This window comes from Acidovorax sp. SDU_ACID1 (assembly GCF_045291395.1).
In the GTDB taxonomy this organism is placed as follows: Bacteria; Pseudomonadota; Gammaproteobacteria; order Burkholderiales; family Burkholderiaceae_C; genus MR-S7.
In genome coordinates this window covers 3,033,324-3,090,540 of sequence record NZ_CP152342.1, presented here as the reverse complement: position 1 = coordinate 3,090,540, position 57,217 = coordinate 3,033,324, and the positions used below count along the sequence as shown (strand labels likewise).

Annotated in this window: 43 protein-coding genes and 6 pseudogenes (2 of these 49 only partly in view); 27 read left to right on the top strand and 22 right to left on the bottom strand. The window is 70.6% G+C overall.

The window, feature by feature from the left end:
• The 3 genes from AAG689_RS15120 to AAG689_RS15110 all read left to right on the top strand — a co-directional run.
• A protein-coding gene (locus AAG689_RS15120; protein ID WP_406622720.1) for a YadA-like family protein crosses the window boundary here: on the top strand, window positions 1-688 show its 3' end. It extends 974 nt beyond the left edge of the window; only the last 688 of its 1,662 coding nucleotides appear in the window; its start codon lies beyond the left edge, outside the window; it ends in the stop codon at window positions 686-688.
• Between the two features lie 131 nt (window positions 689-819).
• Window positions 820-2,208, top strand: coding sequence for an agmatine/peptidylarginine deiminase (locus tag AAG689_RS15115; protein ID WP_406622719.1), 1,389 nt, complete (start codon window positions 820-822; stop codon window positions 2,206-2,208).
• Between the two features lies 1 nt (window position 2,209).
• Window positions 2,210-3,025 (top strand): hypothetical protein, encoded by an 816-nt coding sequence (locus AAG689_RS15110; protein ID WP_406622718.1) that lies wholly within the window; start codon window positions 2,210-2,212, stop codon window positions 3,023-3,025.
• A 3-nt stretch (window positions 3,026-3,028) separates the two neighbouring features.
• On the opposite strand, the gene AAG689_RS15105 is transcribed toward AAG689_RS15110, so the two are convergent.
• The 5 genes and pseudogenes from AAG689_RS15105 to AAG689_RS15085 form a co-directional block, all read right to left on the bottom strand.
• A complete protein-coding gene (locus tag AAG689_RS15105; protein WP_406622717.1) occupies window positions 3,029-3,631 on the bottom strand; it encodes a VOC family protein in 603 nt (200 codons plus the stop codon).
• 119 nt (window positions 3,632-3,750) lie between these two features.
• Window positions 3,751-4,716, bottom strand: coding sequence for a Bug family tripartite tricarboxylate transporter substrate binding protein (locus tag AAG689_RS15100; RefSeq protein ID WP_406622716.1), 966 nt, complete (start codon window positions 4,714-4,716; stop codon window positions 3,751-3,753).
• A gap of 125 nt (window positions 4,717-4,841) precedes the next feature.
• Window positions 4,842-5,827 (bottom strand): annotated as a pseudogene (locus AAG689_RS15095) (MDR family oxidoreductase).
• Between the two features lie 135 nt (window positions 5,828-5,962).
• Window positions 5,963-7,024 (bottom strand): annotated as a pseudogene (locus AAG689_RS15090) (acyl-CoA dehydrogenase family protein); the annotation flags it as partial.
• Window positions 7,021-8,226, bottom strand: a complete 1,206-nt coding sequence (locus tag AAG689_RS15085) for a CaiB/BaiF CoA transferase family protein (protein WP_406622715.1) — start codon at window positions 8,224-8,226, stop codon at window positions 7,021-7,023. The gene AAG689_RS15085 and the pseudogene AAG689_RS15090, both read right to left, overlap by 4 nt.
• A gap of 103 nt (window positions 8,227-8,329) precedes the next feature.
• Here AAG689_RS15085 and gcvA point away from each other — a divergent pair, with 103 nt between their 5' ends.
• The 5 genes and pseudogenes from gcvA to AAG689_RS15060 all read left to right on the top strand — a co-directional run bounded on the left by gcvA (window position 8,330) and on the right by AAG689_RS15060 (window position 13,980).
• Window positions 8,330-9,223, top strand: coding sequence for a transcriptional regulator GcvA (gene gcvA, locus AAG689_RS15080; protein WP_406622714.1), 894 nt, complete (start codon window positions 8,330-8,332; stop codon window positions 9,221-9,223).
• Window positions 9,224-9,277: 54 nt separating this feature from the next.
• Window positions 9,278-10,690, top strand: coding sequence for a TolC family protein (locus AAG689_RS15075; RefSeq protein ID WP_406622713.1), 1,413 nt, complete (start codon window positions 9,278-9,280; stop codon window positions 10,688-10,690).
• The gene (locus AAG689_RS15070) at window positions 10,687-11,691 is read left to right on the top strand and encodes an HlyD family secretion protein (protein WP_406622712.1); all 1,005 of its coding nucleotides are present in this window, start codon (window positions 10,687-10,689) and stop codon (window positions 11,689-11,691) included. The genes AAG689_RS15075 and AAG689_RS15070 overlap by 4 nt, the downstream gene beginning before the upstream one ends.
• Window positions 11,691-12,851: pseudogene (locus AAG689_RS15065) on the top strand (ABC transporter permease); the annotation flags it as partial. The gene AAG689_RS15070 and the pseudogene AAG689_RS15065, both read left to right, overlap by 1 nt.
• A 10-nt stretch (window positions 12,852-12,861) precedes the next feature.
• Window positions 12,862-13,980 carry an ABC transporter permease gene (locus AAG689_RS15060; RefSeq protein WP_406622711.1) on the top strand — a complete coding sequence of 373 codons (1,119 nt, stop codon included), beginning with the start codon at window positions 12,862-12,864 and terminating at the stop codon, window positions 13,978-13,980.
• Window positions 13,981-14,565: 585 nt separating this feature from the next.
• Here AAG689_RS15060 and AAG689_RS15055 read toward each other — a convergent pair.
• From AAG689_RS15055 to hemC, 4 genes are read right to left on the bottom strand one after another with little or no spacing between them, the layout of a single operon-like run.
• Entirely contained in the window at window positions 14,566-15,852 is a 1,287-nt protein-coding gene (locus tag AAG689_RS15055; protein ID WP_406622710.1) for a heme biosynthesis protein HemY, read from the bottom strand.
• 9 nt (window positions 15,853-15,861) lie between these two features.
• Window positions 15,862-16,935 carry a uroporphyrinogen-III C-methyltransferase gene (locus AAG689_RS15050; RefSeq protein ID WP_406622709.1) on the bottom strand — a complete coding sequence of 358 codons (1,074 nt, stop codon included), beginning with the start codon at window positions 16,933-16,935 and terminating at the stop codon, window positions 15,862-15,864.
• Window positions 16,925-17,737, bottom strand: a complete 813-nt coding sequence (locus AAG689_RS15045; RefSeq protein ID WP_406622708.1) for a uroporphyrinogen-III synthase — start codon at window positions 17,735-17,737, stop codon at window positions 16,925-16,927. The genes AAG689_RS15050 and AAG689_RS15045 overlap by 11 nt, the downstream gene beginning before the upstream one ends.
• Window positions 17,734-18,675, bottom strand: a complete 942-nt coding sequence (gene hemC / locus AAG689_RS15040; protein WP_406622707.1) for a hydroxymethylbilane synthase — start codon at window positions 18,673-18,675, stop codon at window positions 17,734-17,736. The genes AAG689_RS15045 and hemC overlap by 4 nt, the downstream gene beginning before the upstream one ends.
• Before the next feature lie 83 nt (window positions 18,676-18,758).
• Here hemC and ppc point away from each other — a divergent pair, with 83 nt between their 5' ends.
• The 4 genes from ppc to AAG689_RS15020 are packed head-to-tail and all read left to right on the top strand — an operon-like array spanning window position 18,759 to window position 22,813.
• Complete coding sequence (ppc, locus tag AAG689_RS15035; protein WP_406622706.1) at window positions 18,759-21,605, top strand: phosphoenolpyruvate carboxylase; 2,847 nt, start codon at window positions 18,759-18,761, stop codon at window positions 21,603-21,605.
• Window positions 21,606-21,660: 55 nt separating this feature from the next.
• Entirely contained in the window at window positions 21,661-22,281 is a 621-nt protein-coding gene (locus AAG689_RS15030; protein WP_406622705.1) for a hypothetical protein, read from the top strand.
• Window positions 22,278-22,709 carry a FlgO family outer membrane protein gene (locus AAG689_RS15025; RefSeq protein ID WP_406622704.1) on the top strand — a complete coding sequence of 144 codons (432 nt, stop codon included), beginning with the start codon at window positions 22,278-22,280 and terminating at the stop codon, window positions 22,707-22,709. The genes AAG689_RS15030 and AAG689_RS15025 overlap by 4 nt, the downstream gene beginning before the upstream one ends.
• A complete protein-coding gene (locus tag AAG689_RS15020) occupies window positions 22,637-22,813 on the top strand; it encodes a FlgO family outer membrane protein (protein WP_406622703.1) in 177 nt (58 codons plus the stop codon). Before AAG689_RS15025 ends, AAG689_RS15020 begins: the two co-directional genes overlap by 73 nt.
• 51 nt (window positions 22,814-22,864) lie before the next feature.
• Here AAG689_RS15020 and flhC read toward each other — a convergent pair whose 3' ends face one another.
• The 3 genes from flhC to bfr all read right to left on the bottom strand — a co-directional run bounded on the left by flhC (window position 22,865) and on the right by bfr (window position 24,484).
• Complete coding sequence (flhC, locus tag AAG689_RS15015; RefSeq protein ID WP_406622702.1) at window positions 22,865-23,404, bottom strand: flagellar transcriptional regulator FlhC; 540 nt, start codon at window positions 23,402-23,404, stop codon at window positions 22,865-22,867.
• A 31-nt stretch (window positions 23,405-23,435) separates the two neighbouring features.
• Window positions 23,436-23,765 (bottom strand): flagellar transcriptional regulator FlhD, encoded by a 330-nt coding sequence (flhD, locus tag AAG689_RS15010; RefSeq protein ID WP_020230357.1) that lies wholly within the window; start codon window positions 23,763-23,765, stop codon window positions 23,436-23,438.
• 242 nt (window positions 23,766-24,007) lie between these two features.
• Complete coding sequence (gene bfr, locus AAG689_RS15005; RefSeq protein ID WP_020230358.1) at window positions 24,008-24,484, bottom strand: bacterioferritin; 477 nt, start codon at window positions 24,482-24,484, stop codon at window positions 24,008-24,010.
• Window positions 24,485-24,742: 258 nt separating this feature from the next.
• On the opposite strand from bfr, the gene ahpC reads away from it, so the two are divergent.
• Together ahpC and ahpF are read left to right on the top strand one after the other, a co-directional pair.
• Window positions 24,743-25,318: an alkyl hydroperoxide reductase subunit C gene (gene ahpC / locus AAG689_RS15000; RefSeq protein WP_020230359.1), complete on the top strand. Its 576-nt coding sequence runs from the start codon at window positions 24,743-24,745 to the stop codon at window positions 25,316-25,318.
• A gap of 91 nt (window positions 25,319-25,409) precedes the next feature.
• Window positions 25,410-26,978 carry an alkyl hydroperoxide reductase subunit F gene (gene ahpF / locus AAG689_RS14995; protein WP_406622701.1) on the top strand — a complete coding sequence of 523 codons (1,569 nt, stop codon included), beginning with the start codon at window positions 25,410-25,412 and terminating at the stop codon, window positions 26,976-26,978.
• A gap of 99 nt (window positions 26,979-27,077) precedes the next feature.
• On the opposite strand, the gene AAG689_RS14990 is transcribed toward ahpF, so the two are convergent.
• A complete protein-coding gene (locus tag AAG689_RS14990) occupies window positions 27,078-28,415 on the bottom strand; it encodes an alpha/beta hydrolase-fold protein (protein ID WP_406622700.1) in 1,338 nt (445 codons plus the stop codon).
• Window positions 28,402-30,423, bottom strand: a complete 2,022-nt coding sequence (locus AAG689_RS14985; protein WP_406622699.1) for a TonB-dependent receptor domain-containing protein — start codon at window positions 30,421-30,423, stop codon at window positions 28,402-28,404. The genes AAG689_RS14990 and AAG689_RS14985 overlap by 14 nt, the downstream gene beginning before the upstream one ends.
• An 81-nt stretch (window positions 30,424-30,504) precedes the next feature.
• Between AAG689_RS14985 and AAG689_RS14980 the strand changes: the two genes are divergently transcribed.
• Window positions 30,505-31,500, top strand: a complete 996-nt coding sequence (locus AAG689_RS14980) for a helix-turn-helix transcriptional regulator (RefSeq protein WP_406622698.1) — start codon at window positions 30,505-30,507, stop codon at window positions 31,498-31,500.
• Between the two features lie 82 nt (window positions 31,501-31,582).
• Here AAG689_RS14980 and AAG689_RS14975 read toward each other — a convergent pair whose 3' ends face one another.
• Entirely contained in the window at window positions 31,583-32,413 is an 831-nt protein-coding gene (locus AAG689_RS14975) for a pyruvate, water dikinase regulatory protein (RefSeq protein ID WP_406622697.1), read from the bottom strand.
• 220 nt (window positions 32,414-32,633) lie between these two features.
• On the opposite strand from AAG689_RS14975, the gene ppsA reads away from it, so the two are divergent.
• From ppsA to AAG689_RS14955, 4 genes are all read left to right on the top strand, one after another.
• Window positions 32,634-35,024, top strand: coding sequence for a phosphoenolpyruvate synthase (gene ppsA / locus AAG689_RS14970; protein WP_406622696.1), 2,391 nt, complete (start codon window positions 32,634-32,636; stop codon window positions 35,022-35,024).
• Between the two features lie 4 nt (window positions 35,025-35,028).
• Window positions 35,029-35,337, top strand: a complete 309-nt coding sequence (locus AAG689_RS14965) for a DUF4212 domain-containing protein (protein ID WP_020230366.1) — start codon at window positions 35,029-35,031, stop codon at window positions 35,335-35,337.
• Window positions 35,330-37,429 (top strand): VC_2705 family sodium/solute symporter, encoded by a 2,100-nt coding sequence (locus tag AAG689_RS14960; RefSeq protein WP_406622695.1) that lies wholly within the window; start codon window positions 35,330-35,332, stop codon window positions 37,427-37,429. The genes AAG689_RS14965 and AAG689_RS14960 overlap by 8 nt, the downstream gene beginning before the upstream one ends.
• A 346-nt stretch (window positions 37,430-37,775) precedes the next feature.
• Window positions 37,776-38,243 (top strand): hypothetical protein, encoded by a 468-nt coding sequence (locus AAG689_RS14955; RefSeq protein WP_406622694.1) that lies wholly within the window; start codon window positions 37,776-37,778, stop codon window positions 38,241-38,243.
• A 59-nt stretch (window positions 38,244-38,302) separates the two neighbouring features.
• Here AAG689_RS14955 and AAG689_RS14950 read toward each other — a convergent pair whose 3' ends face one another.
• From AAG689_RS14950 to AAG689_RS14935, 4 genes are all read right to left on the bottom strand, one after another.
• On the bottom strand, window positions 38,303-38,659 hold the full coding sequence (locus AAG689_RS14950) for an FKBP-type peptidyl-prolyl cis-trans isomerase (RefSeq protein WP_020230369.1): 357 nt from the start codon (window positions 38,657-38,659) through the stop codon (window positions 38,303-38,305).
• A gap of 124 nt (window positions 38,660-38,783) precedes the next feature.
• The gene (locus AAG689_RS14945) at window positions 38,784-39,089 is read right to left on the bottom strand and encodes a helix-turn-helix domain-containing protein (protein ID WP_020230370.1); all 306 of its coding nucleotides are present in this window, start codon (window positions 39,087-39,089) and stop codon (window positions 38,784-38,786) included.
• Between the two features lie 154 nt (window positions 39,090-39,243).
• Window positions 39,244-40,893 (bottom strand): sensor histidine kinase, encoded by a 1,650-nt coding sequence (locus AAG689_RS14940; protein ID WP_406622693.1) that lies wholly within the window; start codon window positions 40,891-40,893, stop codon window positions 39,244-39,246.
• Between the two features lie 283 nt (window positions 40,894-41,176).
• Window positions 41,177-41,851, bottom strand: a complete 675-nt coding sequence (locus tag AAG689_RS14935) for a DNA-binding response regulator (RefSeq protein ID WP_406622692.1) — start codon at window positions 41,849-41,851, stop codon at window positions 41,177-41,179.
• A gap of 166 nt (window positions 41,852-42,017) precedes the next feature.
• Between AAG689_RS14935 and AAG689_RS14930 the strand changes: the two genes are divergently transcribed.
• A complete protein-coding gene (locus AAG689_RS14930; RefSeq protein ID WP_406622691.1) occupies window positions 42,018-45,812 on the top strand; it encodes an IPTL-CTERM sorting domain-containing protein in 3,795 nt (1,264 codons plus the stop codon).
• A 50-nt stretch (window positions 45,813-45,862) separates the two neighbouring features.
• Window positions 45,863-46,180: pseudogene (locus tag AAG689_RS14925) on the top strand (response regulator); the annotation flags it as partial.
• A 192-nt stretch (window positions 46,181-46,372) separates the two neighbouring features.
• Here AAG689_RS14925 and AAG689_RS14920 read toward each other — a convergent pair.
• Entirely contained in the window at window positions 46,373-48,097 is a 1,725-nt protein-coding gene (locus AAG689_RS14920; RefSeq protein ID WP_406622690.1) for a sensor histidine kinase, read from the bottom strand.
• A gap of 216 nt (window positions 48,098-48,313) precedes the next feature.
• Window positions 48,314-48,966: pseudogene (locus AAG689_RS14915) on the bottom strand (response regulator transcription factor).
• Window positions 48,967-49,181: 215 nt separating this feature from the next.
• Between AAG689_RS14915 and AAG689_RS14910 the strand changes: the two are divergent.
• The 3 genes from AAG689_RS14910 to AAG689_RS14900 all read left to right on the top strand — a co-directional run bounded on the left by AAG689_RS14910 (window position 49,182) and on the right by AAG689_RS14900 (window position 53,615).
• The gene (locus AAG689_RS14910; protein ID WP_406622689.1) at window positions 49,182-52,208 is read left to right on the top strand and encodes an IPTL-CTERM sorting domain-containing protein; all 3,027 of its coding nucleotides are present in this window, start codon (window positions 49,182-49,184) and stop codon (window positions 52,206-52,208) included.
• A gap of 7 nt (window positions 52,209-52,215) precedes the next feature.
• Window positions 52,216-53,064: a GNAT family N-acetyltransferase gene (locus tag AAG689_RS14905; RefSeq protein WP_406622688.1), complete on the top strand. Its 849-nt coding sequence runs from the start codon at window positions 52,216-52,218 to the stop codon at window positions 53,062-53,064.
• A gap of 191 nt (window positions 53,065-53,255) precedes the next feature.
• Complete coding sequence (locus AAG689_RS14900; RefSeq protein ID WP_406622687.1) at window positions 53,256-53,615, top strand: hypothetical protein; 360 nt, start codon at window positions 53,256-53,258, stop codon at window positions 53,613-53,615.
• Window positions 53,616-54,508: 893 nt separating this feature from the next.
• Here AAG689_RS14900 and AAG689_RS14895 read toward each other — a convergent pair.
• Window positions 54,509-54,967: pseudogene (locus tag AAG689_RS14895) on the bottom strand (midcut-by-XrtH protein); the annotation flags it as partial.
• Window positions 54,968-55,074: 107 nt separating this feature from the next.
• On the opposite strand from AAG689_RS14895, the gene AAG689_RS14890 reads away from it, so the two are divergent.
• From AAG689_RS14890 to AAG689_RS14880, 3 genes are all read left to right on the top strand, one after another.
• Window positions 55,075-56,283 carry a CaiB/BaiF CoA transferase family protein gene (locus AAG689_RS14890; protein WP_406622686.1) on the top strand — a complete coding sequence of 403 codons (1,209 nt, stop codon included), beginning with the start codon at window positions 55,075-55,077 and terminating at the stop codon, window positions 56,281-56,283.
• Window positions 56,284-56,489: 206 nt separating this feature from the next.
• On the top strand, window positions 56,490-57,119 hold the full coding sequence (locus AAG689_RS14885) for a PepSY-associated TM helix domain-containing protein (protein WP_406622685.1): 630 nt from the start codon (window positions 56,490-56,492) through the stop codon (window positions 57,117-57,119).
• Between the two features lie 15 nt (window positions 57,120-57,134).
• Window positions 57,135-57,217, top strand: the 5' portion of a protein-coding gene (locus AAG689_RS14880) for a DUF2271 domain-containing protein (RefSeq protein ID WP_020230381.1). The gene runs 442 nt beyond the window's last position; the window shows 83 of its 525 coding nt (coding positions 1-83); it begins with the start codon at window positions 57,135-57,137; the stop codon falls past the right edge of the window.

Below are 57,217 nucleotides of genomic sequence, written 5' to 3'. Positions count from 1 at the left end.
GGGCGGCACGCTGACGGCGCCCACTTACACCATCCAGGGTGCGGCCTACACCAACGTGGGCGCGGCCTTCGATGCGGTGGACGAGCGTCTGACGGCGCTGGGCAATGGCGGCGGCGGCGGTGGTGGCGTGCAGGGGCCGCCCGGCCCTCCGGGGCCTCCCGGACCGCAAGGACCGCAGGGCCCTCAAGGGGTGCCTGGCAACGGCGGCGGCAATGGCGGCAGCGGCATCGACGCCGCCCAGGCGCAGGCCATTGCGGACGCAGGCGATGCGACCACGCTGGCCAGCGCCCAGCACTACACCGACCAGCGCATCACCAGCATCAATGCGGCGACCACCGACTACGTGCAGGGCGCGGCGGACGGCGCCCGCGACCAGGCCAATGCCTATACCGACCAGCAGGTGGACGGCCTGCGCCAGGAGCTGGGCGGGCGCATCGACCGCCTGGACAAGAAGGTGGAAGGCGTGGGCGCGATGGCGATGGCCGCGTCCAGCCTGCTGTTCAACCCCACAGGCGGCGACAGGCAGGTGGCCCTGGCGGTGGGCGCCTACAAGGGCTCGCAGGCGATGGCGCTGGGCATGTTCGCGCGTGCGCCGGTGCTGGGCAAGTCGGCGGTGATCAACGTGAAGTTCTCGGCCGCGCGGCGCGCGGGTGCGGGCGCTTCCGCGGGGGCGAACTGGTCATGGTGAAGCCCGCTGCCCGTCGGTGAGCGGGTTTTTGGGAACGCAGGGGCATCGCCACTCCTGCTTTGATAGCTTCCAGCGCTTGCCTGGTGGGTGTTGGAGGCTTTTTTTATCTTTATTTTTTGAAGGAGACTCCCATGTCCCGATTTCCCGTTTTGCGACGCCGCAGCCTGCTGCTGGGCGCCGCGGCGTCCGCCGCATTGGCGGCCTGTGGTGGTGGCAGCGATGGCCCCGGCGAAGGCGCCCCCGTCTGGCGCATGCCCGCCGAGACCGAGCCGCAGCGGGCCGTGATGCTGGCCAGCATGGACTTCGACTACAAGCACGGCTGGTCCACGCTGGAGGTGCAGGCCACGATGATCGCCGCGCTGGCGCAGACCACGCCGGTGGTCTACCTCGTCAACGGCGACGCGGACCGCGAGCGCATGCGCCAGGCGCTGATGGCGCAGAGCATGGCAGCCGAGGACATCGCCGAGCGCGTGGAGTTCAAGGTGGTGGACCACGCCGAACTGTGGATACGCGACTACGGCGGCGTCTTCCTGACCGACGGGTGCGGCCACCTGCGCGTGGTGGATTTCGACTTCGACGGCTATGGCTACAACGCCTTCAGCGGCCCCTACACGAACGACGCCTACAACCACGACAACGACCTGGCCGTGCGCGTGGCGCAGGCGTTCGGCGCCGAAAGCCTGCGCTCGCCCCTGGTGTGCGAAGGCGGCAACCTGCACTTCAACGGCCGGGGCACGGTGATCGCCGTGCTGGGCGACGGCACCGAGGGCGTGGGCCTGCTGGGCCGCAACCAAGGCTGGACGGCGGCGCAGATCGAAGCGGAGTTGAAGCGCGTGTTCGGCGTGACCAAGGTGATCTTCCTGAAGCGCAACATGCCCACCGACGCGCACACGGTGATGCAGACGCCCTACGAAATGCCCGGCGGCGAATGGGCCTACAACGTGGGCGTGACGCACATCGACGAGATGGTGGCCTGGGTGGACGAGCGCACGCTGCTGCTGCCCGAGGTGACGGATGCCGAACTGGCCGCCGCCGTGGTGGCAGGCGACACGGTGACACAGATCGCCCACGACGTACTGCAAGAGGCGTATGCGATCCTGAGCGCGGCGACGGACCAGGACGGGCGGCCCTTGCGCCTGGTGCGCGTGCCGGAGCCCGGCCCCATCGTCATCCAGCTCACGCCCGACGACGAGGCGTGGTGGATGATCGAAGACATGAACCAGCACCCCACGCACCGCCTGAAGGGCGCGGAGCGTTTCGCCAACCAGGAGCCGGTGAACTACCTGCTGCCCGCGAGCTACATGAACTACGTGGTGGCCGACGGCGTGGTGCTGGTGCCGCGCTTCTACCGGCCGGGCCGTGACGCGGGACTGATCGAGAAGGACGCGGCATTCGCCAAGATCATCCAGGCGCAGTATCCGGGCCGGCGTGTGGTGCAGATCGGCGTGGATGCGGTGCTGGCCGGCGGCGGGGGCATGCACTGCATCACGCAGCAGATCCCGCGCGCTTCGTTGGTGTGACGTGACGGGTCGCAGCCAGCACGCGCTGTTCCAGCGCTTTCCCATCGACGGCAGTGTCGCCGTGGATGGGCGCATGTTGCCCACGCCCTACCACGTGTACGACGGCACGCTGCTGATGCTGGGTGGCACGGCCTGCGCGGGCGCCGCCGCGGCCTTGCTGGGCGAGGGCTGGGCGCCGCTGCGGGACACGCAGGGCCGCGCGCTGATGGCGCTGTGGGTGGGCGATTTCACCGATGCCAGCCTGGGGCCGCACCGCGAGCTGCAGCTGTCGCTGTTCGCCAGCGCCCGGCCGCTGCCTCCGGTGGAAGCCCACCCATTCGCCATCCACCGTGCGCTGCTCGCGCAGCCCGAGGTGCGCATGGCCTGCGTGGCGCTGTGGAACGACATGCCGCAGGTGGCGCGCTACAACGCGGAGCACCTGGGACTGAATGCCTGCGCGGCGGAGAGCCGTGTGCGGCAGGACGATGGGTGCTGGTCGTTCCGTTTCGAAGAGCCTGGCGGCGCGCTGGCGGCCGAAGGGGTAGTGCAGGGCGCGGGTCGGCCATCCTTGGCGGCGCTTTGGCGCCTGTTGCGACACATCGGCCTGCGCGGCGCGGGGCGCCTGTTGAACTCGCCCTTCCTGGGCGTGCCGGTGGCAATGCCTGGCAGCCAACGCGTGGCCTGGACCTGGACGCACAGCGACCGGCAGGCGGTGCGGTTGCTGGAGGATGCGAGCCGCGTGGCGATCCGCCATCCGCGCTATGCGACGCTGGATTTCCAGCCCGCGTACGTGCAGCAGATGGCGGGGCTGCGCTTCGTCTATCTGCGGCCCCAATAGGTTTCAGTTTTCTTTCACGAACTCCGGCCGGTCGTTCTGCTGCGGCTTGAGTGGCGCGGCCTGCTTGCCCTCGGCGCGCTCGCGGCGCCACTGTTCCTTGCGCGCCGTCCATTCGGCCAGGCGGGCGTGGGCCACGGTGCTGTCCTTGGCCATCTGCGCCGCGTCGGCCAGTTGCGCCGACAGTTCCAGCCGGATGCCGTTGGGGTCGAAGAAATAGATGCTCTTGAAGATGTGGTGGTCGGTCACTCCCAGCACCTCGACGCCATGGGCTTCCAGGCGCTTCTTGGTGTTCTCCAGCTCCTGCACCGTGTTCACGCGGAAGGCGATGTGGTTCACCCACAGCGGCGTGTTGGGCGAGGGCTCGGGCTTCACGTCGTCGCCCAGGTCGAAGAAGGCGATGAACGAGCCGTCCTGCAGGCGGAAGAAGAAGTGCGTGTAGGGGCAGTACTCGCCCGTGCTGGGCACGTAGTCGCTCTGGATGATGTGGTAGAGCGGCAGGCCCAGGATGTCCTCGTAGAAGTGGCGCGTTTCCTCGGCGTCGCGGGCTTTGTAGGCGTAGTGGTGCAGTTGCTGGATGGCGGCGGGCGGGGGCAGGTCGGTGTGCATGGCTGTCTCCTTGGGGGGAATGGGGGAATTTTACTATTCATAATCGATTGTGCTAATCGAAATTTCAAGCCCCAAGGAAAACGGCCCGTTGCCGGGCCGTGGGAAGGGAGCGCAGGCGGTCAGTCCACCTTGATGTTCTCGGCCTTGATGATCTCGGCCCAGCGTGTGGATTCGCGGCGCACGCGGTCCTCGAACTCGGCCGGGCTGCTGTTGACGATCTGGAAGCCGTCGCCCTCCATCTTGGTCTTAACGGCCGGGTCGGCCAGGGTCTTGCGCAGCGCGGTCTGCACGTGGTCGAAGACGGGCGCGGGCACGCCCTTGGGCACCATCATGCCGATCCAGGACTGGGCCACGTAGCCCGGCACAGCCGAGCCGATGGTGGGCACGTCGGGCAGCTGGGGCAGTCGCTCGGGGCTGCCGATGGCGACCACGTTGGCCTGGCCGGTCTTGGCGTACTGGATCACGGTGGGCAGGCTGCCGATGATCATGTCCACCTCGCCGCCGAGCATCGCGGTGATCATCGGGCCGCCGCCGCGGTAGGGCACGTGCGTGAGCTTGACGCCCGCCTGCCGCGCGAAGGCCACGGGCTGCAGGTGGTTGGAGCCGCCCACACCGGAGGAGCCGTAGTTGATCTTGCCGGGCTCGGCCTTGGCGGCGTCGATCACGGCCTGCAGCGAGGTGAGGCCCGATTTCTTGGAGGTGACCAGCGCCATCGGCATGGTGCCGATCAGGCTCACGTAGTCGAAGGACTTGAAGGTGTCGTACTTGATGTCGTAGAGGCTGGCGTTGACCGCGTGCGAGTCGAACACCAGCAGCAGCGTGTAGCCGTCGGGCGCGGCGCGCGCGGCCTCGTAGGTGCCGATGGTGCCCGAGGCGCCGCCCTTGTTGTCCACGATGACGTTCTGGCCCATGTACTCCGAGAACTTCTGCGAGATGGTGCGCGCCACGTAGTCCACCGAGCCGCCGGGCGGGAAGGGCACGATGAGCCGCACGGGCTTGGTGGGATAGCCCTGCGCCTGGGCGCCGAGGGCGATGCCGGCGATGGCGCAGGCGAGCAGCGAGCGGGTGAAGGTCTTTCGTTGCATGGTTGTCGTCTCCTGGTGTTATGAAAAAGTGAGCTGGTCGCGCTTGTTGGCAAAGGGTTTTCTGGGGTTCCCATGTGGAAACCCTTGTGTGGTAAGCGCAGGCAGCTATGGTTTCTGCGCGGTGGTCAGCGGTTCACGTCCACCACCACGCGCCCGCGCACGCGGCCCGCGAGCAGGTCGGGCGCGAGGGCCAGCGCGTCGGCCAGGCCGACCACGCGGGTGTTGCGTTCGATCACCTCGGGCGGCAGCTCGGCGGCCAGGCGCTGCCACGCGGCGCGGCGGCGCGCCAAAGGGGCGTAGACGCTGTCCACCCCCGCCAGCGTCACGCCGCGCAGGATGAAGGGCGCCACGGTGGCGGGCAGGTCCATGCCCTGGGCCAGCCCGCAGGCGGCCACCACGCCGCCGTAGCGCGTGCTGGCGAGCACGTTGGCCAGCGTGTGGCTGCCCACGGCGTCGATGGCGGCGGCCCAGTTCTCCTTCTGCAGCGGTTTGCCGGGGCCGGAGAGCGCGGCGCGGTCCACGATGCCGCTCGCGCCCAGCGCGCGCAGGTGCTGCGCCTCCTCGGGCCGGCCGGTGGAGGCCGTCACCGTGTAGCCCAGCCGCGAAAGCAGCGCGATGGCGATGCTGCCCACGCCGCCGTTGGCGCCCGTGACCAGCACCGGCCCCGCATCGGGCTGCACGCCGTGGCGCTCCAGCGCCATCACGCAGAGCATGGCGGTGTAGCCCGCCGTGCCGATGGACATGGCCTGCTGCACCGTCATGCCCGCGGGCAGCGGCACCAGCCAGTCGGCGCGCGTGGTGGCGTAGCCGGCCAGGCCCCCCAGCGCGTCTCGCCCGTGCCCCAGCCGTTGAGCACCACCGCGTCGCCGGGCGCGAAGCGCGCATCGCCGCTGCGCTCCACCGTGCCCGCGAAGTCGATGCCGGGCACCATGGGGAAGCTGCGCACCACGGGCGATTGGCCGGTGATGGCGAGCGCGTCCTTGTAGTTGAGCGTGGAGTGGCTCACGCGTACCAGCACTTCGCCTTCGGGCAGGTCGCCGATGGCGAGCTGGCGCAGCTCGGCGTGGGTGGCGCCGCCTTCGGCGCGGGTTAGATACAGGGCAGGGAACATGGCGCTTGCGTTGGTGGGAGAAGTGGCGGGGAACGCGGTAGGGCCGTCGCGCCAGTCGCGCGCATAGCGGCGCACCAGCGAGGCGCCCAGGCGCTCACGCATGACCTCGTTGGAGCCGTCGGCCAGGCACAGCGCCTTGGCCGCGAGCAGCCGGCGCGTGAGGCCCTGGCCCTCGGCCATGCCGCGCGCGCCCAGCGCCTGCACGCACTGCGCTATGGCGGCCAGGCACTCGTTGCCCGCGTAGAGCTTGGCGGTAGCGGCGGCTTCCACGGCCGCGTCGCCCTGTGCCTCGATGAGCGCTGCGGCGCGCTGGGTGAGCAGTTGCAGCACGTCGTGCGTGACCGACACATCCACCAGCGACCAGCGCAGCCCCTGCTGGTTGAACACCGGCTGGCCCGCCACCATGCGCGACGCGCTATAGGCCGTGGCCTGCGCCAGCGCGCTGTGCAGCAGGCCGCAGGCCATGGCGGCGATGTGCACGCGCGCCTTGTTCACGCCCGCCATCGCCTGCTTGAAGCCCTGGCCGGGCGGGTAGAGCACGTCGCTGTCGGGCACGAAGCTGTCCGTGAGTTCGAAGCCGCCGATGCCGGCGAGCGTGAGGCCATCCAAAGGCTGATCCGCCACGCGGCGGCACTCGGGCGTGTCCAGCCGCACGATGAAGCAGGCGATGCCCGCGGGCCCGAGCTGCGCGTCGGTCTGCGCGAAGACCAGCGCCACCTCGGCCCCCACGGCGTTGCCGATCCACTGCTTGCCGCCCGTGAGCCGCCAGCCGCCTTCCACGCGGCGCGCGGCCATGCCGATGGCGGTGAAGTCGCTGCCCGCGCCGTCTTCCGACATGGCGGTGCAGCCGATCAGATCGCCGCGCAGCATGGCGGGCACGTAGCGCTCGCGCGCCTCGGCGCTGCCGCTCTCGGCGATGCGCAGGATGGCGTTGTGGTGATTGATGAAGGCGAAGGCGAACGCGAAATCCACGCGCGCCAGCGCCTCGGCTGCCGCCGCGCGCACGGGGTAGGGCAGGCCGTGGCCGCCCAGGGCCTTCGGGATCTCGATGCCCGCCAGGCCCCGCGCGCAGGCCGCGCGGATGGCCCGGCCGGCCCACTGCGGTGTGGCCGCAATGGGTGCGACCTCAGCCTGTGCGAAGGCGCGCAGCGCGGCCAGAAGGGGCGCAGCTTCGGGGGGATGCGTGTCGGGGTTCATGCCGTGGCCTCCTGTGCGGGCAGCGCGATGGCGCCTTGCCCGGCCAGCGCGGCGATCCGTTCGGGCGAATAGCCCGCCACGCGCTGCAGCACGTCGGCGGTGTCGGCGGCGAAGGCGGGCGGGTAATGGAGCACCGGCGTGCCGCCGTACTTGAAGGGGTTGCCCAGCATCTCCACCGTCTCGCCCGTATCCGGGCGGGGCACGGGCTCGACCATGCGGCGCGCCTGGGTGAGGGGGTGGCGCAGTGCTTCGTCCACGCTGTTCACCAGCGAGGCGGGGACGCGCGCGGCGGCGAACAGCGCCAGCCATTCGGCCGAGGGACGCGTGGCGACCAGCGCGCCCAGCTCGGCGGTGAGCTCGTCGATGTGGGCGATGCGCGCGGCGCCGTCGCGAAAGCGCGCGTCGTCGGCCAGCGCCGGGCGGCCCAGCGTTTCGCAGAGCTTGCGCCAGAACGCCTCGCCCGTGGGCGCGAGGGCGATCCACTTGCCGTCGGCCGCCAGGTAGGTGTCGCTGGGCGCGATCATCGCGTGGCGCGCACCCGTGGCGCGCGGCACCGGGCCGCCGCAGAGCCGGCCCTGGGCCTGCCAGGTGAGCATGGCGATCTGTGCGTCGTAGAGCGAGATCTGCACCTGCTCGCCGCGCCCCGTGGTCAGCGCCTTGACCAGCGCCGCCACCGTCGCCAGCGCCAGGTACAGCCCGCCCGCAAGGTCGGCCACCTGGTAGCCCACGCGCACGGGCTTGCCGCCCTCCTCGCCGGTGATGCTCATCACGCCGGAGAGGGCCTGCAGCATCAGGTCGAACGCGGGCGCGTCGGCCCACTCGCCCTCGTCGTGCAGGCCGATGATCTGCGCCACGACGATGCGCGGGTTCACCGCGCTCAAAGTGTCGAAATCCAGCCCCAGCCGCTTGGGCACCGAGGGCGCGAAGCCGTAGATCACCGCGTCGGCCGTGCGCACCAGGTCGTACAGCGCCTGCCGGCCGCCGGGCGACTTCAGATCCAGCGCGATGCTGCGCTTGCCCCGGTTGACGGACAGGAAGAAGGGCGAGTCCTGCGTGTCCGAGACGGGCGGCACGCGGCGTGCGAGGTCGCCGTCCAGCGCCTCCACCTTGATGACCTCGGCGCCGAGCTGCGCGAGGAGCTGGCCCGCGAAGGGGCCGCCGAGCACCCAGCTCAGGTCCAGGATGCGTTTGCCTGAAAGCATGGCGTTGTTGTCTCCTTGATTGAATCAGGCTCACATTCCATCAGGGGTGGGCAAGACAATCAAACGATATAAACTGCCCGGTCTTGTCAATAAAATTCACATCATGGCCCTGCACCGCCTGCCGCCGCTCGGCTCCATCCGCGCCTTCGAGGCCGCCGGGCGGCTGCTGAGTTTTTCCAGGGCGGCCGATGAGCTGGCCGTGACGCACGGCGCCGTGAGCCACCAGATCAAGGCGCTGGAGGGCTGGCTGGGCGTGCCGCTGTTCCTGCGCCGGGGCAAGTCGGTGGCGCTGACCGACCAGGGGCGCCTCTACCTCGACTCGATCAGCCCGGCGCTCGCGGCCATCGCCTCGGCGTCGCGGCGCATCAGCGTGCACGAGGTGCTGCGCGTGAACGCGCTGCCCACGTTCACCATGCGCTGGCTGTTCCCGCGCCTGGCGCAGTTCCGCGCGTTGCACCCGCACATCGAGGTGCAGATCTCCACCGGGCTGGAGCCCATGAGCCGCCTGCCCGCCAACATCGACGTGGTCATCCGCCGCGAGCCGCACGAGGTCACGGGCCTGCACAAGGTGCGCGTGCTGTCGGAGACGGCGTTCCCCGTGTGCTCGCCCGCGCTGCTGGAGCGCGTGCCGCTCGCGCGCATCGCCGACCTGGCGCGCCACACCATCCTGCACTGCCCCGCGCGGCGTACCGCGTGGGACGACTGGCTCGCCATCGCCCACCACAGCCGCGTGGTGCCCGCGCAGTCGCTGGAGCTGGAGCACCTGTACTTCTGCCTGCAGGCGGCCATCGACGGCATCGGCGTGGCGATGGGCTATTCGCCGCTGGTCGCGCCCGACCTCGCTTCCGGCCAGCTCGTCGCGCCCTTTGGCGACATGGTGCTGAACACGCCCGGCTACTTCGTCATCACGCGCGCCGAGCGCCAGCACGATCCGGTGGTCAAGACCTTCTGCGACTGGCTGCTGGAGCAGGGCGCGGCCTTCGACAAGGGAGCCTGACATCCGGCTTGGGCACAATGCCCAGGCGTATCTCTTTCTTTGGGGTGTGACGAAGTGAATCCGAACGCATCGTGGCTGCTGGCGCTCGCGCTGGCCGCCGGCGCGGCGCCCGCGCTGGCCGAGGGCGGCAGCCCGCTCAGCTTCGCGCAGGCGCAGCAGCTCCTGCTGTCGGGCTCCGACCAGCTCGCGGCTTCCGCCAAGGCGGTGGAGAGCGCGCGCCTGCGCCGCGAGGGCATGCAGGGGCTGGGCGGCCCGTCCGTCGCGGTGACCGGCATGGGCTACCGCTATTCGGCGAGCGCCGACATCAGCCTGGACCCGGCCCGCCATGCGCTCGACGGGGTGCTGGGCCACCTGCCGCCGGAGCTGGGCGCCGCCGCCCCGCAACTGCCCCAGCTGCCCTCCAGCATCGACCTGCAGCGCAAGGCCAACCGCGCATCGGCCAGCGTGTCGCTGCTGTGGCCGCTGTACATCGGCGGCCTGGGCGACGCGGTGCGCGGCGAGCTGGACGCCATGGCCGACGAGGCCGTGGCCGATGCCGCGGCGAGCGCGCACGGCCTGCAGTCGCTGCTGGTGCAGCGCTATTTCGGGGCGCAGCTGGCCGAGCGTGCGGCGCGGCTGCGCGAACGCGCGCTGGCGGGCGTGCGCGAGCACGACGCCGCCGCGCAGCGCATGCTGCGCACGGGCGTGATCTCGCAGCTCGAACGCCTGCAGGCCCAGGCCGCGCTGGCCGACGCCGAGCAGCAGGCGCGCAGGGCGCGGGGCGATGCGGACCTGGCGGCCACGGCGCTCGCGCGCACGCTCAAGGCCGCCGCGCGCGTGCAGCCCACCAGCCCGCTGTTCGTCGCCAGCCAGCCGCTACCGCCACTGCAGGGCTTCATCGACGCGGCCCACCGGCACCACCCGGGCCTGGACAAGGTGCAGGCCAAGCGCCGCCAGGCTGGCGCACTGCACGAGGCTCAGGAGGCGCTGCGCCGCCCGCAGGTGCTGGGCTTCGGCATGCGCGAGGTCAACACCGGCGGCAAGCCCAACTGGGTGGCCGGCGTGGCCGTGCGCTGGACGCTGTGGGACAGCATCGACCGCGACGCGCTGGCCGCGTCCTCGCAGCGCAAGATCGAGCAGGCCGAGCTGACGCGCGAGCAGGCCCTGTCCGACATCGCCCTGCTGGTCGAAAAGAACTGGCTGGTCGTGGACCAGGCCCGCACGCAGTACTTCGCACAGCAGGCGCAGGAGAACCTGGCGCGCGAGCTGCTGCGCCTGCGCACGGCCAGCCTGCGCGAAGGCACCGGCACCGCGCTGGAGCTGATCGACGCCGAACTCAACCTGACGAAAGTGCAGACCGAGCGCGCGCAGACCGCCCACCAGTACGTGCAGGCCCTGGCCGCGCTGCTGGAGAGCACGGGCCAGAGCGACGAGTTCGACCGCTACCGCGCCCAGGCCGACATCCAGATCGCATCCGACGCACCATGACCACCACATCCCCTGCACCCCCCGCTCCTCGACCCTCCCGCTTTCCCTGGGCGCTGCTGATCGCCGGTCTGGCCGTGCTGGCCTTCGTGGCCTGGGGCTTCTGGCGCGCGTCGCAGCCGCCCCAGCCCTATTTCCAGGGCCAGATGGAGGCGCGCGAGTCCGACATCGCGCCCAAGGTCACGGCGCGCATCGCCAAGGTGCTGGTCAAGGAGGGGCAGCAGATCCAGCCCGGCGACCTGCTCATCGAGATGGACAGCCCCGAGGTGCAGGCCAAGCTGGCCCAGGCCGAGGCCGCGCGTGCGGCGGCCCAGGCCGTGGCCGACAAGGCGGGCAACGGCGCGCGGCCCGAGGAGGTGCGCATGGCCCGCCTCAACTGGCAGCGCGCGCAGGCAGCGGCGGACCTGGCCAAAACCTCCTACGACCGCGTGCAGAGCCTGTTCACCCAGGGCCTCGTCGCCGCGCAGAAGCGCGACGAAGCGCACACCAATTGGCGCGCCTCCGCCGCGCAGGCCGAGGCGGCGCGCGCTCAGTACGAGATGGCCGCGAGCGGCGCGCGCACCGAGGACAAGGCGGCAGCCGCCGCCCAGGTGCGCCAGGTGGACGGCGTGATCGCCGAGGTCGAGGCCGCGCGCGCCGAAACCCAGCTGCGCAGCCCCGTGGGTGGCGAGGTGGCCAACGTGCTCGCCAAGGCGGGCGAGCTATCGCCCCAGGGCGTGGCCGTGGTCACCGTGGTCGACCTGCAGGATCAGTGGGTGGTGCTGAACGTGCGCGAGGACCAGCTCCAGCGCTTTGCTGTGGGCACCCAATTCACCGGCCGCCTGCCCGCGCTGGACCGCACGGCGGAGTTCAGCGTCTACTACCTCGGCGTGCTGCCCGACTTCGCCACCTGGCGCACCACGCGCGGCAGCCAGGGGTTCGACGCGCGCACGTTCGAGGTGCGCGCGCGGCCCGCCACGCCCATCGAAGGCGCGCGCCCCGGCATGAGCGTGGTGGTGGAGTGATGCTATTCGCCAGCCTGCGGCGCGAATGGCGGCTGCTGCGCGCCCGCCCGTGGGACTGGGCCATGGTGAGCTGGGTGCCGCTGCTGGCCATGGCGCTGCTGTGCTGGATCTTCGCTGCGGGCCAGCCCTACCGCCTGCCCATCGCCGTGTGGAACGAAGACCCCTCGGCCCTCTCGCGCCAGCTGGTGCGCATGCTGCAGGCCACGCCCGGCCTGGAGGTGCGCCAGCACGTGCTGAACCGCCTGGAGGCCACCGACGTGCTGCAGCGCATGGACGTGTACGGCGTGGTGCACATCCCGCCCCACCTGGAGCGCGACGTGAAGCGTGGCGCGGGCGGTGCCGTCACACTGCTGCACAACGCGCAGCTCGCCACCCATTCCAGCCTGCTGCAGCGCGACGTGCGGCAGGTGGTGGGCACGTTGTCGGCCGGCATCGAGATGCAGGCGCGCGCCAGGCGCGGCGAGCCCGCGCAGGCGCTGCGCACGCGCATCGAGCCGGTCAGGACGCAACTCGTGGCGCTGTTCAACGTCTCCACCAACTACGAGCAGTTCCTGGCCGCCGCGCTGGTGCCGGCGCTGGTGCACATCCTGGCCATGACGGCCGGTGCCTGGTCGGTGGGGCGCGAGCTGCGCGACCGCACGCTCGGCGACTGGCTGGGTACGCAGGCGCGCCTGCCCCAGGTGCTCGCGGCCCTGCTGGGCAAGCTACTGGTGCCTGCCGCACTGCTGTGGGCCAGCGCGCTCGCATGCCTGCTGTACCTGTCGCAACTGCGTGGCTGGGCCGTGGCGGGCAGCATGGGCTGGATCGCCGTGGGACTGGCGGCGCTGGTGGCCGTGAGCCTCGCGGCGGGCGCCGCGCTGGCGGGCATCACGCTGTCGCTGCGCACGGCGCTGTCGGGCGCGGGGCTGCTGTCGGCGCCCGCGTTCGCGTTCAGCGGCGTGGGCTTTCCGCTGCTGGCGATGGGCGGCGGGGCCCGCGCCTGGGCGCTGTCCATGCCCTACACGCACTACGCGCGGCTGCAGATCGAGCAGTGGCAGATGGGCGCGCCCGTGGCGCAGTCGCTGCCCGTGGTGTGCGGCCTGCTGCTGGCCGCGCTGGTGCTGCTGGCGCTGGCCGCGGCCGGCCTGTCGCGCGGGCTGCGCAGGCCCGAGGCCTGGGGGGCCGCTGAGCATGGGCTTCCTCGCCTTGTGGACCGACAGCCTGCGCGCCCTGCTGCGCGACAAGGGCGTGGCGCTGCTGGTGTTCGGCGCGCCCGTGCTCTACGGTTTCTTCTACCCCTGGTTCTACGGCAACGAGGTGGTGCAGCGCGTGCCGGTGGCCGTGGTGGTGCAGGACGCCTCGGGCCTGGCGCGGCAGATGCTGCGCTTCGCCCAGGCCAGCCCGCGCATCGACCCGCAGATCGTCACCGGCGACGAGGGCATCGCGCAGCAGGCCCTGCTGCGCGGCGAGGTCATGGGCTACGCGCTGATCCCGCGCGGCCTCAAGCGCGACGTGGTGCGCGGTGCCGGCGTGGTGGTGCCGGTCTACGCCAACGGCGCCTATCCGCTGGCGAGCAAACAGGTGCAGTACGGCTTTGCCGAGGCGTTCGGCACTGTGTCCGCCGGCGTGGAGCTGCGGCGCCTGCAGGCCGGCGGCCAGAGCGCGCTGCAGGCCGCGGCCAGCCGCTCGCCCGTGAATGCACAGGCGGTGGCGCTGTTCAATCCCACCGAGGGCTACGGCGCCTTCGTCGTCGCAGCCGTGGCGGTGCTGATCCTGCAGCAGACGCTGCTCATGGGCGGCGCGCTGTTCACGGGCACGCTGCGCGAGCAGGGGTTGGCCCATGCGGGCGCCCGCGTGTGGCTGGCGCGGCTGCTGGCGCTGTGCGTGCCGGGGTGGCTCGCGGGGGTGTTCTATTTCGGGTGGATCTTTCTCTGGCAGGACTATCCGCACGGGGGCAATCCGGCGGGGGCGCTGGCGCTGCTGGCGGTCTTCGTGCCGGCGGTGGCGGGGTGTGCGTGCCTGCTGGGCTGGTGGCTGGCGGACCGGGAGCGGGCGCTGCAGGTGGTGCTGTTCACGTCGATTCCGCTGGCTTTTCTGGGGGGCTTCACCTGGCCGGTGGAGGCGCTGCCCGAACCGCTGCAGTGGGTGCGCTGGCTTTCGCCCAGTACGGCGGGGATTCAGGCTTCTTTGCGGCTTAACCAGGTAGGGGCGCCGGTGGCGGTTGTGGGGCCTTATCTGGGGTGGCTGGGGGGAATGGCTGTGGGGAGTTGGGGGGCTTTGCTGTGGTTGGGGGACAGGCGGGTTTCATAAGGAAATTGACCTGTAGCGCTTATCTGGCGAGCGTGGGCAGCTCTCTTTTTTGATGTGGCTAGCCGGGACTCGCCCCGGCGGGCGAGTTCCTTTCTTGCTGCGCGGCAAGAAAGGAACCAAAGAAACGCGCCCTGCTGTCTGCGACCCCTTCGCTGCGCTGCGGGGCAACCTGTGTCGCAACGCTTGCGGGGTGCGCCGCAGAACTCACTGCGCGCCTGCGGCGCTCCGTTCAAACAACTGCGGCGAGTCAGATCACGAAGCATGGGCGCTTCGACGCCCATGCCCACCCCGCAAGCATTGCGCCCCAGGCGCATACAGAGGGGAGGGGACGAGCCGGGCCATCGCTGCGCTCGGCCACCAACGCGCAGGCGCTGCGCGCCTCGAAGGCCAGGCCGAGTGCAGCGGAGGGACACGGGCAGCAGGGTCGCCCTTTCTTTGGTGACTTTCTTTCGGCGAGACGAAAGAAAGTGACTGCGCCGCCGGGCGCACATCCCGGCCAGCGACATGAAACCAACCCAAGAAGACTCAAAAAGAATAGCTGCCTGCGCTTGCCAGATAAGCGCTAGAGGCCATTCGACCCAGAAATCAAGAGTGCTGCAACGCCGCCCGCTTCCACGCCTGCGCGGCAGCCTCCCCGTCGCCGCGCTGCTCCGCCAACTCCGCCATGTGGCGCCAGGCACTTGCGCGCAACCCTGGGTCGGTCAGATGCTGTGCGGACTGGTTGAACAGATGCTGGGCCTTGCCCCACAGCTCGCGCCGCAGGCAGGCCATGGCGGCCAGGTATTGCAGCCGCGCGTCGCGCGGGTTGGCCTGGCAGGCCGCCTCGATGGCTGCGAGCCAGCGGCCGTCCACGTCGCCCAGGCTGGCTTCGAGCGCGCGCACCAGCTTGAGGGCCAGCGCGTCCGGCAGCGCGGGCTGCGCCGTGCCGGCCAGGCGGTCCCAGGCGGGCATGAGCCAGGTGCGCACCTGCGGGCCGTCGCCGCCCAGCTGCGCCAGGCGCTGCGCGGCGTGCACCGCCACTTCGGGCATGGCGCGCTCGGCGCTCTCCAGGCTGTCCTGCCAGATGCGCTGCAGCTGCGCCGGGTCGTGCGCGCTGTTGATCAGTTCCTGCGCCAGGCCGCGCACGATGCTTTCGGCCGCTGCGGGCGAGAAGGCATGGTGCTTGGCCAGCAGGCGCGCAGTTTCCAGCGCGTCGCCGGTGCGGTGCGCCAGGCGTGAGGCCTTGAGCTTGGCGCGCAGCGCCAGCGTGCGGCGCGCGGCACCCATGGGCAGGGCGGCCAGGCGCTCCAGCGCGGCGGCGGTGTCGCGCTCGTCCAGCGACCAGCGCGCGGCGCGCAGCTGCGCGCCTTCGCGCAGCTCCAGCTCGGTGGCAGGGGCGTCGGCGGGGATGCTGGCCAGGGCCTGCTCCAGGTGCGCCTCGCGCGTGGCGCGGTCCTGCAGCGCGTGGGAGCTTTCGGCGGCCACCAGCAGGGCCAGCGTGCGCAGCTGGCTGCCGTGGGGCACGGGCTCGCGGGCTTCGGCCAGGGCTTCTTCCTGGGAAATGGAGGCCAGCGCCGACTTGCGCGCGCGCAGGAAGCGGCCGGCCAGCAACTGCGACAGCGCGTCCAGCAGCGCGGCGTGCATGGCGCGCTCCTTCTGCACCAGGCGCCAGCGGCGGGCCTGGCGCGGCAGCTCCTGCAGCACTGCCAGCGCGCGCAGCGCCGCATAGAGCACGGTGAAGCCGCCGAACAGCAGCAGCAGCACCATGTTGAGCGACAGGTCGATGCGGTAGGGCGGCCAGAACAGGGTGACCGTGCCCTGGTTGTTGCCCGCGAAGAGCGCCACGGCGACGGCCACGCCGAACAGGGCCAGGAACCAGAGTGCTGCGCGCATAGGAGTGGGCTACCGGCCTGCCGCGGCCGTGGCCAGGGCGGCAAAGGTGTCGTCGAGCTGGGGCATCTCGGCGGTCTTCATATGGACCTGCAACTGCTGGAGCGCGTCGGCGGCGCTTTGCGTGCGGCGCGAGGCCGGGTCGAAATACTTGGCCAGCGCGCCGCTGGCGGAGGCCAGGTCGGCGCGGGCGGAGTCCATGCGTCGCGCCAGCACGGCCAGGCGCGCGTTGAGCAGCTTGAGCTTGAGGTTCTCGCGCAGGAAGAAGGCCTGGTCGGGCGCGAGCAGCACGGCGTCGGGCTGATCGATGCGGCTCACGCGCACCAGGCCGCGCGCCTCGTCGGCCACCGCGTCCCAGGCGTTGCGCAGGGCGGCCTGCCAGCGCGGCACATCGGCGGCGCCGGGCGCGGGGGGCGTCTGCGCGGCGGCGGCCTTGCGCCGCATGGCGGGGGCCTGGGCCACGGCGTTGAGCAGGGGCAGCTCGTCCACCTGGCGCACGAGTTCGTCCAGGCGGCCCAGCAGGCCGGCGGTGTCGGTGACGGCGGCGCGTTCCAGGCGCTCCAGGTCGTGGCTGATGGCGCGCTGCAGTGGCGCCAGCCGGGGCTGGGCGGCGCGGTCGATGCGCTGGCCCGCGCTCTTGAGCGCGGCCACCAGCGGCTGCAGGCTGCCGGTGAGCTGCGACTGCTGCTGGGCCAGGCGCAGGCCGGCCTCCACGTCCACCACCAGGTTTTCGTCGCGCGTGCGCGACAGGCTTTGCATGAGTTCTTCGAGCTGGCCGCGCTGCAGCGCCACCTCGCCCACGCGGGCTTCGGTGACGGCCAGGCGGGCCGAGGTCTCGCGCGCCAGGTCCTGCGCCTCGCGCGCCATGGTGCGTGCCTCGATGGCCTGCGCGCCCGAGTCGGCCGTCTGCCGTGCGAGCTGCTCCTGGATGCTCGACAGGCGCTGCCACAGCAGCAGCGAGCCCGCCAGGCCCGCGGCGGCGACGATGCCTAGCAGGGTCAGCGCGATGCGTCCACCGCCGCCGGCGGGTGCCGGTGCGGGGGGAGGCGTCTCGGGGGGCGCGGGCAACGCGGTCTCAGTGCTCATAGACAAGGGATTTTATCGACGCGGCCACGTCCGGCAGGGCAGGTCGACATTCGTTGACGATGCCGAATCCCGCCGCGCGGGCCGCCTGCGCGATGCGCGGGTGCGTGGCCAGTGCGCGGGCGCTGCCCCAGGGCTGGGCGGGCAGGGCGGCCTTCAGATGGGACACCGCTTCGGAGCTGGAGAGCAGCCACACGGAACCGTCCTGCGCGGCCCGTGCCGCCAGCGCCTGCTGGCCCGCGTCCAGCCGGGGAGCGCTGCGCTCGTAGGCGGCCACGAAGTCCACCGCGCCGCCGGCCTCGGCGATGCGCGCGGCCAGCCAGTCGCGGCCGTTGCCGCCTTCCGCGGCGGGGCTGCTCGTGCCGCGCACGATGAGCACGCGGTCGCCCGGGCCGATCTGCGGGGCCACGACCTGCCACAGCGCTTCGGAGTCGAACTGCGGGGCATGAGGCGCCGGGCCGTCGATGGCCTCCAGGGGCAGGCCGGCCTGGCGCAGTGCGGCCACGGTGCCGGGGCCGGGGGCCCATGCTCTGGTTTTGGTAGCTGCTTGCGCTTGTTCAGCAAGCGCCAGGGACTGATTTGGTTCGAAGAAGTGCAGCGCCGCGTTGCCGCTGACGAACATCACCGCACGGTAGCGCGTCCAGGCGGAGCGGGCCTCATGCAGCGCCTGGCGCAGCGCGGGGGCCGCGACCGGGCCGATGGCGATGAGCGGCAGCGCCTGCGCCGCGATGCCGTGCGCGCGCAGGTCCTCCACCCACTGCGCGGCTTCGCGCGCGGGGCGGGTGACGATGGCGTGGGGGGTCATGCCTTGCGGGCGCCGCCCGCCTGCAACCGCGCGGCCACGGCCAGGCCCAGCGCGTCGGCCTCGGCCAGCGTGGTGACGCGGGCGCTGTCCTCGGCGCGCACGAGCGGCGCGGGTGGGGCCTGCGGATCGTCCAGGTCGCCCCAGGCCGCCTGCAGGTGCAGCGTGTCGCCTTGCCACGTGCCGTGCGCGGCCAGGGGCATGGAGCAGCTGCCGCCCATGGCGCGGCTGACGGCGCGCTCGGCCGTCACCGTGAGCCAGGTGGCCTGGTGCGCGAGCGGGGCCAGCGCGGCGGCCAGGTCGGCCCGGCTGCTGCGGATCTCGATGCCTAAGGCGCCCTGGCCGGCGGCGGGCAGCATCTGGGAGGGCTCGAAGACGGCGCGGATGCGGTCCGCCAGGCCCAGGCGCTTGAGGCCGGCCGCGGCGAGCACGATGGCGTCGTACTGTCCTTCGTCGAGCTTGCGCAGGCGCGTGTTCACGTTGCCGCGCAGCGGCTCGATGCGCAGGTCGGGCCGCAGCGCACGCAGCAGCACCTGGCGGCGCAGGCTGGAGGTGCCGACCACCGCGCCCTGCGGCAGTGCATCCAGCGATGCATGGCGCGGCGAGACGAAGGCGTCGCGCGGGTCCTCGCGCTCCATCACGCACGCGAGGGCGAAGCCTTCGGGCAGCTCCATGGGCACGTCCTTGAGCGAGTGCACGGCGATGCCGGCGCGGCCCTCTTCCAGCGCCACTTCCAGCTCCTTCACGAACAGGCCCTTGCCGCCCACCTTGGAGAGCGAGCGATCCAGGATCTGGTCGCCCTTGGTGGTCATGCCCAGCAGCGCCACGTCGTGGCCGCGCGCGCGCAGCAGGGCCTGCACGTGCTCGGCCTGCCACAGGGCGAGCTGGCTTTCGCGCGTGGCGATCACGATGGGGGGCAGGGGGGCGTGGGGAGTGGTCATGGAGAGGCAGTCGTCGGGCCGTTCGGCAGCGCGGGGGATGCTAGCATGCTGCGCCGCAACACACCCTCACCGAGCACGCCGCGATGACCGCTACCGCCCGCAAGACCGATGCCGCCGCCGCTGTCGCCCGCAAGGCCGACAAGGACCTGCCGCTGATCCAGGACATCCGCCTGCTCGGGCGCATCCTCGGCGACGTGATCCGCGAGCAGGAGGGCGTGGCCGCCTACGACCTCGTGGAGCAGGTGCGCAAGCTCTCGGTGGCCTTCCGCCGCGACGCCGACCACGAGGCCGACAAGGCGCTCAAGAAGCTGCTCAAGGGCCTGACGGGCGACCAGACGGTGAGCGTGATCCGCGCGTTCACCTATTTCAGCCACCTGGCCAACCTGGCGGAGGACCGCCACCACATCCGCCGCCGCGCCGTGCACGAGCGCGCGGGCAGCACGCAGGAGGGCAGCATCGAGGTGGCCCTCGCCCGCCTGCGCTGGGCCGGCATCGCTCCGCGCACGGTGGCGCAGACGCTGGCCACGAGCTACGTGGCGCCCGTGCTCACCGCCCACCCGACCGAGGTGCAGCGCAAGAGCATCCTGGACGCCGAGCGCGACATCGCGCAGCTGCTCACCGAACGCGACGCCATCCAGGCGCGCGCCCAGCTCTACAACAGCGCGAAGGACACGCTCACCCCGCGCGAGCTGGCCGCCAACGAGGCGCGGCTGCGCGCACGCGTGGCGCAGCTGTGGCAGACGCGGCTGCTGCGCTATTCCAAGCTCACCGTGGCCGACGAGATCGAGAACGCGCTGTCGTATTACGAATACACCTTCCTGCAGGAGATCCCCAAGATCTATGCCGCGCTGGAGCAGGAACTGGGCGCGCAGCACCCCGTGGCGAGCTTCCTGCGCATGGGCCAGTGGATCGGCGGCGACCGCGACGGCAACCCCAACGTGAGCGCCGACACGCTTTCGCTGGCCTTGCGCCGCCAGGCCGAGGTGGCGCTGCGCCACTACCTCACCGAGGTGCACCACCTGGGGCGCGAGCTGTCGCTCTCCAGCAACCTGGCGCAGGTCTCGCCCGAGATGCAGCAGCTCGCCGAGCGCTCGCCCGACACCAGCGAGCACCGCCGCGACGAGCCCTATCGCCGAGCGCTCACCGGCGTCTACGCGCGCCTGGCCGCCACGCTCCGTGACCTCTCCGGCGGCGAGGCCGCGCGCCACGCCGTGGCGCCGCAGAACGCCTACGCCAGCGCGGCCGAGTTCCTGGCCGACTTGCGCGTGATCGAGGCCTCGCTGCGCTCGCACCGCGGCGCGGCGCTGGTGGGTGAGCGGCTGCGCCCCTTGATGCGCGCGGTGGAGGTGTTCGGCTTCCACCTTGCCACGGTGGACCTGCGCCAGAGCTCCGACCAGCACGAGCGCGTGGTGGCCGAGCTGCTGGCCACGGCGCGCATCGAGGCAGGCTATGCCGCGCTGCCCGAGGAGCAGCGCTGCGCGCTGCTGCAGCGGCTGCTGTGCGACGCGCGGCCGCTGCGCGTGGTGGGCGCGGAATATTCCGAGCACACGCGCGGCGAGATCGCCATCTTCGAGACCGCGCGCGCCGCGCGCGAGCGCTACGGCCACGACGCCATCCGCCACTACATCATCAGCCACACCGAGACGGTGAGCGACCTGCTCGAGGTGCTGCTGCTGCAAAAGGAAGTGGGCCTGATGCGCGGCACGCTCGACGGCGACGCGCGGGCCGGCCTGATCGTGGTGCCGCTCTTCGAGACCATCGAGGACCTGCGCAACGCGGCGCCCATCATGCGCGCGTTCTACGCCATCCCCGGCATCGCGGCGCTGCTCACGCGCAGCGGCGCCGAGCAGGACATCATGCTGGGCTACAGCGACAGCAACAAGGACGGCGGCATCTTCACCAGCAACTGGGAGCTGTACCGCGCCGAGATCGCGCTGGTGGCGCTGTTCGACGAGATGAACGCGGCCAAGGGCCACCAGCAGCCGATCCAGCTGCGCATGTTCCACGGCCGCGGCGGCACCGTGGGCCGCGGCGGCGGCCCGAGCTACCAGGCCATCCTGGCGCAGCCGCCCGGCACCGTGCGCGGGCAGATCCGCCTGACGGAGCAGGGCGAGGTGATCGCCTCGAAATACGCCAACCCCGAGATCGGCCGGCGCAACCTCGAGACCCTGGTGGCCGCCACGCTGGAAGCCACCCTGCTGCAGCCCACCAAGCCCGCTACCAAGGCCTTCCTGGAGGCGGCCGAGCAGCTCTCGCGCGCCAGCATGGCGGCCTATCGCGCGCTGGTCTACGAGACGCCCGGATTCACCGACTACTTCTTCAGCGCCACGCCCATCCGCGAGATCGCGGAGCTGAACATCGGCTCGCGCCCCGCGAGCCGCAAGCCCAGCCAGAAGATCGAGGACCTGCGCGCCATTCCGTGGGGCTTCAGCTGGGGCCAGTGCCGGCTCACGCTGCCGGGCTGGTTCGGCTTCGGCGCGGCGGTGGAATCGTTCCTGAAGGCGCCGGGCCAGGATCCCAAGGTGCAGCTGGCGCTGCTGCAGAAGATGTACCGCCAGTGGCCGTTCTTCCGCACGCTGCTGTCCAACATGGACATGGTGCTGGCCAAGAGCGACCTGGCCCTGGCCTCGCGCTACAGCGAACTGGTGGCCGACGCGCGCCTGCGCAAGAAGGTCTTCGGCGCCATCGAGACCGAGTGGCAGCGCACGGCCGACGCGCTCGCGCGCATCACGGGCGAGCGCCAGCGCCTGGCGGGCAACACGGCGCTGGCGCGCTCCATCCGCCACCGCTTCCCCTACATCGACCCGCTGCACCACCTGCAGGTGGAGCTGGTGCGCCGCTGGCGCGCGGGCCAGGGCGACGAGCGGGTGCAGACTGGCATCCACATCTCGATCAACGGCATTGCGGCGGGATTGCGCAATACAGGCTGACAAAGCCCCGGTTGTTCGGCCGATGGCCGCCGCGCGCCGCCGCTAGCATGCGCGCATGACCTCGAAGAACCGGATTGCGGCCGCGGCGGCGCTCGCGCTGCTGGCCGCGGGCTGTGCCAGCGTGCCGGCGGACGTGCCGCAGGAGGCGCTGCACGCGCCCTCGGCGCAGAAGACCTCGCGCGCGCTGCACCACTGGAACGTGCTGGCCGCCGACGTGGCCGCGCACGTGGCCGGGCGGCTGAGCGACTGGCCGCCAGACAGGCACCCGCTGCACGTGGAAGTGGCGCCGCAGGCGTCGGGGTTCGACCAGGGCTTCCGGGAGCTGCTGGTGACGCAGCTCGTGGAACGCGGCGTGGCCGTGGCTGCCGCGCCCTCGGACGTGCGCCTGCACGTCGCCACGCGGCTCGTGCAGCACCATGCCGATGCGCCGCTGGTGTCGCACGGCGAATGGCTGGCCGACGGCGTGCGCGTGCACCGCGGCGCGGGCGAGGCGCATGACGGCGACGGGCCGCTGCGCTCCGAAGTGCTCGTGGTCACGTCGCTGGAAAGCGAGGGGCGCATCCTGGTGCGCACCTCCGACATGTACACCATCGCGCAGGACGACGCGCCGCTCTACCTGCCGCCCCGTCCCGCGCCCGCGACGGCGCCCCTCAAGACCTGGAGGGTGACGCCATGAACCGGCGCACCATGATGGCCGCGCTGCTGGCGTGCGGCGCGCTCGGCGGCTGCGCGCGCTACTACTACGGCGAGCATGCCGTGCGCGATCCCGCCGACCTGGTGGCGCTCCACCACGGCGCGGCCGATGCGCTGCTCCAGCAGGTGGCGCTCGACCCGGCGCAGCCCGTGCTCGTGGCGACCGTGGTGCAGCTCGACCGGCTGGATGCGTCCTCGCGCCTGGGCCGCCTGGTGTCCGAGCAGGTGGCCGGCCGCCTGGCCCAGCGCGGCCTGCGCGTGACCGAGCTGCGCTTGCGCGAAACGCTGGCGCTGCGGCCCTGCAAGGCGAGCTGCTGCTGTCGCGCGAGGCGCACCAGGTGGCGCAGGCCCAGGCCGCGCAGGCGGTGCTGGTGGGCACCTACGTGGTCGCGCCGCAGGCGGTGTACGTGAGTCTCAGGCTGGTGGGCCCGCAGGGCAATGCGGTGCTGGCGGCGCACGACTATGCGCTGCCCATGGACGGCAACGTGCGCGGCTTGCTCGTGGAGAGCTACTGAAACGATAGCTGCCAGCGCTTGCCAGTCAAGCGCTGGAGGCCGATTTGTCTATCAGTGCAGCGTCAGCGCACCGGCGCTCTTGCTCTTGCCTGCGCGCGCCGGCGGGTTGCACAGGCCGCAGGTGTAGTGGCGGTTCTCGTACAGCTCGGTGACGAACTGGCCGCCGCATTGCGCGCACTTGGTGCGCGTGAGCATGCCGGCGTCCACGAACTTCACCAAGCGCCAGGCGCGCGTGAACGACAGCAGCGGCTCGATCTCCGCGGCCTGCACCTGCTCGTTGTAGAGGCGGTAGGCCTTGGTCAGCAGCTCCACGCTGTCCAGGCTCATGCCCTTGGAGAGGTATTCGTAGATGTTCAGGAACAGCGAGCTGTGGATGTTCTCCTGCCACGTGAGGAACCAGTCGGTGGAGAACGGCAGCTGCCCCTTGGACGGCGACTTGCCCGCGATTTCCTTGTACAGGCGGATCAGGCGCTCGTACGACAGCGTGGTTTCCGACTCCAGCACCTGCATGCGTGCGCCCATCTGGATCAGCATGGCGGCGCGTTCGATCTGCTTGGACTCGTTGAGGACGCTCTTGACGGGTGCGGGCATGGCGGTCTTTCCGTGGAGGAGGGGGAGAGGGTCAGAGCACTTCCGACACGCGGCTGGCCATCAGGATGTTGGCGTGCAGCGCGTTGGTGGCCTCGCTGGCGGCCTTCCTGGGCGTGTGGTGGTTGGTCAGCAGGCCCCAGACCAGTTCGTCGTCCACGCGGAAGCTGCAAAGTAGCGTGTTGCGGGAGGCCAGTTTGAGCACTTGCGCGGCGGACAGCGATGCCAGAATATCGGCAGCTTCTTCGTTGAGCCCCAGGCGGAACACGGCTTCGGCCTTGTCCTGGCGGATCAGGGTCTGCGCCAGCATCAGGTAGGTGAGGTTGGCTTCGCGGATTTCGGCGAGCAGTTGTTCGGAGGTCATGGCACGGTTCCTTTCCTGTCCCGGATCCGCGTTGCATGCCGTTGCATGTATTGCGTGATCCGTTGAAATGGATTGTGAAACTGGCCCAATCGGAAATTAAGTCGGGGTTCGGCGGTGCGTGGCGTCTGGTCGCCTCGCCTGCCGTGTAGGAATTTGCCTGACAAGCATGTCGGCTGCTGCCGCCGCACCGGCCACAAAAAACGGGCCTAAGCCCGTTGCAAAGCGGTGTAGGGGGCCGCGCTTCAGTCGGCGTCGGCCATCTGCGACTGCAGGTAGTTCTGCAGGCCCACCTTGGCGAGTAGCTCGATCTGGGTTTCCAGGAAATCGATGTGCTCCTCCGTGTCTTCCAGGATGTCTTCCAGCAGGTCGCGCGAGACGTAGTCGCGCACCGCCTCGCAGTGGGCGATGCCTTCCTTGATCGTGGCCTGCGCGCCGCGCTCCGCGCGCAGGTCGCATTCCAGGATCTCGGGCACGTCCTCGCCCACCTGCAGCTTGGCCAGGTCCTGCAGGTTGGGCAGGCCGTCCAGCATGAAGATGCGGTCCATGAGCTTGTCGGCGTGCTTCATCTCGCCGATGGACTCGTCGTACTCCTTCTTGGCCAGCTTGTCGAAGCCCCAGTGCTTGAGCATGCGGTAGTGCAGGAAATACTGGTTGATGGCCGTGAGTTCGTTCTTCAGCTGCGCCTGCAGGTGCGCGATGACTTGTGCGTCGCCTTTCATGGGGAGACTCCTCGTTGTAGTGATGATGGGCGCCGATTGTGGGTGCACGCCCCCGTGCTGACAAGCACGCCCCGCGAAGCCCCCGTGCGTGCGCATTGGCTGGGTTTCATGCTGAGACGTGTTCGTATTCGAGCAGGTGGGAGGCGGCTTTTATATAGATAAAGACAATCAATTCAATCATGTTAATTAATTGGATTGATGGTGTGTAAGCGTCTAGACTTCGGTCCTGTGTTCAGCCAACCAACCAAGGAAACAGCAATGTCCCTGATCAATACGCAAGTGCAACCCTTCAAGACCACCGCCTTCGTGAACCGCAATGGCAAGGGCGAGTTCATCGACCTCACCGAAGCCGACCTGAAGGGCAAGTGGTCCGTGCTGATCTTCATGCCGGCTGCCTTCACCTTCAACTGCCCGACCGAGATCGAGGATGCCGCCGACAACTACGCCGAGTTCCAGAAGGCCGGCGCCGAGGTGTACATCGTCACCACCGACACGCACTTCTCGCACAAGGTATGGCACGAGACCTCCGACGCCGTGGGCAAGGCCAAGTTCCCGCTGGTGGGCGACCCCACGCACCAACTGACCAACGCCTTCGGCGTGCACATCCCCGAAGAAGGCCTGGCGCTGCGCGGCACGTTCGTGATCAACCCCGATGGCGTGATCAAGACCCAGGAAATCCACTCCAACGAAATCGCCCGCGACGTGTCCGAAACCCTGCGCAAGCTCAAGGCTGCCCAGTACACCGCCTCCCACCCCGGCCAGGTGTGCCCCGCCAAGTGGAAGGAAGGCGCCAAGACGCTGACGCCTTCGCTGGACCTGGTCGGCAAGATCTAAGCCACTGCTTCAGTTGACCTGTTGAAGACGCCCGGGTGCCTGGCGCCCGGGCTTTTTTTCCCCGAACATTCTCACAACAAGGATTCGCGCCATGCTCGACGACACCCTCAAAGCCCAACTCAAAGCCTATCTGGAACGCCTGCAGAAGCCGGTGGAGCTGGTGGCCACGCTGGACGACGGGGCCGCGTCGCAGGAGCTGCGCGAGCTGCTGGAAGACATCCGCGCGCAATCCGACAAGATCACCGTGGTCGAGAAGAACGACGCCGATGTGCGCAAGCCGTCCTTCCTGATCACCAATCCCGGCGTGGACACGGGCGTGCGCTTCGCCGGCGTGCCGCTGGGCCATGAATTCACCTCGCTGGTGCTGGCGCTGCTGCAGGTGGGCGGCCACCCCTCCAAGGAAGCGGCCGACCTGCTGGAGCAGGTGAAGAACCTGGAAGGCGACTTCCACTTCGAGACCTACTACTCGCTCTCCTGCCACAACTGCCCGGACGTGGTGCAGGCGCTCAACCTCATGAGCGTGCTCAACCCGCGCATCACGCACACGGCCATCGACGGCGGCGTGTTCCAGAAGGAGATCGAGGCGCGCGAGATCATGGGCGTGCCCACCGTCTACCTCAACGGCCAGCATTTCGGCCAGGGCCGCATGGAGCTGGCCGAGATCGTCGGCAAGATCGACAGCGGCGCCGCCAGGCGCGATGCCGCCAAGCTGAATGCCAAGGAGGCGTTCGACGTGCTCATCGTCGGCGGCGGCCCGGCCGGCGCTGCGGCGGCCGTCTATGCGGCGCGCAAGGGCATCCGCACCGGCGTGGCGGCCGAGCGCTTCGGCGGCCAGGTGCTGGACACGCTGGACATCGAGAACTACATCTCCATCAGCAAGACCGAAGGCCCGCAGTTCGCCGCCGCGCTGGAGCGCCACGTGCGCGACTACGAGGTGGACATCATGAACCTGCAGCGCGCCAAGGCCCTGCGCCCCGCTGCCGTCGAGGGCGGCCTGGTCGAGGTGGAGCTGGACAACGGCGCCGTGCTCAAGAGCCGCACCGTGATCCTCTCGACCGGCGCGCGCTGGCGCAACATGAACGTGCCCGGCGAGGAGCAGTACCGCACCAAGGGCGTCACCTACTGCCCCCACTGCGATGGCCCGCTCTTCAAGGGCAAGCCGGTGGCCGTGATCGGCGGTGGCAATTCGGGCGTGGAGGCGGCCATCGACCTCGCGGGCGTGGTCAAGCACGTCACGCTGCTCGAATTCGCGCCCGAGCTGAAGGCCGACGCGGTGCTGCAGCGCAAGCTGCGCAGCCTGCCGAACGTGGACATCATCGTCAACGCGCAGACCACCGAGGTGAACGGCGACGGCCACAAGGTCAACGGCATCACCTACAAGGACCGCGAGACCGGCGAAGTGCGCCAGCTGCCGCTCGAAGGCATCTTCGTGCAGATCGGCCTGCTGCCCAACACGGACTGGCTCAAGGGCACCGTGAACCTGTCGCGGTTCGGCGAGATCGAGATCGATGCCCGTGGCCACACCAACGTGCCGGGCGTGTTCGCCGCGGGCGACTGCACCACGGTGCCGTACAAGCAGATCGTGATCGCCGCCGGCGCGGGCGCCACCGCCGCGCTGAGCGCGTTCGACCACATGATCCGCACCACGGCGCCGGCGTGATTCTTCAAGGAAAATAAGGCGCCAGCGCTTGTACGGCAAGCGCTGGCAGCTATCAATAAGGAAGCGGAAGGGCCATGGCGCCCTTCCGCTTTTTTGGCGTCAGGGCGTGCCCAGCAGCGCCACCAGCCCCTGCGCCAGCTCGCCGCGCCAGGCGTAGTAGTCGTGCCCGCCGGGGAACTCGCGGTAGTGCACCGGGTAGCCCTTGGCCTGCAGCACGGTGCGCAGGTGGCGGCTGGTGTCGAGGATGCCGCCGCCGTCGCCGGTGAGGGTGATTTCCATCAGCCCTGCCGTGATGAAAAAGCGCAGCGGCAGGCGCTCGCTGGCGGCGAACCGGCGCGTGAGCCACTCGCCTTCGCCCCAGCGGTCGAAACCGGGCTGGCGCGGCACGTTGTCCGGCCCCCACCAGAACGAGCCCGAGAGCGCGAGCACGCTGCCGAACACCTGCGGATGCCGGTAGGCCAGCCATGCGGCGGCCAGACCGCCATAGCTCGACCCGGCCGCGACCACGTCGCGCGGCGCGGTGGAGACGGCGGGCCAGCGCGCGCGCAGCCAGGGCATCAGCTCGCGGGCCATGAAGTCGGCGAAGCCCTCGTGGGCGGGCAGCTCCTTGCCGCGCAGCGCGGGCGCGGGGTGGCCCACGAACACCGCCGCCATGGGCGGGATGCGGCGCTGGGCGATGAGCGCGTCGAGCAGCGCGGGCACGTCCACGCGGTCCAGGTAGGGCTCGCGGTCGAACAGCACCAGCAATGGCAAGGCCGTGTGCGCGGCGCCGGGCGGCAGGTAGAAGCTCACGTCGCGTGCGTTGTCCAGCACCTGGCTGGCGATGCGGTGGTGCGTGAGCGTGCCGCGCGGTGCATCGCCCGCATCGGCCCAGGGTTCTTCGAGTGCGCCGGGCAGGCGCAGCACCGAGCGCGGCGCCGTGGGCTCGGCCGAGGCGGGGCCGCGCGCGGGCGCGGGCGGCCAGTGCGGCAGCGGGTTGAGCGGATCGGGCCGGGCCGCGGCGTCCTCGGCCCGGGCGCGGGCGATGCGGTCGGCACCGGGCGGTACCTCGGGATCGGCCACGATCTGGTAGGACGCGCGCATGCCGCGCGGCAGGCGCAGGGTGAGGTGCCAGACGTCGCTGCCGCTCATCCGCTCCAGCGGGAAGCCGCCCTCCGAGCGCATGGCCCACGCGAGCTTGACGCTGCGCGTCTGCGGCGTGCCGCGCCAGAGGAAGGTGACCAGCGCCTCCTTGCCGTCTGCGCCGGGCTCGACCAGCGGCGTTCCTGCGGCCCGCACCGCGCGCCAGAAGGCGTCGCTGCCTTCGCCCGCCGCGATGGACTGGCGCAGGCGCTCCAGGCGCGGGCTCTCGGGGGCGGGTTGGGCGAGGAGGGCGCCGGGCCAGGCGGCGGCCAGGGCCAGCAGCAAGGCGCGGCGGCGCGGGTCAGAAGGCGGCATGCAGGGCGAGGTAGTAGCGGCGGCCGTCCTCGTTGAAGTCGGCCGAGGTGGTGCGGTCGAAGGCCTTGTCCGTGAGGTTGAGGATGCCGGCGCGCAGCGTGAGCGCATCCGTCATGCGCCAGCCCAGGGTGAGGTCGGCGATCGCGTAGCCGGCCTTCTCCACCTTGTTCTGGCCGTTCGAGGGCACGCTGATGTACTGCGCGCTGTGGTAGCGCACGTTGCCGCTCACGGTGAGCTGCGGCGTGGCGCGCCAGTCGGCGCCCAGGTTGACGACGTGGCGCGGGCGGTAGGTCAGCGGCACGGCCACGGCGCCGCTGGTGTTCTTGGCGTCGGTGAAGGTGTAGTTTGCGCGCAGGCCCAGGGTGGCCGTGGGATCGGCGCGCCAACTCGCCTCCAGCCCGCGCGAGCGCACGCGCGCGATGTTCTGGTAGCGGAAGATGGGCCGCCCGTCGGGCAGGAAGCCCACGAAGTTGTCGTAGCTGGGCGCCAGCGCCCGGTCGGCCGTGCGGTTGGTGATGTCGATCATGTTCTTCAGCTCGGTGTTGAAGAACGTCAGCCCGCCCGAGTGGATGCCGTGCGCGAACTGCAGGCCCAGCTCCTGGCTGGTGCCGGTCTCGGGCTTGAGCTCGCGGCTGCCCACGATGTAGCAGCCCACGGTGGCGCTGCCGCACGAGACCGATCCCCAGTTGGGGCTGCCCTGCAGCAGCGTGGGCGCGCGGAAGGCCCGTGCCACGCCGCCTTTAAGGGTGAGGGCATCGCTCAGGTGGTAGACCGCATAGGCGCGCGGGCTGTGGTGGCCGCCGAAGTTCTCGTGGTGGTCGAAGCGGTTGCCCAGCGTGATGGCGAGCCGGTCGGTGATGCGGATCTCGTCCTCGGCGAACAGCGCCCATTGCTGGATGGAGGTCTCGGGCGTGCCGCTCGCGCCCGGCGTGCCGGGCTGGCCGCTCAGGTTGGCGGGGTCGCGCAGCTTTTCCTTGCGCGTCTCGAAACCGGCCGTGACGAGCTGGTTGCCCCAGGCGATGGGGACGATGGCCTTGCCGGAGAGGCTGGCGGTGCTGGCCTTGTTCGGGTTGACCTGGCCGCTGACCATGCCGGTCAGGTTGCGGATCTCGTCGGTGGCGAAGGTCAGCTCGGTGTTGCCGAAGTCCCAGCGGCCCTTGTGGCGCAGCGAGAAGGCGTCGCGCTCCATGAGGAAGCCCGCGTGGTCGCGGCGGCTCGTGTCCACGTCGGCCACGAGGCTCTGGCGCGCGTCGGGCGTGAACGAGAGCTGCGCGCCGAAGAGCCGGTTGCGGATGTGCTGCAGGCCCGTCTGGCGCGTGCCGTTGGCGGCGGGCGGGTTGATGGCGCCGTCGGCGTCGCGCTGGTCGTAGGCGCCGGTGAGCTTGAGGCCCAGCGTGTCCGCCGCGATGGGGCCCGCGAGCGAGAAGCCGGCCAGCCGGCTGTCGCCCGCCTCGCGGTTTTCCTGCACCACGCCCTCCAAGCGCGCCGATCCGCGCCACTGCTTGCCCACGGGCCGCGTGATGATGTTGACCACGCCGCCGATGGCGTCCGAGCCGTAGAGCGAGGACATGGGGCCGCGCACGATCTCGATGCGCTCGATCTCGTCGGCCGGCACCCAGCCCGTGTCGTAGTCGTTGCCGCGGAACATGGCGCTGGTGGCGTTCACACGCTTGCCGTCGATCAGCATCAGCGTGTAGGCCGCGCCCAGTCCGCGCAACTGCACGCCGGGCACCAGGTTGCCGCTGCGGCTCAAGGTGACGCCCTCCACCGTGCCCAGCAGCTCGGCCAGCTCCTGCACGGGGCGCTTTTCCAGGTCTTCGCGCGTGATGACCGAGACGCTCGCGGGCGCGTCGCGCAGCTCCTGCTCGCCGCCCGAGGCGGTGACCACCACGGCGGACAGCGTGGCGGCGCCATCCTGGGCATGCACATGGGCCGCGCCGAAGGCGAGCGCGAGCGCCGCGCACAGGGCGTGCGGCCGGGAAACGGAGGGCAGGGCAGTGGTGCGCATGGGTTCTCTCTCTGCGAAAATGTTGTAATTGAGAATTAATATTGTTTGAACGGGCGAGTCTCGCACGCCCTGCGCCGCGCCATGTTTGCCAATTCACCAGATACCTTTGCGTCCGGCTCCGCCGCGCCGCTGGACGCCGGCGCGCTCACGCGCGACCTGCATTTGCTGGGCGGCGGCTGGCGCATCGCCGCGGGCGCGCAGCCGCCCGGCGCGCTGCTGCAGGGCAGCGTGCACACCGAGGAGCTGCGCCCCGGCCTCGTGCTCTACCGCACGGCGGTGCGCGACCTGCATTCGCTGCGCACCTCCAACCTGCTGCATCCGGGCCTCAAGCTGTGCATGCTGCTGCAGGGCAGCAGCGAGCTGGGGTATGGCGCGCGCCGCTTCGCGCTCGGCCCGCAGGCGGAGCACGGCGCGGCCGTGCTGGTGAACCTGGCCGAGCCCGACCGCTTCGTGCGCCAGTGGCGGCGCGGGCGCAGCGAGCGCAAGGTCACGCTCACGCTGCGGCCCGAATGGTTCGCCGCCGCGGGGCTGGAGGATGCGGGCATCGACGCCTTCCGGCGCGAGCACCTGGCCGTCGCGCCCTGGCGCCCCTCGCCGCGCGCGCTGGCGCTGGCCGGGCAGCTCGCCAGCCCGCCGCCGCTGACGGCCGGGCTGCAGCGGCTGTGGCTGGAGAGCCGCTGCCTCGACCTCGCGGGCGAAGCGCTGGGTACGGTCTCCCGCGCGGCGCCGCCCGCACCCGCGCCGGGGCTGGATACGCGCGGCCTGCGCCGCCTGCGCGCGTTGCGCGACTTCCTCGACAGCGGCGCGGCCGACGGCATGGGGCTGGCCGAGATCGCGCGCCACGCGGGCATGAGCGCGGCCCACCTGCAACGGCATTTCCCCAGGGTGGCGGGCACCACGGTGATCGACTACTTGCGCGGGCGCCGCCTGCAGGCCGCGCACGATGCGCTGGAGCGCGGCGAGGCCGACGTGGCCGCCGCCGCGCTGCTGGCGGGCTACCGCAGCCCGGCCAACTTCGCCACCGCCTTCCGCCGCCGCTTCGGCGTGACGCCGCGGCAGGTGCGGCCGTCATGGTGACGCTCTGCTATTTATAGCTGCTCGCGCTTGCTGTATAAGCGCCGGAGGCGGATTTCGTTCAAATTCCAGCGCCCGGGCGCGCTCAGTACTGCAGGCGTTCGGGCCGCACTTCCTGCAGGATGGTGGTGGCGATTTCCTCGATGCTCTTGGTCGTCGTGGAGAGCCAGCGGATGCCCGAGCGGCGCATCATGGCCTCGGCCTCCGACACCTCGTTGCGGCAGTTCGCCAGGTCGGCGTAGCGCGAGCCGGGCCGGCGCTCGTTGCGGATCTGCGAGAGCCGCTGCGGGTCGATGGTCAGCCCGAAGATCTTCTTGCGGTGCGGCACCAGCGCCGGCGGGAGCTGGCGGCGGTCGAAGTCCTCGGGGATCAGCGGGTAGTTGGCCACCTTCAGGCCGCACTGCATGGCCAGGTAGAGGCTGGTGGGCGTCTTGCCGCTGCGCGAGACGCCGATCAGGATCACGTCCGCGCCGCTCAGGTCGCGGTGGCTCTGGCCGTCGTCGTGGTCCAGGCTGAAGTTGATGGCCTCGATGCGGTCGCTGTATTCCTTGGACACGCTCACGTCCGAGAAGCGCCCCACGCGGTGCAGCGACTTCACGCCCAGCTCGGCCTCCAGCGGGCGGATGAAGGTGCCGAACATGTCCAGCAGCATGCCCCGGCAGCCTTCCTCGATGATGCGCAGCACGCTCATGTTCACCAGCGTGGTGAAGACGATGGGCTTCTTGCCCTCCAGCTCGGCCGTGTGGTTGATCTGGCGCACGACCTGGTGCGCCTTGTCCTCGGTGTCGACGAAGGGCAGGCGCACGTGGCGCGGCTTCATGTCGAACTGCGCCAGGATGGCGTTGCCGAAGGTCTCGGCCGTGATGCCCGTGCCGTCGGAGATGTAGAACACGGTGCGCGTGTGCGTGGGAAGCATGGGAAGAAGGGCTGTACGGAGGGAGAAACCGGTAGGAAACCAGCAGGAAATGGGGGCCGGGACGGCCCGCCTGGGCGCGCCTACAATGGCGCCCATTATTCCCAATTTCCCCCATGCACCGCGCCGGCCCACAACCAGAACAGCAAAGCCGTGGCCGCTGCATGGGCGACTGCCCGCCCCGCCTGGGCGCAGACCGGTTTTCAACTTCTGGAGCTTTCCCATGTCTGCACGCTTCGAGGCGACCGCCCTGGTCGTACCGTTTGAGAACCTGAGAATGAGCGACGTCGAGGTCGTCGGCGGCAAGAACGCCAGCCTCGGCGAGATGATCTCCCAGCTGCCGCAGGGCGTGCGCGTGCCCACGGGCTTCGCCACCACCGCGCACGCGTTCCGCGAATTCCTCAAGCACGAAGGCTTGGCCGAGCGCATCAGCCAGCGCCTGGCGGCGCTGGACACCGACGACGTGCGCGCGCTGGCCGAGGCAGGCGCCGAGATCCGCGGCTGGGTGGAAAGCCAGCCCTTCCCGGCCGACCTGGAACAGGCCGTGCGCGGCGCCTTCACCACGCTGTGCGCGGGCAACGACAAGGCCAGTTTCGCCGTGCGCTCCTCCGCCACGGCCGAGGACCTGCCGGACGCCTCCTTCGCGGGCCAGCAGGAAACCTTCCTGAACGTGGTCGGCATCGAGGACGTGCTGCACAAGATGAAGGAAGTGTTCGCGTCGCTCTACAACGACCGCGCCATCTCCTACCGCGTGCACAAGGGCTTCGCGCACGACGTGGTGGCCCTCTCGGCCGGCGTGCAGCGCATGGTGCGCTCCGATCTGGGCGCGGCCGGCGTGATGTTCACCATCGACACCGAGTCCGGCTTCGAGGACGTGGTCTTCATCACCAGCAGCTACGGCCTGGGCGAGACGGTGGTGCAGGGCGCCGTGAACCCCGACGAGTTCTACGTGCACAAGCCCATGCTCCAGGCGGGCAACAAGGCCGTGATCCGCCGCAACCTCGGCAGCAAGCTGATCCAGATGGTCTTCGCCACGGCCGAGGAAAAGGCCGCCGCTGGCCGCCTGGTCAAGACCACCGACGTGGCCACCGAGCTGCGCAACCGCTATTCGCTGACCGACGCCGAGGTGGAGCAGCTCGCCCACTACGCGCTGGTGATCGAGCAGCACTACGGCCGCCCCATGGACATCGAGTGGGGCAAGGACGGCACCGACGGCCAGCTCTACATCCTGCAGGCGCGCCCCGAGACGGTGAAGAGCCAGTCCAAGGGCCAGGCCGAGCAGCGCTTCAAGCTCAAGGGCACGGGCACCGTGCTGGCCGAGGGCCGCGCCATCGGCCAGAAGATCGGCACCGGCCCCGTGCGCCTGGTGCACAGCATCAGCGAGATGGACAAGGTGCAGCCCGGCGACGTGCTGGTCACCGACATGACGGACCCCAACTGGGAGCCGGTGATGAAGCGCGCCAGCGCCATCGTCACCAACCGCGGCGGGCGCACCTGCCACGCGGCCATCATCGCGCGCGAGCTGGGCATCCCCGCCGTGGTGGGCTGCGGCCACGCCACCGAGGCGCTCAAGGACGGTACGCTGGTCACCGTGAGCTGCGCCGAGGGCGACACCGGCCGCATCTACGACGGCCTGCTGGAAACCGAGGTGACCGAGGTGCAGCGCGGCGAGATGCCGCCCATCAAGACCAAGATCATGATGAACGTGGGCAACCCGCAGCTCGCCTTCGACTTCGCGCAGCTGCCTAACGAGGGTGTCGGCCTGGCGCGCCTGGAGTTCATCATCAACAACAACATCGGCGTGCACCCCAAGGCCATCCTGGACTACCCCGCCGTCGATGCCGACCTGAAGAAGGCCGTGGAGAGCGTGGCGCGCGGCCACGCCAGCCCCCGCGCGTTCTACGTGGACAAGGTGGCCGAGGGCGTGGCCACCATCGCCGCCGCGTTCTGGCCCAAGCCGGTCATCGTGCGCCTGTCGGACTTCAAGTCCAACGAATACCGCAAGCTCATCGGCGGCAGCCGCTACGAGCCCGAGGAAGAGAACCCGATGCTGGGCTTCCGCGGCGCGGCGCGCTACATCAGCGCGGACTTCGGCGAGGCCTTCGCCATGGAGTGCGAGGCGCTGCGCCGGGTGCGCGGCGAGATGGGCCTGACCAACGTGCAGGTCATGGTGCCCTTCGTGCGCACGCTCGGCCAGGCCGACCGCGTGACCCAACTGCTGGCAGAGCACGGCCTCAAGCGCGGCGAAAACGATCTGAAGGTCATCATGATGTGCGAGGTGCCGAGCAACGCGGTGCTGGCCGATGAGTTCCTGGCGTTTTTCGACGGCTTCTCGGTCGGCTCCAACGACCTGACCCAGCTCACGCTGGGCCTGGACCGCGACTCCGGCCTGGAGCTGCTCGCCGCCGACTTCGACGAGCGCGACCCGGCCGTGCAGGCGCTGCTCAAGCGCGCCATCCAGGCCTGCCGCGCCCAGGGCAAGTACGTGGGCATCTGCGGCCAGGGCCCCAGCGACCACCCGGACTTCGCGCAGTGGCTGGCGGACGAGGGCATCTCGTCGATCTCGCTCAACCCCGACAGCGTGATCGCCACCTGGCAGCAGCTGGCAGGCTGACCCCATGCCGCACGAGGGCGCGCACGACGAGCAAGGCGGGGCGCCTTTCGCCCCCGACCTGCACGACGCGCGCCACCTGTGGCTCAAGGCGGGGCTGCTGCTCGTGTGGGTGCTCGTGTCCTTCGTCGCGTGCTACTTCGCGCGCGACCTGCAGTTTCCCGTGGGACAGTGGCCGCTGAGCTACTGGATCGCCTCCCAGGGGGCAGTCCTGATGTTCATCGCCATCGTCTGCGTTTACTGTGCGGCGATGAGCTATTTCGAACGGCAGGATCGGGCGGCCGAGGACGCCGCCGACGCCCCTCCCCATGCCTGAGCGCGGCGGGGCCGGCCCTGGCGCGGGCCGCTCCTATGTCGGGCGCCTGAACCGCATCCTGGCGCTGTACGTCGCCGGCCTGCTGGGCTTTCTGGCGCTGATGGCCTGGGCCGAGCAGCGCGGCCTGTCGCGCCACTGGATCGGCCCCATCTTCCTGTTCCTCACCGTGATGGCCTATGCCGGCATCGGCGTGTATGGCCGCACCACCGACCCCGACGAGTACTACGTCGCCGGCCGGCGCATCCCGCCGCTCTACAACGGCATGGCCGCCGCGGCGGACTGGATGAGCGCCGCATCCTTCATCAGCCTGTCGGGCGCGCTCTACCTGCAGGGCTTCTCGGGCACCAGCGGGCAGCCGGGCGGCCTGGCCTACCTGCTCGGCTGGACGGGGGGCTTCGTGCTCGTGGCCGTGCTGATCGCGCCGCACCTGCGGGCGATGAACCTCTACACCATTCCCGACTTCTTCCAGGTGCGCTTCGGCGGTCGCGGGCCGCGCATCATCGCCGCGCTGGCGGCCGTGCTGTGCTCCTTCACCTACGTGGTGGCGCAGATCTACGGCGTGGGGCTCATCGCCTCGCGCCTCACGGGCGTGCAGTTCGAGATCGGCATCATGCTCGGCCTGGGCGGGGTGCTGCTGTGCTCGTTCCTGGGCGGCATGCGCGCCATCACCTGGACGCAGGTGGCGCAGTACATCGTGATCCTGCTGGCGTTCCTGATTCCCGTGTCCTGGCTGGCCTACAAGCAACTGGGCAACCCGCTCGCGCCGGTGGTGTTCGGTGCGCAGCTGGGCAAGATCGCCGAGCTGGAGGACACGCTGTACGATGCGCCGGCCGAGCACCAGGTCGTCGCCGCCTACCTGCGGCGCGCCAGCGAATACGAGGCGCGGCTCAACGACGTGCCTGCCGCGCTGGCGCGCGAGCGCGATGCCGCGCGCGAGCGTATCCAGCGGCTGCGCGCGCAGAACGCCGACGTGGGCCTGATCGTCGCCGCCAGCCGCGAGCTGGTTTCCATGCCGCGCGACGAGGCGGCCGCGCGCGAACGCTGGACGCGCGAGATGCGCGAGAACCTGGAGCGCGCCCGCGCCCTGGGCGGCCTGCCGCGCCACAGCCAGGCCTTCGCCGGTGACCCGCAGGGCACGCCCGAGGAGCAGCGCACGTTCGACGACGCGCGGCGCAACTTCCTGGCGCTGATGTTCTGCCTCATGGTCGGCACCGCCGGCCTGCCGCACCTGCTCACGCGCTACTACACCGTGCCCACGGTGGCGGGCGCGCGCACCTCGGTGGCGTGGTCGCTGTTCTTCATCGCGCTCCTGTACCTGAGCGCGCCGGCGCTGGCCGTGCTGGTGAAGTTCGAGGTCATGAACAACCTCGTGGGCAGCAGCTTCGGCGAGCTGCCCAACTGGATGGCCCAGTGGTCGCGCGTGGATGCCTCGCTGCTGTCCGTCGAGGACGTGAACGGCGACGGCATCGTGCAGTTCGGCGAGATCCACTTCGGCTCCGACCTCATCATGCTCGCCACGCCCGAGATCGGCGGGTTGCCCTACGTGATCTCCGGCCTCGTGGCCGCGGGCGGGCTGGCGGCGGCGCTGTCCACGGCCGACGGCCTGCTGCTCACCATCAGCAATGCGCTGGTGCGCGACCTGTACTTCCAGGAAACGCGCCGCAAGGCCTCGCCCGAGCAGCGCGTGATCCTCACCAAGTTCACGCTGCTCACCGTGGCTTTGTCGGCCGCGTTCGTCGCCGCGCTCAAGCCGTCGGAGATCCTGCCCATGGTGTCGGCCTCGTTCTCCATCGCCGCCTCGGCCTTCGTGCCGGCCATGGTGCTGGGCATCTTCTGGCGTGGCACCACCCGCCAGGGCGCGGTGGCGGGCATGCTCACCGGGCTGTCGGTCACCGTGTACTACATGCTCTCGCACGTGGATGCGCTGCGGGCCCTGCTGCCTGCATGGCTCTGGGCGGACGGGCTGTGGTTCGGCATCCAGCCCATTTCTGCGGGCGTGTTCGGCGTGCCCGCGGGGTTCGCCACGGCCTGGCTCGTGAGCTGGTACACGCGCCCTGCGCCGGCGCAACCCCGCGTGCGCTCCGAGCTGTAACCTAGAGCGTGTTCAAGGCCTTTGCGTGGTGCCCGCAAGGCAGCAAACCGCCGCAATCTAGGCGTCCGCCGCAGGCCATGCTGGTGGCCTGGACAAGGCGGGCAACGACGAGTGCGGCGGTTTGCTGCCTTGCCCGAAGGGTTGCCCCGCAATGGCAGCGGCTGCGGCGTTGCAAATCCTCGCCGGGCTACCAGCCCGGCTGCGGTTTGCGCCTAGCAGCCACTGCCATTGCGGGGCAACGGGCACCACGCAAAGGCCTTGAACACGCTCTTATGGACAAACCCCGATACCGGTGAGCGCTCGTGCGTGCCATGCTCGCAGCCCAACGCAACGCCCACGGAAAGCCATGACACTGGTCAAGACCTCCGCCGGCCAGCAGGCCCTCAAGGACCGGCACGGCAGCCTCACCCCGCGCCAGCGCTCGGCCTTCATCCTGTTCGACGGCAAGCGCAGCACCGATGACGTGCTGTCCGCCACGGCGGCCATGGGCATCACGCGCGAGGACGTGCAGGCCATGATCGACCAGGGCCTGCTGGCCTCGGCCTCCGGCGGCGCGGCCGCTGCCGAGATAGCTCCGCCAGCCGCGGCCGCCGCGGCGGGGGAGGGCAGCGGGCGTTCTCCCAAGGAGCGCTACCAGGACGCCTACCCCGTCGCCACAGAACTCACCGCCGGCATGGGCCTGCGCGGCTTCCGGCTGAACCTGGCGGTGGAGGGCACGACGGGCTACGAGGAACTGGCCGCGCTGGCGCCCAAGATCCGTGATGCGGTGGGCGACGCCAAGTACGCGCGGCTGGAGCAAGCGCTGTTCGCCTGACGGCACCCCAACGAAAAAAGCGGCCCCCGGGCCGCTTCGTCATTGGGGCGGGAAGGGGATCAGCCCACCGCCAGCAGCTCCACGTCGAACTTGAGCGTGGCGTTCGGCGGGATCACGCCGCCCGCGCCGCGTGCGCCGTAGCCCAGGGACGCGGGGATGATGAGCGTGCGCTGACCGCCGATCTTCATGCCCTGCACGCCCTCGTCCCAGCCCTTGATGACCATGCCCGCGCCCAGGGGGAACTCGAAGGGGTCGTTGCGGTCGCGGCTGGAGTCGAACTTGGCGCCCTGCTGGCCGTCGTTGTACAGCCAGCCCGTGTAGTGCACGCGCACCGACTGGCCGGCGGCGGCTTGCGCGCCTTCGCCGGTGACGGTGTCTTCGTACTGCAGGCCGGAGGGGGTGGTGGTCAGTGCCATGGCGGTTTCCTGAAATGCTATGAAGAAGAGAGCTGCTTGCGCTTGTCCATCAAGCGCTGGAGCCCAAAAAGACCAAAACCCGCGCTCAGGCGGGCCGTTGGCGGGGAATCCGTGCGGAGCCGGTTTATTTCTTGGCGCGCGCCGCCGACCAGCGGGTGGCGAAGGCCTGCACGTCGGACAGGCGCTTGAGCAGGTCCTGCCCCACGGGCGTGACGGTGTAGCCGTCGCTGCCATGGTCGAGCAGGCCGCATTCGCGCAGTTCCTTGATGCGGGTGTTCAGCGTGTTGGGCGTGATGCCGCCCACGCTGTCCTGCAGCAGGCGGAAGGTTTGCGGGTGGCCGTCGCGCAGGGCCCACAGCACGCGCAGCGCATAGCGGCATTCGAGTTTTTCGAAGAGCTGGTTGACGGCGGCGTTTTCCTTGGAGCTCATGAACGCTTCTCCTTTCGCTGTTGTAGAGCGGGCAGGCGAGGGGGCCGGCCCAGGGATGCACCGGACTATAGCCGGGAAACTCTTTTGCTACAAGTTTAATAGCTCAGGAACGCCGGGGCGCATGCGTCCAGGTGCAAAAAGCACACAAATTGCGTCAGCCTGTTGCCGGCGTGCCACGGCCCGGAGCGTGCTGTGGCAGCCAGAGGACGAACGCCGTGCCGTGCGCGCCGGGCTCCCAGGCGCAGCGCCCGCCGAGAGCCTGGGCGCGGGCGCGCACGTTGCCCAGGCCCCGGCGGCCGGGGGGCGGGGCGTCGGGCGGCGCGAAGGGGCGGCCGTTGTCGTGCACGCGCACGCACACGCCGCCGTCCTGCACTCCGGTCCCCACGGTGATGGCGGTGGCGCCGCTGTGCTTGACGATGTTGGTCAGCACTTCCTGCAGGATGCGCAGCACGTGCAGCGCGCTTTGCGCGTCCAGCCAGGGCAGGAGCGGGACGTCGCTGGTGCGCCAGTGCAGGGCGATGCCGGCCTCGCCCAGGCGCTGCTCCAGGCGAAAGCGCAGGCCCGCCAGCAGGGCCAGCAGGTCGGCATGAACGGGTTCGAGCGAGTCGATGGAGATCTTCAGGTCGTCGATGCACTCCTTGAGCACCTGGGCCACGTCCACCCCGGCCTGGCCGTGCTGCACTACGCGCAGCGCGCTCATGAGCGACGAGCCCACGCCGTCGTGCATCTCGCGCATGAGGCGCTGGCGCTCGTGCATCAGCGTCTGCTCGCGCTCGGCGGCGCGCAGGCGCTCATGGGCCAGGCCCAGCTCGCGCTCCTGCGCGGCCAGGCGCTCGGCCAGCACGGCGTGGGCCTGCGCGGCCTCGTGCGCGGCCTGCTGGTAGCGCAGGAAGGCGGCGCTGAGGAACATGGCGATCACGCCCACGTACAGGTACGGCGTGGCGTAGATGTGCTCGGCGCTCACCCGGAAGCTCTGCATCGCCAAGTCGTGCAGCCACAGCGGGAACAGCAACACCATCAGCATCGCCAGCAGCACGTGCGGCCAGGCGCGCAGGCGCCATGCGCCCGCCACGGCCGCACCCACCAGCGGCAGGGCGGCCGGGATCTGCACCAGCCGCAGCAGCGGCAGCATGGCGCCGTGCGGCGGGCTCCACAGCGGCAGCAGCACCAGCGCGGCGATGGCCACGTACAGCAGCAGCGCGCGCGCCAGGCGCGGGTAGCTTCGGCCCTGGATGCGGCACAGCAGCAGGAACGCGCAGGTCGATGCGCTCAGCGAACCGGCCATGGTCATCCAGGCGAACCAGCCGTCATCCAGGCCGAAGCCCTCGGCATCGACCAGGAAGAAGCTGGTGGCGAATACGTGCGAGAGCGACATCAGGAAGAACAGCAGGTAGCCCGTCTCCCCCTGGCGGCGGCGCGCCAGCCACACGGCCAGCGCCAGCACGCCCAGCACCAGGTTGGCGCCGCGCACGTAGGCCAGCAGGTCGCTCTGCAGCAGGCTGCGCAGGCGCCAACTGGCGCGCAGTTCCTCGGCCGGGCCGGCCCACAGGGACGAGAGCGCGCCGCCCGCGTCCTGGGCGCCGGCCATGCGCACGTGCACGGTGAGCAGCTGGCCGGGGCGCACATCGCCGCCCAGGTCCAGCCACACCGGCTGGTTGAAGCTGACCAGCACCCGGCTGCCACGCGATTGCCAGGCCAGCCGCCCATCGACGTAAACCGCCGCGTTGCCCAGCGTGTGCCAGCGCGGGATATAGAGGCGCGGCCCCTGCGGCGTGGGCGCCAGCGCATCGGCGGGCACCTGCATGCGCAGCCACCAGACCTGGGGCGGCGTGCCGTCGCCCGGCGTGGCCGAGGGGTGCGGCGCTCGCGTGCATACGGCAGCGCCACCGGCTGCCAGGGCGTGGCGGCGGCCAGCACCGCGTCGTCCGCCGCCGCCAGCGACGGCGGCGGCGCCCAGGCGGTGCTGGGCGAGCGCCAGAGCTGCGCCTGCGCCAGGTGCGCGGGCTCGGCCTGGAGCAGGGGCGCGGAGACTATCAAAATGAGAGCTGTCAGCGCTTGTTGGATAAGCGCTAGAGGTCGATTTGGCTTCATTCCAGCCAGCCTTGGCGCAGCGCGGCGGAGACGGCCTCGGCCCGCGTCGTGACCTGCAGCTTGGCATACACCCGCCGCACGAAGGTGCGCACCGTGTGGCGCGTCACGCCCATGGCCTGCGCCACCTCGTCGAGCGTGTGGCCGCGCGCCACCAGGCGCAGCAGCTCGGCCTCGCGCGCGGACGGGGCGGCCTCCGCCAGCGCCGGGGTGGGCTGCTGTGCGGGTGGCATCGCGTCCTTCCACTGGCGCAGCACCAGCAGCTTGCGCGCCACCAGCGGGTTGATGGGGCTGCCGCCCGCGTGCAGGCCGCGCACCTCCTGCAGCACGGCCTGGGGCGGCAGGTCCTTGAGCAGATAGCCCATGGCCCCGGCCTCGATGGCGCCCAGCACGTGCGCCTCGTCGCCGAAGATGGTGCTGACCATCGCCGCCGCCTGGGGCCAGCGCCGGCGCAGCGCGGCCAGCACGTCGAGCCCGCTGCCGTCGGGCAGGCCCAGGTCGAGCAGCAGCACGTCCAGCGGCAAGTCCGCGTCCAGATGCTCCAGCGCCTCGGCGCGGCTGGCGGCCAGCCATTGCACGCGCATGTCGGGTGCGGCCTGCAGCGCATGGGCCAGCGCCGTGCGGCAGGCGCCGTCGTCCTCCACCACGGCCACGCGGATGGTTTCTGGGGTCATGCGCCCGATGCTGCCACAGCCCCCGCCGCGCGCCATGTCGCCCGAAAGGGGGACAGACGGGCGGCGGCGCGCTGCGTAGCCTTGCCGTGCATCAAGACCTTGCGATTCGTTTCAAGGTGTTTTTGGCCTCCAGCGCTTGGTGGACAAGCGCAAGCAGCTATCAAACATGAAGCACTCCATCCTCGCCCCCCTTCTCGCTGCCAGCCTGGCGCTGCCCGCCGCCGCGCTGGCCCAGACCTGCACCGGCCCCAACGCCACCAGCAACTACATCGTGGGCGAGGCCGAGGGCCGCCCCAGCGCCATGCACTGGGAGACTGGGCTGGTCTGGTCGCGCTGCATCGAGGGCGCCACGTTCGACAACGGCAAGTGCAACGCCCAGTACCCCACGAGCAACTTCCAGAAAATCTGGGTGGAATGGGCCGACCACGACACCGGCCGCGCAGGGCTGCTGCCCGCGCCCTTCTACAACAACGTCAATTGGGGCCTAAACGTCAGCATCAGCCCCAATCACCTGCAGGGTGGCGCCTGGCGGCTGCCCTACGCCACGGAATACAGCGCGCTGATGACCGGCTGCACCGCCACATCACCCGACATCGCCCTCAACACGGAGGTACTGCCAAGCGACAGCGGTGGCGGCATCCGCAACACCTTCTGGACCGCCTCGCCCGACCCCGCATCGACCAGCGCGGCCTGGCGGGCCGACCCCGGCAACCCGACCGGCCAGATGCTGAGCACTGCCGGCACCGAAGAAGTCCGCGTGGTGCGCGGCGGCCAGCCGTTCAGCGCCCTGCCTGCCGTGGCCCCGGCCACGGGGGTGGCGGGCCAGCCCTACGTTTTCGCCCCCATCACGCTCGCCAGCCCGGCGGGCACCACCGCCTGGGGCGGCGTGCGCATCAGCAGCGGGCGCTTGAGCGTGAACGCCGGCCCCTGGGTGAGCGAGGCCATCGTCAAAACCGGCGACAGCATCCGCGTGCGCCTGATCGCCCCGGCCAACGGCGCGGCAGGGGTCACGCTCACCCTGCGCAGCGGCGAGACCACCGGCACCACCGCCGACGGCGCCAACGGCGGCCAGGAAGCCACCGTGATGCACGAGGAAACCGCCAGCTTCAGCATCACGGCCACTGGCACCTTCACCCCGCGCGCCTGCCGCGTCACCCCCACCGGCACGGGCGACGGCACGGGCTGGGCGCAGGCCGCCAGCCTGGCCGATGCGCTGGCCGACTTCAGTTGCAGCGAGGTCTGGCTGCAACGCACCAACGCCAGCGGCGGCCCCTTCTACGTGCCGCCCAGCGCGCGCGGCTTCGCCGTCGAGCGCAACGTCAAGCTCTACGGCGGCTTCGTCGGCACCGAGGCCACGCGGGCTGAGCGGCCCGATCCCGTCTCCCCCACCCAGACGACGCTGGACGGCAACGGCCACGGCCGCGTGCTGTATCTGGACGGCAGCCTGGGCACCCCGCTGGACGACACGCTGATCGACGGCATCTATCTGGCGATGGGCCTGGCGGCCGGGCCTGGGGCCAACGGCGGCGCGCTGTACTGCAACGGCGCGGGCGCGGGCAGCGTGTGCAGCCCCCAACTGAACAGGGTGCACATCGACGGCTCGGGCGCCGACGGCCATGGCGGGTCCCTGTTCAACGACGCCAGCCGGGGCGGCACCAGCAGCCCGGTGCTGACGAACGTCGTCATCCGCAACAGCAGCGCTGGGGGCGACGGCGGCGCCATCTACAACCTGGGCGAGGGCGGTACCAGCAGCCCCGTGCTGCGCAACGTCTATTTCGAGAACACCCACGCCTTAGGCGGCAGCGGCGGCGCCGTGTACAACCTCGCCAGGGGCAGCGGCGGCGTCAGCAGCCCGGTGATCGAGCAGGCCAGTTTCAACGGCAACAGCGCGGCCGAGTACGGCGGCGCTATCTTCAGCGGGGTCGAAGGCGGCGGCACCAGCCGCATGGAGGTGCGCAACGCCACCTTCTCCGCCAACCGGTCCGCCTCCGGCCAGCCCGGCGGCGCCATCGCCATCGTGGGGGTGGGCGGCGATGCCAGCGTGGACGTGGCGCACGCCACCTTCGTGAACAACATGAGCGGCGTCAGCAGCAACGCACTCTTCACCCAGGGCGGCGACGTGCGGGTGGTCAACTCCGTGCTGTGGGGCACCCCCACCGCGCAGCGCGCCCAGGCCATCACCTTCTTCACCGGCTCGACCACCATCACCGACAGCCTGATCCAGGACGGCTGCGCGGGCGGCAACCAGGCCCCCATGGGCGGCAGCGCCACCTGCCCCGGCGTGACGCGGGCCGCAGACCCCCAACTGGGCGCGCTGGATGCCAACGGCATGGACGGCTACCCCATCCTCTACGGCTACCTGCCCGGGCCCTCCAGCCAGCTGCTGGACGCCGTGGCCTGCCCCGTGTCGGCCGACCAGCGCGGCATCGCCCGTCCACAGGGCGCGGGCTGCGACATCGGTGCGCTGGAGCGGCGGGGCACCGTGGCGCTGGCCGTCACCCTCAGCGGCAGCGGCACGGGCACCGTGGCTGGCGCCACGTCGGCCTGCGCCACCGGCACGTGCAGCTACGACTACCCGGGCGAGGGCAGTGCGCAGACCGTCGCCCTCACCGCCTCGCCCGCCGTGGGCCACACCTTCACCGGCTGGAGCGGCGCTTGCAGCGGCACCGGCACCTGCACCGTCACCATGAACCAGGCGCGCACCGTGGGCGCCGCATTCGCCGGCCCCGCGACCTACACCGTGGGCGGCACCGCCAGCGGCCTGGCGGGCGCCGGGCTGGTGCTGCAGAACAACGGCGGCGACAACCTGCTGGTGCCCGGCAACGGCCCCTTCACATTCAACACCCCCGTCGCCCAGGGCGGCGCCTACAGCGTCACCGTGCACACGCAGCCGGCGGGCCGCACCTGCACCGTGACCAACGGCAGCGGCACCGCCAGCGCCAACGTGACCAGCGTGCAAGCCGTCTGCGCGGCCAACACCTATGCCATCACCGCCAGCCCCGCCGGCAACCTGAGCTGCGCGCCCGCCAGCGTCGCCCACGGCGGCACGGCGCACTGCGTCGCCAACCCGCCGGTCGGCCAGGTCACCCAAGGCATCAGCGGCTGCAACGGCACGGCCACGGGCGTGGGTGTCAACACCTACGCCACCGGCCCCGTCACCAGCGCCTGCACCGTCACCGCCACCTTCGCGCCGCCGCCCGCCCACACCTTGGGTGGCACCGTCACCGGCCTGACCGGCGGCGGCCTGGTGCTGCACAACGGCGGCGAAGACCTGCCCGTGCCCGCCAGCGGCCCCTTCGCCTTCACCCAGCCTGTGGCCGATGGCGGCAGCTACGCCGTCACCATCGCCGCCCAGCCCACGGGCCAGCGCTGCACCGTCGCCAACGCCAGCGGCAGCAATGTCACCGCCAACGTGGGCAACGTGCAGGTGGCCTGCGCGCCGTACTTCGAGGGCACCACCGTGCCCGCCAGCGGCCTGGGCGGCACCGGCAGCGCCACCTTCACCGGCGGCGGCCCCGCCTGCCGGTTCGATTTGGGCGCCACCGGCTTCGAGGCCGCGCCTGCCACGCCGCTGCCGGGCCGCACGCTGCCCCAGGGCGTGCTGCGCGTGAAGCTCGTGGGCTGCACCGCCGCCGTCGCCATGGAAGTCACCTGGCCCGAACCCGTGGCGGGCTACACCAAGCACGGCCTGGCCGCCAGCGGCGACACGCAGCCCAGCTACTTCGCGCCCGCGGGCCTTGCCATCAGCGGCCGCACCGTGCGCTTCACCCTCACCGATGGCCAGCAGGGCGACGACGACTGGACGCCCAACGGCGAAATTGCCGACCCCTCGGGCCCCACGGCGCTGGCGGGCGGCCCCGGCGGGGCGCAGCCCATTCCCACGCTGGGCGAATGGGGCGTGGCGCTGCTCTCCGCGCTGCTGGGCCTGCTGGCGCTGCGGCGCAGGGCGGGGAGGGTTTGAAGGGTTTTGGCCTTCAGCCCTGATCTGGCAAGCGCAAGCAGCTATCAAAAATGATGCTCACTCGCCCGCTGGCCGCCGCCCATTCCGTACCGGTGCTGGCCGCGCTGGACGGGCCCGCGCTGCAGCGCCGGTTCAAGGCGCTGCTGGCGCAGATGGGATGCGTGGACCGGCTGGTGTTCGCGGGCTCGCTCGCGCAGGCGCGCGCCTGCCTGGCGGGGTTGTGCCCGGGCCTGGCGCTGGTGGACCCGGGCCTGCCGGACGGCAGCGGGCTCGATCTGGTGCGCGAGATCCGCGCGGCGCACGGGCAGGCGGGCATCCTCGTGGTGTCGGCGGGGCCGGCGCGCGCCGAGGCGGCGGGCGCGCTGCAGGCGGGCGCGACGGGCTACATGCTGCGCGAGCGCGACGACGTGGAGCTGATGCTGGCCATCCACAACGTGCTGCGCGGCGGCATGGTGATCGATCCGTTCGTCATGCGCCAGCTCCTGCCGCAGCCGGTGGATTGCAAGACAAAAACCGCTCCAGCGCTTGCCCATAAAGCGCAAGCAGCTATGAAAAAAGAGCTACCCGGCCGCGCGCCGCAGCGGCAGCCACAGCGTGAACACCGTGCCACCGCCCTCGGGCGTCCAGGCGCAGCGCGCGCCCAGCGCCTGCACGCGGGCGCGCACGTTGGCAAGGCCCCGCCGGCCGGGCGGCAGCGCATCGGGCGCGGGCGGGGCGAAGGGGCGGCCCTCGTCCTGCACGCGCACGTAGACGCTGCCGTCCGCCACGCCCGTGTCCACGGTGATCTGGCACGCGCCGCTGTGGCGGGCGATGTTGGTGAGCACCTCCTGCAGGATGCGCAGCACGTGCAGCGCGCTTTGCGCGTCCAGCCAGGGCAGGGGAGGCACGTCGCGCATGCGCCAGTGCAGCGCGATGCCCGCCTGGCCCAGCCGCCGCCCCAGGCGAAAGCGCAGCGCGCCCAGCAGCGCGAGCAGGTCGGCGTCGGTGCATTCGAGCGAGTCGATGGCGATCTTCAGGTCGTCGATGCACTCCTTGAGCGCCTGCGCCACGTCCACCGGCTGGTTGCTCGCCTGGCCGTGCTCCACCAGGCGTAGCGCGCTCATCAGCGATGAGCCCACGCCGTCGTGCATCTCGCGCATCAGGCGCTGGCGCTCGTGCAGCAGGGTCTGCTCGCGCTCGGCGGCGCGCAGGCGCTCGTGGGTGCCTTGCAGCTCGCGCTCCTGCGCGGCCAGGCGCCCGGCCAGCGTGGCGCGGGCCTGGGCGGCCTCGCTCAAGGCGCCGGTGTAGCGCGTGAACGCGGCGTAGAGGAACACGGTGAGCAGGCCCAGGTTCACGTAGGGCGTGAGGTACAGGCCCTCCACGTCCAGCCGGTAGCTCTGCATCAGCATGTCGTGCAGCCCCATGGGCAGCGACAGCAGGCCCCACGCCGCCAGCAGCACGCTGGCGGCGCTGCGCAGGCGCAGCGCATCGGACACGGCCACCTGGATCAGCACCAGCACCGGCGGCACCAGCAGCAGGCGCAGCAGCGGCAGCGCCGCCGCGTGCCCGGGCCACCACGACGGCAGCGCGGCGAGCAGCGCGCAGGCCACGTACAGCGCCAGCGCCGCGCCCAGGCGCGGGCGGGCGTGCCCCTGCACCAGGCACAGGAAGTGGAAGGTGCACAGCGACACGCCCATCAGCGCCGCCATGGTCATCCAGGCGAACCAGGTGAAGTCCATGTCCAGCCCCTCGCCGCTCACCAGGTACAGCAGCGCCGCCAGCGACTGCCCCACCGCCATGCCGAAGAACAGCACGAAGGGCCGCGCATCGCCCGCCCGGCGGCGGCGCAGCCACGCGGCCACGCCCAGGCCGAACAGGCCCAGCATCAGGAACGCGCCGCGCCAGTACGCCACCAGCTCCGTCTGCAAGAAACTGCGCCAGCGCCAGCGTGGCAGCAGCTCCGGCACCGGCCCCACCCACAGGGACGAGAGCGCGCCACCCACGCCCGGCTGGCTGGCCATGCGCACGTGGACCACCGCATCGCCCTGCGGCGGCGCCAGGCCCGTCAGATCCGCCCACACCGGGTGGTTGAAGCTGTTCCACACCCGGTCGCCCGACTGCCAGGCCAGCCGCCCCTCGACATAGACCGCCACCGTGCCCACCGTCTGCCAGCGCGGGACGTACAGGCGCGTGCCCTGCGGCGCCAGCGCATCGGCGGGCACGCGCAGGCGGTACCACAGCACCTCGGGTGTATCGGCTCCCGTGCCCACCCACGCCGCCCGCGCCCGCGCATGCGGCAGGGCCACCGGCTGCCAGGGCGTGGCGGGGGCCAGCAGCGCGGCGTCGCCCGCGTCCAGCGCCTGCAGCGAGGGCGGCGGCAGCCACGCCGCGCTGGGCGAGCGCCAGACTGCGCCTGCACCACGTGCGCGGCGCCCGCGTGGGCCAGGGTGCAGAGGGCTATTAAAAAGAGAGCTGCCAGTGCTTTCTGGAAAAGCGCCAGGGGCCGATGGGGCTTGTGATTTTCACCCCTCACTCAACCACCCTTGCCGCTGCCCCTCGCGCACCGCCTCGGCGCGCGAGCCCACCTGCAGCTTGGTATAGATGCGCCGCACGAAGGTCTGCACCGTGTGCGGCGACACGCCCAGCGCGGCCGCCACCTCGTCGGCCGTGTAGCCGCGCGCCACCAGGCGCAGCACCTCGGCCTCGCGGGCCGACAGCGGGGCGGGCGGATGGGCGGGCGCCTGCGCCGCCTGGCGCAACAGCAGCTTGCGCGCCACCATCGGGTTGATGGGGCTGCCGCCCGCGTGCAGGCTGCGGATCTCGGCCACCAGCTCGGCGGCGCTCAAATCCTTCAGCACATAGCCCATCGCCCCGGCCTCGATGGCGCGCAGCACGTGCGTCTCGTCGCCAAAGATCGTGCTCACCATCACCGCGCAGCCGGGCAGGGCGGCGCGCGCGGCGGCGATCACGTCTAGGCCCGTGCCGTCGGGCAGGCCCAGGTCCACCAGCAGCACGTCCAGCGGCTCGCCTCGCCCCGGCTGGCCGCCGCCCAGGCCATGCGCATGTCCGGCGCCTGCGCCACGGCATCGGCCAGCGCGTGGCGGCTGGCTGCGTCGTCCTCCACCATCGCCACGCGGATGGAAGGGGGCAGGGCAGCGGTGCTCGGGGCAGACATGGCCGCGCATCTTGCCTGCAAGCGCGGGGCGCCGTCATGTCCCCAGTTTTGGGGATATACAAATCGTCACAAGCTGCCTATCGTCCCGGTATGACCGATACCCCGCGCCTACCGCGCCGCATGGCTTGACGTATTTTTGGCCTCCAGTGCTTTCCATTCAAGCGCTGGAAGCTATATTTATGATAGCAATATTCTAAAATCGTGCAGGAGAAGACATGAACACCATCGGCGTACATCACCACCTAGGGTTGCGGTTCCGTGCGGTCCTTTTCTGGCTGGCGGCACTTGTGTTTGCCCAGCAGGTCAATGCCCAGGCCCTACCGTCGATCACGCTGAGCGCTCTGCAGGAGCATCGCGGCACCATTGCCGCCGGGGGAACCGGCCTGCGGATATTCAACCCGGATATCGCCGATGCCGAATACCTGCTGGTGCCGATGAACCTGGACGCCAGTGCTGCGCTGCCGCTCACCGTGGGCATCAGCGGCAACGTCGCCACGGCGGCAGGATCACCAGGCAACTCCACGCCGCAGGCTGCCGATCCACGCATTGCCCGCCGCCAGGCACTGCTGGCGGATTTTCTGACCCGCAAGGGAGGGGTGGACGCCAGCGCGCCGCTCAACCCGCCAGCCGCCATTCCCGGCGGGCAGCAGCCCCATGTGGGCGACGCATGGCAGTTGAATGCCGATCTGGGCAACCAGTGCAGCCCGGGCCTTGGCGCAGCAGGCACGGTGTATTGGGTGGGAAACCATATTGCCGTGGTGATGGACGGCGGCAACCCCGTCTCTGGCATGTCGCTTGCCGATTGGCAGGCCACCTTCACGGAGCTGGATACCGTGGTGTATCCAACCATCGCCGGCAAATTCGGCCAGCCTTCCGACCTGGATGGCAATGGCAAAGTGGTGGTCTTCATCACCCAGGGGGTGAACAAGCTGGCCGCTCCTGCGTCGTCCAACACAACCGCCAGCCTGTATCTGCCAAGAGACAAACTGTCCCGGCAAGAATGCGCCACCAGCAATCTCGGCGAGATCATCTACGTTCTGGCTCCCGACCCCACGGGGGCGGTCAATAGCAATGTTCGCACCGTCTCTTATGTGCAGGGTGTGGTGCCGCCCTCTTTTGCCCGCGAACTGGCCCACCTGATCGTTGACGGCCATCGCATGGCATCGAACAGCCCGTTTGAAGAAGCCTGGCTGGACGAAGCCCTGGGCAACATGGCCGTGGAACAGGTTTTCTATGCCCGGGCGCCCGGCATTGCCCCCTTCAACAACATCAATTTGGCCAACCTCACCACCGGGCCGAGCGCATTGCAAAGAGTGGACGCATTCAATACCTATGTGAATACGCTGTATGGCCCTCTGCGAACCTGGCTGCAATTTCCCTCCCATATCGGCGTTCTTGACGGTGGCAAGAAAACCCTGTCCGGCAGTGGATCCCAGTGGGCATTTTTGCGGTACGTGGCGGATCGCCACGCAGGGCCATCGGTTTCCGATGAGGCAGCTTTCATTCAAGCCCTGGCCGGCAGTAGCCTCACCGGGTTGAACAATCTGCAAAACGCCATTGGTGCCGATCCGCGCGAATGGCTGGAGGATTACCTGATTTCCGCCTATGTGGATGACAGCGCCAAGGCGGGTGCGCTCGGCGTTTCGGGTAAATATGCAGCACTGAGCTGGAACTATCGTTCGGTCTATGGCGGATTGGGCGGTTTTCCAATCAAGGACATACCGCTGCCGGCGGATGGAACCGCGAGCGTGACGCTCAATCCGCAGGGCAGCAGCAACTACTACCGCTTCCAGCTTGCGCCCGACACCATGGCGCAGCTCTCGTTGACGCCCGCCGCCGGCAGCCCCAATGGCCGCTATGCCCTCATTCGCCTGAACAATCCCGGCGGCGCCACGGCTGTGACGAAGAAGCCGCAAACCATCACCTTCCCCAACCCGGGCCAGCAGCACGTGGGCGTGCCATTGGTATTGAGCGCGTCGGCCGAGTCTGGCCTGGACGTGGCATTCGGCGTTTCAGGAGCCTGCAGCCTGGACGGGGGCACCCTGACCGTCACCTTTCACGCGGCGGGCGTGGGGGCCTGCACCGTCACCGCCAGCCAGGCCGGCAATGGCGCGTGGCTGCCAGCGCAGGTGAGCCATGCGCTGAACGTGCAGGCTGTCGCAGGGCCGCCGGGCGCGCCAACGGGTGTGGCGGCAACGCCCGGAGACGGCGTGGCTGCGGTGCAATGGGCCGCGCCCACGGATACCGGCGGCAGCGCCATCACCGGCTACACCGTGACCGCGAGCGGCCCTCCCGGCCGGGCCTGCACCACCACGGGCGCACTGGCTTGCACCGTTGCGGGTTTGACCAACGGCACGGCCTATACCTTCACCGTGATGGCGACGAACGCCACGGGCCACACCAGCGGCGCTTCGCAGCCAAGCCAGCCCGTCATCCCGGTTGCCGCGCCGGCGCCGCCGGGCGCGCCAACGGGCGTTGCGGCAACGCCCGGAGACGGCGTGGCCGCGGTGCAATGGGCCGCGCCCACGAGTACCGGCGGCAGCGCCATCACCGGCTACACCGTGACCGCGAGCGGTCCTCCCGGCCGAACCTGCACCACCACGGGCGCACTGGCGTGCACCGTTGCGGGTTTGACCAACGGCACGGCCTATACCTTCACCGTGGTGGCGACGAACGCCACGGGCCACACCAGCGGCGCTTCGCAGCCAAGCCAGCCCGTCATCCCGGTGCGGCGCAGCTACAGCGATGCGCTGCTGACCTTTCAGTTCACGGGCGGCGGCGCGGGCTGCACGCTGGATAGCGCCCAAAGCCTTCCCGCGGCCGCCGTCACCGGATTGCCTGCCGGGGTGCAGGCGTCGGGGCCGCAGTTGGGCTTCAAGCTGACGGGCTGCGACCTGGGCGGCGTAGTGCAGGTGCAGATCGACTATGGCGCCAACCTGCCCGGCCCCGCAGCCGCGTTGCAGTACTGGAAACGGGACAGCGCCATGCAGTGGGCCGCATACGGCCATGCGCAAATCGCCGGCAATCGCGTGACGCTGACCTTGACCGATGGCGGCGATGGCGACGCGGACGGCGCACAGAACAACGAGATCGTGGACCCCGGCGTGGTGGTGCTGGCCGCCGCCGCCGCGCCGCAGGCCATCCCCACGCTGTCGCAATGGGGGCTGATTCTGATGGCGCTGGTTTTGAGTGTTTTTGGTCTCCAGCGCTTGCCAGTCGAGCGCAATATGCTATCAAAATAGAAGCGAAATGCACAACACCAGTGCCAGTCACATCCGCCCCATGTGCCCCGGCGAGTTGGGCACCGCCTTGCAATGGGCCGCGCGCGAGGGCTGGAACCCCGGCCTGCACGATGCGGCGTGCTTTTACGCGGCCGATCCGCAGGGCTTTCTGGTGGGGCTGGTGGGCGGCGAGCCCATCGCCTGCATCTCGGTGGTGCGCTATGGCGCGGACTACGGTTTTCTGGGCCTGTACATCGTCCAGCCCGAATACCGGGGCCGGGGCCACGGCTGGGCGCTGTGGCAGGCGGGCATGGCGCACCTGGGCGCGCGCGCCGTGGGGCTGGACGGCGTGGTGGCGCAGCAGGCCAACTACCGCCGCTCGGGCTTCGCGCTGGCGCACCGCAACGTGCGCTATCAAGGCGCGGCGCGCCACGGCGGCGGGGGTGGCGCGGTTGATTTGCGCACGCTGGATTGGCAGCAGGTGCTGGACTGCGACCGCCCCTGCTTTCCCGCCGGGCGCGCGGCCTTCCTGCATGCCTGGGTGCATCAGGACGGCCACCGCGCGCTGGGCCTGATGCAAGGCGGGCGGCTGGCGGCCTACGGCGTGATCCGCCCCTGCCTGCAAGGCTACAAGATCGGCCCGCTGATCGCCGATGACGCCGCGCAGGCCGAAACGCTGCTGCGCGCGCTGATGGCCTGCGTTCCCGAAGGCAGCGCCGTATTCCTCGACATACCGCAGCCCAATGCCGCTGCCGTGGTGCTGGCCGAGGGCTGCGGCATGGCGCCCGTGTTCGAGACCGCGCGCATGTACAAGGGCGCGTCCCGGCTGCCCGACATGCAGCGCACCTTCGGCATTGGTACGTTCGAGCTGGGGTGAGCCGCCCCTGCGTCCCGCAGGGGCGCAGCGGATCAGTTCGTGAAAGTCCTGACGCAGCGGTATCGGCTATAGGAGATTTTCGGAGCAGTTCCCGCCATGCTGGAGGGGGCAGGATCACCCTTGCTTTATCGATACTGAACTCCTGCGAAGTCCAGTACCACAAGCTCTGGAAATCGCCAAAGTTGCAAGGCGTGTCGCTGTTGGAACACAGCGCGCCCAGGGCCGCCACCAGTTCGTTGGGGGCCGGCAGGTACCAGTCGGGGCTGATGTTTCGGCATTGCTGGGCGGCGCACCTGGCGGTATTCCCGGTGCACGACGCATCGGTCACGATGGCGTCGGTATTGGCCACCCCGTCGCTGGTGCTGGCCGCGCCGGGGATGTCGGCGAGCGAGCCGATCCAGGAGCTCGGCGACGGATCCGTGGTGCTGACCACCTTGCCCACGCCGCCGCTGGCCTCGAAAACCAGCCCGCCCAGGTGCGAGAACGCCACCAGCGTGCTCGGGCTGTTCGCCGTGTTGCTGCCGCTGATGGTGAGGGTGGCGGGCGCGTAGGGCGTGCTGGAGGTCAGTAGCAGCGTGCAGCTCGCGCCCGGCGCCACGCTGGTGCAGTTGCTGGCGTCCACCGCCACGTCCGGCACGGCGGTCTTGTCCACCACGGTGATGTCGGTGGCTGTGGCTGTGCCGTTGTTGGTGACCTCCAGCACCAGCGGTGTGCCGCTCACGGCGATGACGCGGCTTGGCTGCACCGGCCCGGTGATGGCGATGGCGGGCAAGGGCACCACCGTGAGGCTCGCGGTGACGGTGTTCGAGTTGTCCCCGCTGATCGCCACCGCCGTGGGGCCTTCGGGTGCCATGGCGGTGAGGGTGAAGGTGCATGACGCGCCTATCGCCAACACCCCGCCGCAGGTGGTGCTCTGCACCGACAGGCCGCTGCCGCTGGGAATGACCGCCGCCACGTTCTGCGCGGCCACGGGCGATCCAGCTGCGTTGGTCACGGTGACATTGGCGCTACCGTTCATGGCGAAGGTCAGGGCCGTGGGTGCGACGCTGATGATCGCCACCGGCGCCGGCATCACCTGTACGCTCACCGTGGCGGTGTCGGTGTTGCTGCCGCTGATGGTGACGGCCGCCGGCCCGGCTGGCGCCGCGGCGGTGAAGGTGATGGTGCACGCGGCGCCCGGCGCCAGCGCGGCACCGCAGGTGGTGCCCTGCACCGTAATGGCGCTGCCGCCAGGAATGTGCGCCGCCACGTTCTGCGCGACCACGGGTGACGAGGCCGCGTTGGCCACGGTGACGCTGGCGCTGCCGCCGGCGATGAAGCCCATGGCGGCGGGCGCCACGCTGATGCTGGCCACCGCCTGCGCGGCCAGCGCCTTGCAGATGGCATCGACGTTGACCTGGCAGGTGGCGCCCGCCGCCAGGGGCTGCCCGGCCGCGCAGTCGGCCGGCCCGCCGCTGGCGGGCGGTGGCAGCACGGGCGCCACGCCGCCAGGGAAGCAGGCGGTGAAACCGGGCGGGGCGATGGCGGCGATGTGCAGGCCTCGCCCGCTGGCGTTCTCGAAGTAGGCGGGCTCGAAGCCGTTGGCGACCGGCGTGACAGGGATGGGCAGCGTCTCGCCGCCCGGCTGCGTGAACCGCGCCAGCACCTGCGCGAGCAGCGGCTGGCCGCCCCATTGGGCGCCCGCCAGCGCCATGCCCGCCAGCAGAAGCGCCATGCGCGCGTCGCGCGGCAGGGCGCGCGCGGCCAGAACGGCGAGCAGCAGGGCCAGTGCGCCGAGCACGAACGCCCCGCCCACAGGCACGCCGGCGATGCCGGTGGTGGTGATGGTTTGCGCCGCCGCCGGCGCGCAGGCCGTGGCGAGCAGTGCGGCAGCGCAGGCGTATCGGGCAGGCGGGCGATTCATGCGTGGGTCCTTGGGCGGTGAGGGGGGAGGCCGCCACTATATCGGCCGGTGTTACCGATGGAAACCGGTCGCGGTCGGTCTGGCTGGGTTGCCGTACCCTCGCACCCATGGAACCCAACGCATCTACCCCTGCCACCCTGCCGCTCGCCGGCATCCGCGTGGTCGAGTTCACCCACATGGTCATGGGCCCCACCTGCGGCATGGTGCTGGCCGACCTGGGGGCCGAAGTCATCAAGGTCGAGCCCATCGACGGCGACCGCACGCGCCACCTGCTGGGCGCGGGGGCGGGCTTCTTCCCCATGTTCAACCGCAACAAGAAGAGCATCGGCATCGACCTGCGCAGCCCCCGGGGGCTGGAGGTGGCGATCCGCCTCGCCAGTTCGGCCGACGTGGTGGCGCAGAACTTCAAGCCGGGCGTGATGGCCAAGTACGGCCTGGACTACGCCGCGCTCTCGCGGCTGAACGGGCGCCTGGTCTATGTGAACCACACGGGCTTCCTGCCCGGGCCCTACGAGCACCGCACGGCGCTCGACGAGGTGGTGCAGATGATGGGCGGCCTGGCCTACATGACCGGCCGCCCGGGCGACCCGCTGCGCGCGGGCAGCAGCGTGAACGACATCATGGGCGGCATGTTCGGCGCCATCGGCGCGATGGCCGCGCTGATGCAGCGCGCGCAGACGGGCCGGGGGCAGGAGGTGGATGCGGCCCTGTTCGAGAACAACGTGTTCCTAGTGGGCCAGCACATGATGCAGTACGCCGTCACGGGCCAGCCCGCCGCGCCCATGCCCGAGCGCATCTCGTCCTGGGCGGTGTACGACGTGTTCAGCGTGAAGGACGGCGGCCAGATCTTCCTGGCCGCGGTGAGCGATGCGCAGTGGCAGGCGTTCTGCGACGCGCTGGGCTTCGCCGACCTGAAGGCCGACCCGCTGCTGGCCACCAACAACGACCGCGTGCGCGCCCGGCCCACGCTGATGCCCGTGCTGCGCGAGCGGCTGGCCGGGCACACGGCCGATGCACTGGCCGCCATCTTCGAGCGCCACGGCCTGCCGTTCGCGCCCATCCGGCGGCCCGAGGAACTGTTCGACGACCCGCACCTGCAGGCCACCGGCGGCCTGGCCGAGGTGGCCCTGCCCGACGGCGAGCGCGCGGGCGCCACCGCGCGCGTCACGCTGCTACCGCTGCGCATGGACGGCGAGCGCCTGCCGGTGCGCAGCAGTCCGCCGCGACTGGGGGAGCACACGGCGGAACTGCTCGCGGGCCTGGGCTATTCCCCCGCGCAGGCGCAGGCGCTGCGCACGGCGGCGGTCGTGGCCTGATGGTGCGTAAAGGTTTGAGGTGTTTTTGGCTCCCAGCGCTTGTTCAGCAAGCGCTGGCAGCTCCTTTTTCGATAGCTATGTATGGAGCCCACCGGGCGGTCAATCCCGGGTAAAGATCGCGTAAATGCAATTCATTATTGTTTGGCGTCACTAGAATAGCGCGGCTCCCGGGCGCATGGCGCGTTGAGGGGGCGCACCTGGTTCACATGACGCACCGTTCTCCCGCATCCCCCCGCCGCGCCTATTGGCTCAAGACCTTGCACGAATGGCACTGGGTCAGCTCCGCCATCTGCCTCGTGGGCATGCTGCTGTTCGCGGTGACGGGCATCACGCTCAACCATGCGGGGCAGATCGAAGCCAAGCCCCGCGTCACCAGCCTGCAGGCGACCGTGCCTGCCGACGTGCTGGCGGGCCTGAAGGCGCCGGACGGCAAGGACCGCGTGCCGCTGCCCGCCGCGCTGCGGGACTGGGCGCGTGCGCAGTGGGACATCGACACCGACGGGCGCGAGGCCGAGTGGTCGCCGGACGAGGTCTACGTCTCGCTGCCGCGCCCCGGCGGCGATGCCTGGATGCGCGTGAGCCTGCCCGATGGCGAGGCCGAGTACGAGCGCACCGACCGCGGCTGGATCTCCTACCTCAACGACCTGCACAAGGGCCGCAACACCGGCACGGCCTGGAGCTGGTTCATCGACATCTTCGCCGCCGCCTGCCTGGTGTTCTGCATCACCGGGCTGTTCATCCTCAAGATGCATGCGGGCAACCGCCCCTTCACCTGGCCCATGGTGGGCCTGGGGCTGGTGCTGCCCGCGCTGCTGGCGCTCCTGTTTATCCACTGAATCGAAAGAATGCCTATGACGAAGCATTTGCAGTTGCGCTACACGGTGGCGCTGGGCGCCTGCCTGGGCGCGCCGGCCTTCGCGGCGGGGCTGGGCGT

Bases quoted from the DNA above. Each gene is read 5' to 3' on its own strand.
- AAG689_RS15055 (WP_406622710.1), bottom strand. From the start codon at position 15,852: ATGCGCGCAGCACTCTGGTTCCTGGCCCTGTTCGGCGTGGCCGTCGCC.
- AAG689_RS14930 (WP_406622691.1), top strand. From the start codon at position 42,018: ATGAAGCACTCCATCCTCGCCCCCCTTCTCGCTGCCAGCCTGGCGCTG.
- AAG689_RS14940 (WP_406622693.1), bottom strand. From the start codon at position 40,893: ATGCAGGTGCCCGCCGATGCGCTGGCGCCCACGCCGCAGGGGCCGCGC.
- ahpC (WP_020230359.1), top strand. From the start codon at position 24,743: ATGTCCCTGATCAATACGCAAGTGCAACCCTTCAAGACCACCGCCTTC.
- AAG689_RS14935 (WP_406622692.1), bottom strand. From the start codon at position 41,851: ATGACCCCAGAAACCATCCGCGTGGCCGTGGTGGAGGACGACGGCGCC.
- AAG689_RS15030 (WP_406622705.1), top strand. From the start codon at position 21,661: ATGACCTCGAAGAACCGGATTGCGGCCGCGGCGGCGCTCGCGCTGCTG.
- AAG689_RS14890 (WP_406622686.1), top strand. From the start codon at position 55,075: ATGGAACCCAACGCATCTACCCCTGCCACCCTGCCGCTCGCCGGCATC.
- AAG689_RS14910 (WP_406622689.1), top strand. From the start codon at position 49,182: ATGAACACCATCGGCGTACATCACCACCTAGGGTTGCGGTTCCGTGCG.
- AAG689_RS15050 (WP_406622709.1), bottom strand. From the start codon at position 16,935: ATGAGCACTGAGACCGCGTTGCCCGCGCCCCCCGAGACGCCTCCCCCC.
- AAG689_RS15100 (WP_406622716.1), bottom strand. From the start codon at position 4,716: ATGCAACGAAAGACCTTCACCCGCTCGCTGCTCGCCTGCGCCATCGCC.
- AAG689_RS15115 (WP_406622719.1), top strand. From the start codon at position 820: ATGTCCCGATTTCCCGTTTTGCGACGCCGCAGCCTGCTGCTGGGCGCC.
- AAG689_RS14950 (WP_020230369.1), bottom strand. From the start codon at position 38,659: ATGGCACTGACCACCACCCCCTCCGGCCTGCAGTACGAAGACACCGTC.
- hemC (WP_406622707.1), bottom strand. From the start codon at position 18,675: ATGACCACTCCCCACGCCCCCCTGCCCCCCATCGTGATCGCCACGCGC.
- AAG689_RS15070 (WP_406622712.1), top strand. From the start codon at position 10,687: ATGACCACCACATCCCCTGCACCCCCCGCTCCTCGACCCTCCCGCTTT.
- bfr (WP_020230358.1), bottom strand. From the start codon at position 24,484: ATGAAAGGCGACGCACAAGTCATCGCGCACCTGCAGGCGCAGCTGAAG.
- AAG689_RS14960 (WP_406622695.1), top strand. From the start codon at position 35,330: ATGCCTGAGCGCGGCGGGGCCGGCCCTGGCGCGGGCCGCTCCTATGTC.
- AAG689_RS14975 (WP_406622697.1), bottom strand. From the start codon at position 32,413: ATGCTTCCCACGCACACGCGCACCGTGTTCTACATCTCCGACGGCACG.
- AAG689_RS14990 (WP_406622700.1), bottom strand. From the start codon at position 28,415: ATGCCGCCTTCTGACCCGCGCCGCCGCGCCTTGCTGCTGGCCCTGGCC.
- AAG689_RS14985 (WP_406622699.1), bottom strand. From the start codon at position 30,423: ATGCGCACCACTGCCCTGCCCTCCGTTTCCCGGCCGCACGCCCTGTGC.
- ahpF (WP_406622701.1), top strand. From the start codon at position 25,410: ATGCTCGACGACACCCTCAAAGCCCAACTCAAAGCCTATCTGGAACGC.
- AAG689_RS14945 (WP_020230370.1), bottom strand. From the start codon at position 39,089: ATGAGCTCCAAGGAAAACGCCGCCGTCAACCAGCTCTTCGAAAAACTC.
- AAG689_RS14980 (WP_406622698.1), top strand. From the start codon at position 30,505: ATGTTTGCCAATTCACCAGATACCTTTGCGTCCGGCTCCGCCGCGCCG.
- AAG689_RS15085 (WP_406622715.1), bottom strand. From the start codon at position 8,226: ATGCTTTCAGGCAAACGCATCCTGGACCTGAGCTGGGTGCTCGGCGGC.
- AAG689_RS14905 (WP_406622688.1), top strand. From the start codon at position 52,216: ATGCACAACACCAGTGCCAGTCACATCCGCCCCATGTGCCCCGGCGAG.
- AAG689_RS15105 (WP_406622717.1), bottom strand. From the start codon at position 3,631: ATGCACACCGACCTGCCCCCGCCCGCCGCCATCCAGCAACTGCACCAC.
- AAG689_RS14955 (WP_406622694.1), top strand. From the start codon at position 37,776: ATGACACTGGTCAAGACCTCCGCCGGCCAGCAGGCCCTCAAGGACCGG.
- ppsA (WP_406622696.1), top strand. From the start codon at position 32,634: ATGTCTGCACGCTTCGAGGCGACCGCCCTGGTCGTACCGTTTGAGAAC.
- flhC (WP_406622702.1), bottom strand. From the start codon at position 23,404: ATGCCCGCACCCGTCAAGAGCGTCCTCAACGAGTCCAAGCAGATCGAA.
- AAG689_RS15045 (WP_406622708.1), bottom strand. From the start codon at position 17,737: ATGACCCCCCACGCCATCGTCACCCGCCCCGCGCGCGAAGCCGCGCAG.
- ppc (WP_406622706.1), top strand. From the start codon at position 18,759: ATGACCGCTACCGCCCGCAAGACCGATGCCGCCGCCGCTGTCGCCCGC.
- AAG689_RS15060 (WP_406622711.1), top strand. From the start codon at position 12,862: ATGGGCTTCCTCGCCTTGTGGACCGACAGCCTGCGCGCCCTGCTGCGC.
- flhD (WP_020230357.1), bottom strand. From the start codon at position 23,765: ATGACCTCCGAACAACTGCTCGCCGAAATCCGCGAAGCCAACCTCACC.
- AAG689_RS14885 (WP_406622685.1), top strand. From the start codon at position 56,490: ATGACGCACCGTTCTCCCGCATCCCCCCGCCGCGCCTATTGGCTCAAG.
- gcvA (WP_406622714.1), top strand. From the start codon at position 8,330: ATGGCCCTGCACCGCCTGCCGCCGCTCGGCTCCATCCGCGCCTTCGAG.
- AAG689_RS14965 (WP_020230366.1), top strand. From the start codon at position 35,029: ATGCCGCACGAGGGCGCGCACGACGAGCAAGGCGGGGCGCCTTTCGCC.
- AAG689_RS15025 (WP_406622704.1), top strand. From the start codon at position 22,278: ATGAACCGGCGCACCATGATGGCCGCGCTGCTGGCGTGCGGCGCGCTC.